The 57671-nt window shown below is 36.9% G+C and carries 52 protein-coding genes and 2 tRNA genes (2 of these 54 running past the window's edge); 46 read left to right on the plus strand and 8 right to left on the minus strand.

Annotated features, from left to right (window positions below; translation table 11 throughout):
- The 10 genes from QY321_00885 to QY321_00930 all read left to right on the plus strand — a co-directional run.
- Window positions 1-17, plus strand: partial view of a response regulator gene (locus QY321_00885; GenBank protein WKZ24972.1) — the 3' portion only. Its footprint begins 358 nt before the window's first position; the window shows 17 of its 375 coding nt (coding positions 359-375); its start codon lies off the left edge, out of view; it ends in the stop codon at window positions 15-17.
- Window positions 18-21: 4 nt separating this feature from the next.
- Window positions 22-1230, plus strand: a complete 1209-nt coding sequence (locus QY321_00890) for a type II secretion system F family protein (GenBank protein ID WKZ24973.1) — start codon at window positions 22-24, stop codon at window positions 1228-1230.
- A gap of 112 nt (window positions 1231-1342) precedes the next feature.
- Window positions 1343-1750 (plus strand): prepilin-type N-terminal cleavage/methylation domain-containing protein, encoded by a 408-nt coding sequence (locus tag QY321_00895; protein WKZ24974.1) that lies wholly within the window; start codon window positions 1343-1345, stop codon window positions 1748-1750.
- Between the two features lie 294 nt (window positions 1751-2044).
- Window positions 2045-2452 (plus strand): type II secretion system protein, encoded by a 408-nt coding sequence (locus tag QY321_00900; protein WKZ24975.1) that lies wholly within the window; start codon window positions 2045-2047, stop codon window positions 2450-2452.
- Between the two features lie 69 nt (window positions 2453-2521).
- The gene (locus tag QY321_00905; GenBank protein WKZ24976.1) at window positions 2522-4831 is read left to right on the plus strand and encodes an O-antigen ligase family protein; all 2310 of its coding nucleotides are present in this window, start codon (window positions 2522-2524) and stop codon (window positions 4829-4831) included.
- A gap of 47 nt (window positions 4832-4878) precedes the next feature.
- Complete coding sequence (locus QY321_00910) at window positions 4879-5667, plus strand: prepilin peptidase (GenBank protein ID WKZ24977.1); 789 nt, start codon at window positions 4879-4881, stop codon at window positions 5665-5667.
- Between the two features lie 6 nt (window positions 5668-5673).
- On the plus strand, window positions 5674-7317 hold the full coding sequence (locus tag QY321_00915; protein ID WKZ24978.1) for a CTP synthase: 1644 nt from the start codon (window positions 5674-5676) through the stop codon (window positions 7315-7317).
- 15 nt (window positions 7318-7332) lie between these two features.
- Window positions 7333-8238: a glycosyltransferase family 2 protein gene (locus tag QY321_00920; protein ID WKZ24979.1), complete on the plus strand. Its 906-nt coding sequence runs from the start codon at window positions 7333-7335 to the stop codon at window positions 8236-8238.
- Between the two features lie 8 nt (window positions 8239-8246).
- A complete protein-coding gene (locus QY321_00925) occupies window positions 8247-9011 on the plus strand; it encodes a class I SAM-dependent methyltransferase (GenBank protein ID WKZ24980.1) in 765 nt (254 codons plus the stop codon).
- A gap of 134 nt (window positions 9012-9145) precedes the next feature.
- On the plus strand, window positions 9146-9769 hold the full coding sequence (locus tag QY321_00930) for a class I SAM-dependent methyltransferase (GenBank protein WKZ24981.1): 624 nt from the start codon (window positions 9146-9148) through the stop codon (window positions 9767-9769).
- A 157-nt stretch (window positions 9770-9926) separates the two neighbouring features.
- On the opposite strand, the gene rpmA is transcribed toward QY321_00930, so the two are convergent.
- Together rpmA and QY321_00940 are read right to left on the minus strand one after the other, a co-directional pair.
- The gene (rpmA, locus tag QY321_00935) at window positions 9927-10205 is read right to left on the minus strand and encodes a 50S ribosomal protein L27 (protein ID WKZ24982.1); all 279 of its coding nucleotides are present in this window, start codon (window positions 10203-10205) and stop codon (window positions 9927-9929) included.
- Window positions 10206-10299: 94 nt separating this feature from the next.
- Window positions 10300-11268 carry an integrase core domain-containing protein gene (locus tag QY321_00940; GenBank protein ID WKZ24983.1) on the minus strand — a complete coding sequence of 323 codons (969 nt, stop codon included), beginning with the start codon at window positions 11266-11268 and terminating at the stop codon, window positions 10300-10302.
- Between the two features lie 262 nt (window positions 11269-11530).
- Between QY321_00940 and QY321_00945 the strand changes: the two genes are divergently transcribed.
- The 4 genes from QY321_00945 to thrS all read left to right on the plus strand — a co-directional run bounded on the left by QY321_00945 (window position 11531) and on the right by thrS (window position 19957).
- Window positions 11531-15076 carry a DNA polymerase III subunit alpha gene (locus QY321_00945; protein ID WKZ24984.1) on the plus strand — a complete coding sequence of 1182 codons (3546 nt, stop codon included), beginning with the start codon at window positions 11531-11533 and terminating at the stop codon, window positions 15074-15076.
- Between the two features lie 65 nt (window positions 15077-15141).
- Complete coding sequence (locus QY321_00950) at window positions 15142-16533, plus strand: hypothetical protein (protein WKZ24985.1); 1392 nt, start codon at window positions 15142-15144, stop codon at window positions 16531-16533.
- A gap of 6 nt (window positions 16534-16539) precedes the next feature.
- On the plus strand, window positions 16540-17778 hold the full coding sequence (locus QY321_00955; protein ID WKZ24986.1) for an FISUMP domain-containing protein: 1239 nt from the start codon (window positions 16540-16542) through the stop codon (window positions 17776-17778).
- A gap of 427 nt (window positions 17779-18205) precedes the next feature.
- Complete coding sequence (thrS, locus tag QY321_00960; GenBank protein ID WKZ24987.1) at window positions 18206-19957, plus strand: threonine--tRNA ligase; 1752 nt, start codon at window positions 18206-18208, stop codon at window positions 19955-19957.
- A gap of 70 nt (window positions 19958-20027) precedes the next feature.
- On the opposite strand, the gene QY321_00965 is transcribed toward thrS, so the two are convergent.
- A complete protein-coding gene (locus tag QY321_00965; protein ID WKZ24988.1) occupies window positions 20028-21422 on the minus strand; it encodes a PEGA domain-containing protein in 1395 nt (464 codons plus the stop codon).
- Between the two features lie 42 nt (window positions 21423-21464).
- The gene (gene murA / locus QY321_00970; GenBank protein ID WKZ24989.1) at window positions 21465-22730 is read right to left on the minus strand and encodes a UDP-N-acetylglucosamine 1-carboxyvinyltransferase; all 1266 of its coding nucleotides are present in this window, start codon (window positions 22728-22730) and stop codon (window positions 21465-21467) included.
- A gap of 174 nt (window positions 22731-22904) precedes the next feature.
- On the opposite strand from murA, the gene QY321_00975 reads away from it, so the two are divergent.
- The 25 genes from QY321_00975 to QY321_01095 all read left to right on the plus strand — a co-directional run bounded on the left by QY321_00975 (window position 22905) and on the right by QY321_01095 (window position 48623).
- The gene (locus QY321_00975) at window positions 22905-24161 is read left to right on the plus strand and encodes a magnesium transporter (protein ID WKZ24990.1); all 1257 of its coding nucleotides are present in this window, start codon (window positions 22905-22907) and stop codon (window positions 24159-24161) included.
- 177 nt (window positions 24162-24338) lie between these two features.
- Complete coding sequence (locus tag QY321_00980) at window positions 24339-25637, plus strand: S41 family peptidase (GenBank protein ID WKZ24991.1); 1299 nt, start codon at window positions 24339-24341, stop codon at window positions 25635-25637.
- A 6-nt stretch (window positions 25638-25643) separates the two neighbouring features.
- Window positions 25644-26195: a prepilin-type N-terminal cleavage/methylation domain-containing protein gene (locus QY321_00985; protein ID WKZ24992.1), complete on the plus strand. Its 552-nt coding sequence runs from the start codon at window positions 25644-25646 to the stop codon at window positions 26193-26195.
- 4 nt (window positions 26196-26199) lie between these two features.
- Window positions 26200-26790: a type II secretion system protein gene (locus QY321_00990; GenBank protein ID WKZ24993.1), complete on the plus strand. Its 591-nt coding sequence runs from the start codon at window positions 26200-26202 to the stop codon at window positions 26788-26790.
- Complete coding sequence (locus QY321_00995) at window positions 26756-27370, plus strand: prepilin-type N-terminal cleavage/methylation domain-containing protein (protein WKZ24994.1); 615 nt, start codon at window positions 26756-26758, stop codon at window positions 27368-27370. Before QY321_00990 ends, QY321_00995 begins: the two co-directional genes overlap by 35 nt.
- 14 nt (window positions 27371-27384) lie before the next feature.
- Complete coding sequence (locus tag QY321_01000) at window positions 27385-28551, plus strand: hypothetical protein (protein ID WKZ24995.1); 1167 nt, start codon at window positions 27385-27387, stop codon at window positions 28549-28551.
- A 23-nt stretch (window positions 28552-28574) separates the two neighbouring features.
- On the plus strand, window positions 28575-30698 hold the full coding sequence (ligA, locus tag QY321_01005; protein ID WKZ24996.1) for an NAD-dependent DNA ligase LigA: 2124 nt from the start codon (window positions 28575-28577) through the stop codon (window positions 30696-30698).
- A 219-nt stretch (window positions 30699-30917) separates the two neighbouring features.
- Window positions 30918-32234 (plus strand): type II secretion system protein, encoded by a 1317-nt coding sequence (locus QY321_01010; GenBank protein ID WKZ24997.1) that lies wholly within the window; start codon window positions 30918-30920, stop codon window positions 32232-32234.
- A 154-nt stretch (window positions 32235-32388) separates the two neighbouring features.
- The gene (locus QY321_01015; GenBank protein ID WKZ24998.1) at window positions 32389-33519 is read left to right on the plus strand and encodes a hypothetical protein; all 1131 of its coding nucleotides are present in this window, start codon (window positions 32389-32391) and stop codon (window positions 33517-33519) included.
- A gap of 176 nt (window positions 33520-33695) precedes the next feature.
- Window positions 33696-33995, plus strand: a complete 300-nt coding sequence (locus QY321_01020; protein ID WKZ24999.1) for an Asp-tRNA(Asn)/Glu-tRNA(Gln) amidotransferase subunit GatC — start codon at window positions 33696-33698, stop codon at window positions 33993-33995.
- Window positions 33996-34057: 62 nt separating this feature from the next.
- Complete coding sequence (gene gatA / locus QY321_01025) at window positions 34058-35566, plus strand: Asp-tRNA(Asn)/Glu-tRNA(Gln) amidotransferase subunit GatA (GenBank protein WKZ25000.1); 1509 nt, start codon at window positions 34058-34060, stop codon at window positions 35564-35566.
- An 11-nt stretch (window positions 35567-35577) separates the two neighbouring features.
- Window positions 35578-36369, plus strand: coding sequence for a thioredoxin domain-containing protein (locus QY321_01030; GenBank protein ID WKZ25001.1), 792 nt, complete (start codon window positions 35578-35580; stop codon window positions 36367-36369).
- Window positions 36370-36380: 11 nt separating this feature from the next.
- Window positions 36381-36470 (plus strand) — tRNA-Ser (locus QY321_01035).
- Between the two features lie 7 nt (window positions 36471-36477).
- The gene (locus tag QY321_01040) at window positions 36478-36885 is read left to right on the plus strand and encodes a hypothetical protein (protein WKZ25002.1); all 408 of its coding nucleotides are present in this window, start codon (window positions 36478-36480) and stop codon (window positions 36883-36885) included.
- Between the two features lie 97 nt (window positions 36886-36982).
- A complete protein-coding gene (gene dnaG / locus QY321_01045; GenBank protein ID WKZ25003.1) occupies window positions 36983-38863 on the plus strand; it encodes a DNA primase in 1881 nt (626 codons plus the stop codon).
- Window positions 38864-39149: 286 nt separating this feature from the next.
- The gene (locus tag QY321_01050) at window positions 39150-40220 is read left to right on the plus strand and encodes a sigma-70 family RNA polymerase sigma factor (protein WKZ25199.1); all 1071 of its coding nucleotides are present in this window, start codon (window positions 39150-39152) and stop codon (window positions 40218-40220) included.
- Between the two features lie 79 nt (window positions 40221-40299).
- A tRNA-Asn gene (locus QY321_01055) sits at window positions 40300-40374 on the plus strand.
- A 119-nt stretch (window positions 40375-40493) separates the two neighbouring features.
- Entirely contained in the window at window positions 40494-41219 is a 726-nt protein-coding gene (locus QY321_01060; GenBank protein WKZ25004.1) for a hypothetical protein, read from the plus strand.
- Window positions 41220-41406: 187 nt separating this feature from the next.
- On the plus strand, window positions 41407-42171 hold the full coding sequence (locus QY321_01065) for a hypothetical protein (protein WKZ25005.1): 765 nt from the start codon (window positions 41407-41409) through the stop codon (window positions 42169-42171).
- 386 nt (window positions 42172-42557) lie between these two features.
- Window positions 42558-43274, plus strand: coding sequence for an Eco47II family restriction endonuclease (locus QY321_01070; protein WKZ25006.1), 717 nt, complete (start codon window positions 42558-42560; stop codon window positions 43272-43274).
- Between the two features lie 102 nt (window positions 43275-43376).
- Window positions 43377-44642, plus strand: coding sequence for a DNA (cytosine-5-)-methyltransferase (dcm, locus tag QY321_01075; GenBank protein ID WKZ25007.1), 1266 nt, complete (start codon window positions 43377-43379; stop codon window positions 44640-44642).
- Window positions 44643-44647: 5 nt separating this feature from the next.
- Window positions 44648-44905: a YdeI/OmpD-associated family protein gene (locus tag QY321_01080; protein ID WKZ25008.1), complete on the plus strand. Its 258-nt coding sequence runs from the start codon at window positions 44648-44650 to the stop codon at window positions 44903-44905.
- Between the two features lie 166 nt (window positions 44906-45071).
- Window positions 45072-46520, plus strand: coding sequence for a DEAD/DEAH box helicase (locus QY321_01085; protein ID WKZ25009.1), 1449 nt, complete (start codon window positions 45072-45074; stop codon window positions 46518-46520).
- A 41-nt stretch (window positions 46521-46561) separates the two neighbouring features.
- On the plus strand, window positions 46562-47602 hold the full coding sequence (locus QY321_01090; GenBank protein ID WKZ25010.1) for an AI-2E family transporter: 1041 nt from the start codon (window positions 46562-46564) through the stop codon (window positions 47600-47602).
- A 127-nt stretch (window positions 47603-47729) separates the two neighbouring features.
- Window positions 47730-48623 carry a hypothetical protein gene (locus QY321_01095; protein WKZ25011.1) on the plus strand — a complete coding sequence of 298 codons (894 nt, stop codon included), beginning with the start codon at window positions 47730-47732 and terminating at the stop codon, window positions 48621-48623.
- A 165-nt stretch (window positions 48624-48788) separates the two neighbouring features.
- Here the strand turns inward: QY321_01095 and QY321_01100 are convergent, their stop codons facing one another.
- A complete protein-coding gene (locus tag QY321_01100; protein WKZ25012.1) occupies window positions 48789-49640 on the minus strand; it encodes a hypothetical protein in 852 nt (283 codons plus the stop codon).
- A 137-nt stretch (window positions 49641-49777) separates the two neighbouring features.
- A complete protein-coding gene (locus QY321_01105) occupies window positions 49778-50779 on the minus strand; it encodes a hypothetical protein (GenBank protein WKZ25013.1) in 1002 nt (333 codons plus the stop codon).
- 292 nt (window positions 50780-51071) lie between these two features.
- Between QY321_01105 and QY321_01110 the strand changes: the two genes are divergently transcribed.
- Complete coding sequence (locus QY321_01110; protein ID WKZ25014.1) at window positions 51072-51575, plus strand: hypothetical protein; 504 nt, start codon at window positions 51072-51074, stop codon at window positions 51573-51575.
- A gap of 73 nt (window positions 51576-51648) precedes the next feature.
- Here QY321_01110 and QY321_01115 read toward each other — a convergent pair whose 3' ends face one another.
- Window positions 51649-52155, minus strand: coding sequence for a thioredoxin family protein (locus QY321_01115; GenBank protein ID WKZ25015.1), 507 nt, complete (start codon window positions 52153-52155; stop codon window positions 51649-51651).
- Window positions 52156-52279: 124 nt separating this feature from the next.
- Here QY321_01115 and QY321_01120 point away from each other — a divergent pair, with 124 nt between their 5' ends.
- The 4 genes from QY321_01120 (at window position 52280) to QY321_01135 (ending at window position 55791) form a co-directional block, all read left to right on the plus strand.
- A complete protein-coding gene (locus QY321_01120) occupies window positions 52280-52702 on the plus strand; it encodes an EamA family transporter (protein WKZ25016.1) in 423 nt (140 codons plus the stop codon).
- 32 nt (window positions 52703-52734) lie between these two features.
- Window positions 52735-53130, plus strand: coding sequence for a cupin domain-containing protein (locus tag QY321_01125; GenBank protein WKZ25017.1), 396 nt, complete (start codon window positions 52735-52737; stop codon window positions 53128-53130).
- Window positions 53131-53150: 20 nt separating this feature from the next.
- On the plus strand, window positions 53151-54224 hold the full coding sequence (locus QY321_01130) for an FISUMP domain-containing protein (GenBank protein ID WKZ25018.1): 1074 nt from the start codon (window positions 53151-53153) through the stop codon (window positions 54222-54224).
- 115 nt (window positions 54225-54339) lie between these two features.
- Window positions 54340-55791, plus strand: a complete 1452-nt coding sequence (locus QY321_01135) for an ATP-binding cassette domain-containing protein (protein ID WKZ25019.1) — start codon at window positions 54340-54342, stop codon at window positions 55789-55791.
- A gap of 65 nt (window positions 55792-55856) precedes the next feature.
- On the opposite strand, the gene QY321_01140 is transcribed toward QY321_01135, so the two are convergent.
- Window positions 55857-56681, minus strand: a complete 825-nt coding sequence (locus QY321_01140; GenBank protein ID WKZ25020.1) for a hypothetical protein — start codon at window positions 56679-56681, stop codon at window positions 55857-55859.
- Window positions 56682-56821: 140 nt separating this feature from the next.
- On the opposite strand from QY321_01140, the gene QY321_01145 reads away from it, so the two are divergent.
- Both QY321_01145 and QY321_01150 read left to right on the plus strand, forming a co-directional pair.
- Window positions 56822-57394, plus strand: coding sequence for a histidine phosphatase family protein (locus QY321_01145; GenBank protein WKZ25021.1), 573 nt, complete (start codon window positions 56822-56824; stop codon window positions 57392-57394).
- A gap of 156 nt (window positions 57395-57550) precedes the next feature.
- On the plus strand, window positions 57551-57671 hold the beginning of the coding sequence (locus QY321_01150) for a hypothetical protein (protein ID WKZ25022.1). 419 nt of this gene lie beyond the right edge of the window; only the first 121 of its 540 coding nucleotides appear in the window; it begins with the start codon at window positions 57551-57553; its stop codon lies off the right edge, out of view.

Genomic DNA, 57671 nt, shown 5'->3' on the forward strand with positions numbered 1-57671 from the left:
AACAAATATTAGCCTAAGATTATGCCTCTTTATAAATTTAGAGCCTATAATAACGAAAGTGGCCATGAAGAAGTTGGTAAAGTTGAAGCGCTTGATGAAAATCAGGCGTTGGAGACTTTGGCTTCAAAATCTTACCAGGTTATTTCTCTTGAATTGACAACTCAAGGTAAGAGTTGGAGTAATTTGGAATTTTTAAACAGGATTAATGCTAAAGATTTAGTAGTTTTTTCTAGACAATTTTCCGTTATGGTCTCGTCCAGTGTTCCGGTGGTGGAAACTCTGAAAATCTTATCCCAGCAGTTACCTAAACCTAAATTACGTAGAGTAGTAGGAGAAATCGCTGATGAAGTTGACGGAGGAGATCGTCTGTCTGATTCTTTAGCTAAACGTCCGGGTATTTTTTCAAACTTTTTTGTTAGCGTTATTAAATCTGGTGAACAGTCCGGTAAGCTTGATGAAACATTGAATTATATTGCTGATCAGATGGAAAGAGATTTTGAAATGAATTCCAAAATAAAAGGCGCCATGATTTACCCGATCTTTGTGGTGATTTTAATGGTTAGTATGGGTTTTTTGGTAATGATCTTTATTGTGCCGAAATTAACTGAGATTCTTATTGAAACAGGCGGAGAATTACCTATTGCCACCAGAATTTTGATTGGTACTTCTGATTTTTTAGTTGCTTTTTGGTGGGCAGTTATAACTGGTTTAATTGGCCTTATTATTGCCTTTAGGCTTTATTTTAAAACTTCTTTGGGAAGACTTAATATTCACTATCTCATCTTAAAAGTGCCTATTTTCGGTAATCTTTTACAAATGATCTATCTTGTTCGTTTTACCCGTTCTATGAGTACTTTAATCGCTGGGGGTGTTAATATCTCAGAGAGTTTGGCGGTAGCTGGTGAAGTTACTAATAACGCTTATTATCAAAAAATTGTGGAAAAGACTATGATTGAGGTACAAAGTGGTAATTCAATTTCTTTAGTTTTTACTAAAACACCAGAAATTCCCACTATGGTTTCTCAGATGATGATGGTTGGCGAGAAGACTGGTAAGCTGGATCTGTCTTTTGAAAAAATAACTTCTTTCTATAATAGAGAAATTACCAATATGTTAGGTAATTTAATGTCTTTAATTGAGCCTATTTTAATGGTGGTTATGGGTTTGGGTGTGGGTATTATGGTAGCAGCTATTTTGTTGCCGATGTATAATGTAGCTAGCCAATTATAGTTATCCACAAGTGTTTTTTAAAGGCTCTTGCGCCTAATTGTAAAAAAGTGTATAATTTTATTATATGTCTGGTACGTGTGTTCCAGTCTAAAAATAGAAAGGGGGTGACATTATGACACAAAATACAAATCGTAAGGGTTTTACTTTGATTGAATTGTTGGTGGTTATCGCCATTATTGGTATTCTTTCAACTTTGGCTGTCGTTGCCCTCGGTAATGCCAGAATGAAGTCTCGTGACGCTAAGCGTGTTTCTGATGTTCGTCAGATTCAGACTGCTTTGGAGTTACACTTGAATGATCAATCAACTTATCCGGCTAACCTTACCAGCGGTATTCCTACCTATATGCCGGTTATTCCAACTAATCCAGCACCTCAAAATGATGGAAGTTGTCCCGGTGGTCCTTATACCTATACCCAGACAAACGCAGGTGCTTCTTACACTTTAAGATTCTGCCTTGGTGCAGATACCGGAAGTATAGGAGCTGGCACTCGTACACTCACCCCGGTGGGTATTCAGTAATTTATTTTTCAAAAAATATATAAAAATACAGATAATGAGATATTCTCATGATCTGTATTTTTATATAATTAAACTTTTTTATCTTTTCTATGTTTCCATGATTATTTTGTTTTATACTCTCCTCTAGTGAAGCTATGATTTTATAAGTAACTCCTCATATAGCTTAGCTGAATAATTCATGGTTATCCACAAGTGTTTTTTAAAGGCTCTTGCGCCTAATTGTAAAAAAGTGTATAATTTTATTATATGTCTGGTACGTGTGTTCCAGTCTAAAAATAGAAAGGGGGTGACGCTATGATAAAAAATACAAATCGCAAGGGTTTTACTTTGATTGAATTGTTGGTGGTTATCGCCATTATTGGTATTCTTTCAACTTTGGCTGTCGTTGCCCTCGGTAATGCCAGAATGAAGTCTCGTGACGCTAAGCGTGTTTCTGATGTTCGTCAGATTCAGACTGCTTTGGAGTTACACTTGAATGATCAATCAACTTACCCGGCTAACCTTACCAGCGGTATTCCTACCTATATGCCGGTTATTCCAACTAATCCAGCACCTCAAAATGATGGAAGTTGTCCCGGTGGTCCTTATACCTATACCCAGACAAACGCAGGTGCTTCTTACACTTTGAGATTCTGCCTTGGTGCAGATACTGGAAGTATAGGAGCTGGTACTCGTACACTCACCCCGGTGGGTATTCAGTAATTTATTTTTCAAAAAATATATAAAAATACAGATCATGAGATATTCTTATGATCTGTATTTTGTAGGAATATGAAAAAAGAGGTGCTTATAAAAATTTCTTCGTTAGTTGTTGATTGGGGATTACGATTGTCGGTCTTTTTAGTACCAATTTATTTTGCTTGGTTTAAGGAGAATTACGGTGTTTTTGATCTTAACAAGGTTTTTCTTCTGGGCTTTTTAAGTGTTTTTATTTTGTCCGCTTGGTTTCTTAATCTTTCTTTAACTCGTTCTTGGTCTAGAGTTAGACAGACAAGAGTTTTTTTACCCTTTTCTTTAGTGATTCTCTCTTGGGGTTTAGCTACTTTAGTAGCTATTAATTCTGAAATGGCTCTGTGGGGATCTTATGGCAGAAAACAGGGTCTTTATGCTTTACTTAATTACGCTTTAATATTTTTTATTGCTGTTAATTGGCTTAAGGATAGACGAAGTTTTGAGAAAATTTTAGCTTGGTGGTTGGCCGGGGTTTTCTTGTCTTGTTATTATGGTTTGATTCAGCTTGCGGGGCTTGATCCTTATAATTGGCTTGTAGTGTCAAACTATCGTATTTTTTCAGGGTATGGGCAGACTAATTTTTTTGCCCATTATTTGGTTGTTTCTATTCCGCTGACTGTTTATTTTATTTTTCAGGTGGCTAAAAAGAGGTTAATTATTTTTGCTTTATGGAGTCTTTTGGCCATGGAGTTTACTTGCTTACTCTTTACTTATAGTCGCGGTGCTTGGTTGGCCTTACTGGCAGCTGGTTTTACTGCTTTTCTTTTTTGGTTGATTAGGAAAAAATATTTTAAAACTTTAACCACCATTCTTGTTTTATCTGCTTGCTCAATTTTTTTATTATTTTTTACACCTCTTCGTTCTTTGGTTACTTCTTTTACCGATACCGAAGAGCACTCTTTTTTTGTAGTAAGAATTTCCAGTATTCTTGATTTTAAAAATGATACTATTAAAGCCAGGCTCCAATATTGGGAGCCTACTTTACCCACTTTTTTCAAAGAAACTCCTTTACGTAATCAACTATTTGGCTATGGTCCAGATAATCAGGAATTTTTTTATAGTCGCTTGTACCAAGCTGATTGGGCTTATTTTGAGGCTATTAACTCTTTTCCAGATAGGGCACACTTGGTTTTTTTTGATATTCTTTTACATTTCGGAATTTTGGGCTTATTGGCCTTTACTTGGTTTAGTTTTCTAATTATCAAAAGGCTATTTCTTTTTATTCTAAGATCACCCGAGCAAGGTAATTACTTTCTCGCTCTGACGGTTTTTGTTTCCTTAGTCGCTTATTTTGTTAATAACCTTTTTAGTTTTTCTACCACTGCTATGAGTCTTTTGTGGTTTATTTTAATGGCCATAGCTTGGTTAATTCCCGATAATTACCGATTAACAATTAAGCCAATAAAGTCTTTTAGTTCAATTTCTCTTTATTTTATTACTTTTTTTGTTTTCTTGACCACTTTTTTTGTTTGGTATATGCATGGGTTAAGTGCTTATGTAGCTGATCATTATTTATATGAAGCTAAAAAGTTGGGTCACAAAGCACCATGTGCACAAGTTTTACCGAAAATAAATAAAATGCTTGATTGGTATTTTGTTGAACCTCTTTATAGGGAAAATTATCTAAGTTATTATTCTAGATGTTTATCTTCTATTGATAAACAAGAGGATAGGCTATTGGTAGCTTCTTTAATGGATGAGGTTTTTGACAGTTTAAAGAAAAATTATCAGCTTTATAACCATAATTTAAGCATAGCTTTAAGCTATACTACCTTGGGTGAATATCTTGATAAAAAATACTATGAGGAGGCTGAAGAAATTTATTTTGATTTAATCAATTTAAATCCTTGGCTTACTTCCACTTACCAAGATTTTGGTATAATGAGAATTAAACAGCAGAGATTCGAAGAAGCTATTGATATTTTCCAGGAAGGTTTGAATAGATCTCCAGATTCTTATAAATATGATACTATAAGAAGGGAATTAATTAAGAGATCTTTAGCTAACTTTCATGAATTAATTGGCAGTGTTTATTTTATGAAGAATGAGCTTGGCCTTTCTTTGGAGTCTTATCAAAAGGCGGTGGAATTAAATCCTAAGTTAGCCACTGCCTATAAAAAAATTGCTGATATCGCTTATGCCAGAGGAGAGTTTGAGGAGGCGATAAGATTAACCTATTTAGGTTATAGTCAATTTCCCAATGACTATACTTGGTCATATGCTTTAGCCATTCTTTATCATGAAAAAAAAGACACGGAAAAGGCTTTAGAGTATTCTTATAAAGCTTTGTCTTTAAGCCCAGAGAATGAACAGGTTAAGGAGCTTTTGGAAATTATTGAAAACCAATAGCCTTGTCTTTGATTGGTTTTTCCTATATTATTATAATAATGAGTTTTATGGAATTATTTGTTTTAATTATCTTATTTGGATTGATTATCGGCAGTTTTTTAAATTGTCTTATTTGGCGTCTTTATGCTGGAGAAACTTTGCTTGGCCGATCTTATTGTCCCCATTGCAGGGTTAATATCGGCTGGTATGACAATATTCCTTTTTTAAGTTATTTAATCCTTTTGGGTAAGTGTAGACATTGTAGAAAAAGTATTCATTGGCATTATCCGCTGGTTGAAGTTTTAACGGCCGGTATTTTTGCTTTGGTGTTTTATTATTTAAGTCGTTTTAACGGCTTGGCTTTTGATTGGGATTGGACGGTCTGGTTAACCTTAGCTCGTGATTTATTTATTGTCTGTATTTTTTTGGTGATTTTAATTATGGATATGCGTTGGTATGTGGTTTCCGATCTTGTAACCATACCAGCTATAGTGATAATTACAGTTATTAATTTACTCTTAGGGTACAGTTGGAGTATTATCGGCTTAGGTGCTTTGGTTGGTGGTGGTTTTTTCCTTTTGCAATATTTAATTTCCCGCGGTCGCTGGATAGGTGATGGAGACATTAGGATAGGTTTACTACTTGGTGTCTTTTTTGGTTGGCCGATGGTAATATCTTCTATTGGCCTGGCCTATGGATTGGGAGCTATTGCTGGTATTATATTGTTAATTACTCGTAAGAAAAAAGCTCATTCCATGATGCCACTTGGTTCTTTTTTGGCGATTGGCGGAATAATCTCAATTTTTCTTGGAGAGTTTTTGGTTAATTGGTATCTTCGTTTAATTAATGTTTTATAGTTTTCTATGTCTAAAAAGAATAGTTTCAAAAAAACTAAATATATTTTCGTAGTCGGGGGAGTTATGTCCGGTGTGGGTAAAGGCGTAGCAGCGGCCAGTATGGGTAGAATTTTAGAGAGTAAGGGCTATAATGTTAGTGCTATTAAGATAGACCCTTATATTAATGTTGATGCTGGTACTATGAATCCAATAGAGCATGGAGAAGTTTTTGTTACTGAAGATGGGGATGAAACAGACCAGGACATAGGTAATTATGAAAGATTTTTAAATAAAAATATTTATAAAGATAATTACATGACTACTGGCCGAGTTTATCAGGCAGTGATTGAGCGTGAACGAAATTTGGGTTATGGTGGCAAATGCGTAGAAGTGGTGCCTCACATTCCGATGGAGATTAAAGAAAGAATTGAGAGAGCCGTTAAAAAGACCGGTGCTGAGATTATGATTATAGAAATAGGTGGGACGGTGGGGGAATACCAGAACATGCTTTTTTTGGAAGCTGCTCGTATGATGAAACTAGCCCTAAAAGATGACGTGGCTTTTGTTATGGTTAGTTATTTACCAATTCAGTCTGGAGAAATGAAGACTAAACCAACACAGTATGCTATTAGAACCTTAAATGCTGCCGGTATTCAGCCGGACTTTATCATCGCTCGTTCCATTGTTGCGCTTGATAATGTTAGACGACAAAAAATAGCTCTAAATTGTAATATTAATCCAGAAGATGTTATCTCCGCACCGGACAGTTCTTCTATTTATCAGGTACCGGTTAATTTTGAAAAAGATCATTTGGGTGAAAGAATCCTTAAAAGATTCAGTCTTAAACCTAGACAAAAGGACCTTAAAGAATGGCGCTCTATGATTAAAAAAATGGAAGGCGCCAAAAAAACAACACAGATCGCCATTGTTGGTAAATATTTTCGTTCTGGTGATTTTCATCTAACTGATTCTTATATCTCAGTTTTAGAAGCTCTTAAGCACGGTGGCTTAGCCAATAATTGTCGAGTTAATATTCATTGGCTATCATCTGAAGAAGTTGAAGAAAAGGGAGTTTCAGTTTTAAAGAAATATCAGGGAATTATTGTACCCCAAGGTTGGGGTAGTAGAGGTTCTGAGGGTAAGATTAAAACCATTAAGTATTGTCGAGAGAACCGAGTACCTTATTTTGGGCTTTGTTATGGTATGCAGATGGCGGTGGTGGAGTTTGCTAGGAATGTAGCCGGTTTAAAAGGTGCCCATAGTATTGAAGCTGATCCAAAAACACCTCATCCAGTACTTGAAGTAATGCCCGAACAAAAAAATGCCTTAGCGGCCGGTCGTTACGGTGGCACTATTCGTCTTGGTGGTTGGCCCTGTAAAACCGTACCCGGAACTCGTTTGGCGGGAATTTATAAAAAAAGAGCAGATAAAAAAGGTATAGTATCAGAAAGACACAGACATCGCTATGAATTTAATCCAAAATATAGGGCAATCCTTGAAGAAAAAGGCTTGGTTATTTGCGGTACTTCACCGGACAATAAAATAGTTGAAGCCATTGAATTAACTGATCATCCCTTCTTTATCGGTACACAATTCCATCCTGAATATATTTCTCGACCACTGGATCCACATCCTTTATTTACGGAATTCATTAAAACTTGTTTGTCTTAGTATCTTTTAACTTTTATGAATTTTTCTCTTGTTATTGTTTCTTACAAAACTAAAGACTTATTAAAAGAATGCTTGCAGTCGTATACAACTCAGATAAAAGAATCAGCAGATGAAATTATCGTTGTTGATAACGACTCTCAAGATGGTAGCGTTGAAATGGTTAAAGAATATTTTCCTGGTGTTAGAGTGTTAGCCAATGATTTTAATGCCGGTTTTTCAAAGGGCTGTAATCTGGGTTGGAAAAACTCCAAGAATGATTTTATTATTTTCTCAAATACTGATATAAACATTCCTGAAGGTTTTTTTGACAAACTCCGTCTGGAGTGTAAAAGTATCAAAGACTGGGACATTATGAGTCCGGAATTACGATCACCTGACAAGTCTTTAATCCAAGCCAGCTGGTCTTATGAGTTGTCTTTTTGGGGAGAGTTTTTTTCTATGTTTTTTTCTCCCGATAGAGTCGCTAAAATACCTTTCATGAATTACTTAACGGTTAAGAGACAAAGTAAGGTTCGCGAAGTTGATTTGGTGGCCGGTGCCTGCATGATTGCCAAAAAACAATTTTTACAAACCGTTAACGGTTTTGATGAAAATTTTGAACTTTATTTTGAAGACGCTGATCTTTGTTACCAGTGCAGAAAAATCGGTGGGCGGGTGATATTTAATCCTAATATTTTTGTTTTTCATGGCTTGGGTAAATCAGGCGAAGGCATGAGTAGAAAGATTAGTTTTATTTATAGACAAAGCCAGATATATTATTATCGGAAGAATAACGGTTTTTTACAGCTACAGCTGCTCAAAATTTACTTGCTTTTTAAATGGTTTCTTTTTAAGGGTCTTTTAAAGAATAAAAAAGACAGAAATATTTTTTTTGACATTATTAGAGAAAATAAGAGATTCAGTTTAATTGATAATTTTTAAATAATAATATGAATAATAAATTTAATGCCATAAAGTTGGTGATAAAAAAAGAGGGTTGGTTGGCGCTTTTTCAAAAGAGACAGGTTTATCACCATCTATTGTTTCCCTTTTTCTATCTTTGGTCTTGGCTGAGGATAAAATTTTTTAAGAGTCAAGATATTAAAAAAATAGTTGATTTTATTTTTTCTTTGGGTTTTGGCTTTTTTGATCCGATTCAGTTAAAAAGTGAAATTATTTCTTTATTAGAAATTGTTAAAACAGCTAAGCCTCGTGTTATTTTAGAAATAGGTACCGCTAAGGGCGGAACGCTTTTTCTTTTTTCAAGAATAGCGGATAATAAAGCTGAGATTATTAGCCTTGATTTAGATGCGTCTTTAGGTAAGTACGGTGGCGGTTATCCGGTCATTAAAAAGCCTCTTTTTAAATCATTTGCTCAGGCTGAGCAAGCTATTCATTTAATTAGAGCCGATTCACATAAAGAAAGCACCAAGGAAAAAGTTAAAGGTTTATTACAGGACAAGTTAGTGGATTTTTTATTTATTGATGCGGATCATACTTACGAGGGAGTTAAAAAAGATTTTTTAATGTATTCCGAGTTAGTTAGACCGGGTGGTTTAGTGGCTTTTCATGATATTATTACCGCTAACGATACTGATGATTACGGAGTTGAGCGTTTTTGGAATGAAATAAAAAACAACTATGAACATTTTGAATTTATAGAAGATAGAAGTTTGAGAGCTTATGGTATAGGTCTTTTAATTAAAACCGAATAGGGTTAAGCTTTATGTTGTTTGATTATTTTTATCAAAAATTATTAAAAAGTAAAGGAAAAAGTACTTTATTGAATTATGGCAGAAGTATTATTAAAGATTGGGTTTTAATTTATAACCAAAGCAAAAATCAACCTTTGAAAATATTTGATATTGGTTGTTCTCGAGGTGATGATTTGCTTAATATAAAAAATGAGTTTTTTAAAATTGGACTTGATACCGATTTACATGGGCTGGAAATAAACAGTGTTTATGCTGAAGAAGCGGTTAAAAGGGGGATATCAGTGGCTTCTTTGGATATTGAAAAAGATAAATTGCCTTATGAAAACAATTTCTTTGATATCATTGTCGCTAACCAGATTCTTGAGCATGTTAAAGAGTTTTTTTGGATTAATTCGGAAATTAACAGAGTTTTAAAGCCCGGTGGACTATATATCATCGGGGTGCCGAATTTAGCATCTTTCCATAATAGACTTTTATTATTATTCGGTCAGCAACCAACGTCGATTAGAACATTAGGGCCTCACGTTAGGGGTTATACGAAAAAAGATCTTGTTGAGGCCATGACTAAACATGGAGGCTTTCGTTTACTATCTTCGGCTGGTGGTAATTTTTATCCTTTCCCTCCTACTTTAGCTAAATTTTTAAGTAAACTTTTCCCTAGTGCTGCGGTTTCTCTTTTTTTAGTTTTTGAAAAAACCAAGGAGTCTTCTTTTAAAGAATTTTTAGCTGTACCTCTTGAAACTAATTTTAAGATATAAGATTAAGATAGCATAAAGATTAAGATGTTGTTGAAACAATAGTGAGTAATAATGATATAATAACAATAAAGATATAACTTATTAATAAAAAACACCGCCCATAGGCGGTATTTTTATAGCATTTTACTGGTTTATTATTCTAAACTTTTTAAAATAATTATTCAGTTACAACACTCACCACGGTTGATCTTTTCAAGGCGCCGTTAAATTTTTTCATTTTCTTTGAAGAAAATTTAACCATACCATTGGTCTCACTATATAGAGTGTCATCTTTGCCGCGTCGAACATTTTTGCCAGGATGATATTTAGTACCCCTTTGTCTAATTAGAATACAACCAGGTTTGGCAATTTGTCCGTCCTGGAGTTTAACACCCAGGCGTTTTCCGATACTGTCGCGGCCCAGCGCGGTAGAACCGCCGGCTTTCTTATGTGCCATATAATATATTTAAATTACAAGTTTTTCGCTTCCCAGGCGAATAAAATTACTTTGTAAAGGCTATTTATCATTATAGCAAACAAAGAGCCCTGTGTCAAGCAATGTACGTTTGCAGGGTTAATGTTACCTTTTCTCGGGGTAAAAGGCAAATGGAATGGTAAAGGGAGGCGGCTAGTTTCTGCTTAGGGGTAAGTCCATTCATACCAAAGCCATAATGCTTGCGTTCGTTATTGTAATACGCCAACCAACGGTTCAGTTTGTAACTCAAAAGCTCCATTGAATCATAAAACCCACATTGAGGCCAAAAGAACTGCTCTTTTAGGGTTTTGTGAAAGCGTTCAATCTTGCCGTTCTCCTGGGGGCAGTGAGCATGGATGGTAACGACTTCAATGCCCAGTGTATGGCAAAAGGCTTTGAGTTGTTTGCCGTAGCGGTTATCTACCCGAAGACGCCGGATTGTAAAGGGCACGGTTGCCACCAGATATTTCACAAAGTCAATGGCATTAAGGCAGGTCTCGCGCTCATACAGTTTTGCCCCAACATGACGTGAGCAATCATCAATAGCGTCAAAACAGGCTAGATTTCGTCCTCGGCCAAAGGGGTAGCACGCATCCATTTGCAGCTCTAAACCGGGGGTTTCAAGGCAGTAGAGCTTAGGCTTGGCTCTTGGTAGTCCCAGGTAATCCTTGTTGTAACGGATACGGTTGCGTTTAAGGATACGGTAGACAGTAACGGGGTGAAGAACTATACCACGTTCTTTAAAGTAATCTGCAATGGCTCTGGTGGTGGCACGAGAGTTTAAGATGGCAATATCGCAGACACGTTGCTCAAGTGAAGCCGGTGTCCGGTTAGCGGCTACACCATGTTTTGGCCCGGTCTTTTTTGGCACCAAGATAGCTTCTCCATGAATCATATAGAGTGACTTTAGGCGGCATAATGATTTGGGATGCATGCCAAGGAGCTTGGCTGCCTCTACCCCCTTTATTTGTTTAGCGACACATTTGTCTAGAATAGCTTTTTTCATAGCAATGACTTCAGCTTGTAGATTTCGAGCTTTTCCCATAATGATGGCAATAAATACTTAGAAGGTAATTATGCCACCATTTAGCCTTTGAGCGAAACCCCAAAGGTAACCCTAATTGCTGCAATTGGAACACCCTGTGTCAAGCAATTGCTTTTTAATATTTCTTAAATCCATTTGCTCATCAGTCTTTTTAATGATACAATATTGTATTGATTGCCTTAGTTGTCTTAGTCTTCTTATTAGTCTTTCCAGTCTTTTTTAGTTCTAACTTACCCTTTAATATTAGCTTACTTCTTAACCTATGTCTTTTGTTCACCTCCATGTCCATAGTCATTATTCTCTCCTTGACGGTCTAACCAAAATAGATGACTTAGTGGCAGCCGCTAAAGCCGACGGCGCTCCCGCAGTGGCGCTAACTGATCATGGAGTTATGTACGGTGTTATAGAGTTTTACGAAAAATGTCTTAAGGCTGATATTAAACCGATTATTGGAGTGGAAACATATTTAGCGCCCGCTTCCAGACATGATCGAACCACTCGTGCGGGTGAAAAAAATTATTTTCATTTAGTGCTATTGGCTAAAAATAATACAGGTTATCATAACCTGGTAAAATTAACCTCCATTGCTCATGTTGAGGGGTATTATTACCGTCCCCGTATAGACTGGGAGGTACTGGAAAAATATTCCGAAGGTCTTATTGCCACTAGTTCTTGTTTAGCAGGTGAGGTTCCTAGATTATTATTAGCAGATCAACAAGATAAGGCTTTGGAAAAAATAAGACATTATCAGAAAGTTTTTGGTAAGGAAAATTTTTTTCTGGAGCTCCAAGATCATCCTGAAATACCGGAACAAGTTAAAGTTAATGATTTATTGATTCAACTAGGTAAGGAACATAATATTCCTCTGATTGTTACCAATGACGTTCATTATCTAAGAGCTGATGATGATGAGGCCCAAGATATTTTGCTTTGTATCCAAAATGGTAACAGAAAAGAAGACACCAATAGAATGTCCATGATGGGAGTTAATTTCTCCTTTAAAGCTAAAGAAGAAATTGCCACTGCCTTTGCTCATGTGCCTGAGGCTCTTGAAAATACCGTTAAAATTGCCGAGATGTGTGATGTGCAACTTGAGTTGGGCTCTGTCCAGTTGCCGCACTTTGAGGTTCCCGAGGGTTTGGATGGCTTGTCTTATCTTAGACAACTATGTATTAAGGGTTTTCCATTGCGTTATGGTAAAACATACGAAGAAATTGATCAGGTATATAAAGAAAGACTTGATTATGAATTGGAAGTAATTGCTAAAATGGGCTGGCCTTCTTATTTTTTAATTGTGGCAGATTTTGTTAGCTGGGCTCGTTCACAAGGTATTTTGGTTGGTCCGGGTAGAGGTTCGGCCGCCGGCTCTTTAGTTTGTTATCTAACAGGTATTACCAATCTTTGTCCAATTGAATATAATCTGATTTTTGAACGTTTTCTTAATCCTTATCGTATCTCCATGCCTGATATTGATTTAGATTTTGCCGATAGCCGACGAGGTGAAGTTTTGACTTATGTACAAAATAAATACGGGCATGATCATGTGGCGCAGATTATTACCTTTGGTACCATGGCGGCTCGAGCAGCCGTACGAGATGTGGGAAGGGTTTTGAATTACCCTTATGATTATTGTGACAAACTCTCTAAAACCATACCGCCCATGATGAAACTCAAAGAAGCTCTTGAGCGTTCACCTGATCTACGAGCCATGTATCGTGAACCAGAAGCCGGAAGAATCATTGATTATGCGTTAAAACTGGAAGGGGTGGCTAGACACAGTTCAGTACACGCTTGCGGAGTTTTGATCACTAAAAATCCCCTAGTTGATCATGTACCGATTCAATATGTCTCTTCTTCGGATAAAAGTTTGGTTTCGCAGTATTCTCTTCATCCAATTGAAGATCTTGGGCTTTTAAAGATGGACTTTTTAGGGCTTAGTAACCTAACGATTATTGAATCAGCCATTAATATTATTAAAAATACCCAAGGGATGGTTATAGATATTGATAAGATACCCCTTAATGATCAGAAAACTTATGAGCTTTTCCAAAAAGGGGAGACTACCGGTGTTTTTCAGTTTGAATCAAGCGGCATGAAAAGATATCTTAAGGAACTTAAACCGACTGAATTTGAAGATATTATTGCTATGGTGGCTCTTTATCGTCCCGGGCCAATGGAATGGATTCCCGATTATATTGCTGGTAAGCACGCTCGTAAAAAAACTAAGTATCTTCATCCCAAACTTGAACCGATTCTTGAGGTTACTTATGGTGTAGCTGTTTATCAGGAACAGGTTTTGCAAATCGCCAGAGCACTGGCTGGCTTTAGCTTAGGAGAAGCTGATGTTTTACGTAAAGCGGTTGGTAAAAAAATACCAGAGCTTTTAGCCGAACAAAAAGAAAAATTTGTGGAAGGGTGTGTAAAGAATGGGCTTAATAGTAAGTTAGCTGAAGAAATTTTCTCCTTTATTGAACCTTTTGCTGGCTATGGTTTTAATCGTTCGCACGCCGCTTGTTATGCTATGTTGGGTTACCAAACCGCTTACCTTAAAGCCAATTGGCCAACTGAATTTATGGCCGCTCTTTTAACCTCAGACCAACAAAATAGCGATCGAGTGGCTATTGAAATTGAGGAGTGTCGCTCTATGGGTATTACTATCCAACCACCTGATCTTAACGAGTCCTTTGATAACTTTACAGTGGTAATGGATCAGGCAGGTGAAGGGTCGGATAAAAAAGAATCAAAGACCATTCGTTTCGGACTTAAAGCCATTAAGAATGTTGGAGAGCATATTTCGGAAATAATTATTAGTGAAAGAAAAGCCAATGGTCGTTTTAATGATATTTCGGATTTTCTTGAAAGAATTAATGATAAAGACCTTAATCGTAAGTCACTGGAAAGCTTAATTAAAGCTGGAGCTTTGGAAAGTTTTGCCGATCGAGGTGTTCTTTTAGCCAATGTTGATTACATGATAGCTTTTCATAAAGAGGCTGAACAACGTCGTCTTAGTAAGCAAGGCACTTTGTTTGGGGCCACAGAGGCTTCTGTTATGGGTATTGATTTAAAGCAAGCTCCACCAGCTTCCCGACAAGAAAAGTTATCTTGGGAAAAAGAATTACTAGGTCTTTATATTACTGAACATCCCTTTTCGGAGTATCGCCCCTTACTTGAGGGTGTCATAACGCCTCTACAAGCTCTGTCGTCTGTACCCAACGGGCAAGAGACGTCCATAGCTGGTGTAGTTGGTTTAATTAAGAAAATAGTAACCAGAAAAAACGAGTCAATGATTTTTGTTAAACTTGAAGATGGTTTGGCTGTTACTGAGCTGATAATTTTTCCTAAACTACTTAATGAAACTTCCCTAATCTGGGAGACCGGTAAGGTAATACTTGCCCAGGGCTCTTTATCTGATAAAGACGGAGAAAGAAAAATTTTAGTTAATAGAGCGGTTGAGTTAACTTCCGCTAACTCTACGATTGCCATTCGGGAGTTTAAACCAAAAGCACCTTTTAGAAATTCAGTTCCTAAACCTCTTGATTACCGAACGGCTGTTAACGGTTATAGTCCTAAAAAACCAGAAAAGTCTTTAACATTAATTATTAGTAACCCAACGAAGGTTGGTGAAGTTGGGAATGATTTAAAGGATATTTTTGCTTCTTTTCCTGGTACTTGTCCGGTTTTTCTTAATTTATCAAGTAACGGAGAGACTAAGGTTTTAAAGACTAATTACTTAGTTGAGCCACACGAGGAATTACTTAACAAGCTTCGTCGTGATTTTTCTGATGTCTTAAAAATCAAGACCTCTTAACTTATTTCTAAAAATGTTTTATAATTAAGAGGTTATTAAATTAACTCTTTTAACCCCATTGTTTTATGCCAAAAAAAACCTCCGAGAAAAAAAGTGTAACTAAGAAAGCTTCAGCTAATATTAAGATTAAGCAGCGTAAAAAGGCTAAGCCGGTACCCGAAACTCACGTGATTGATCTTAAAAAACATGCATTAGTGGAAGTTAAAGAGGAGCCGATTATTAAGAAAAAACCTGAATTAGAGGAAAATTATGAGGATGAAGAAGAGATTGAAGAAGACTTGGAAGTAGAAGAGACAGAATTTGCCGTTCGTCCTCGCCGGGCTCGTTTAACCGAAGAAGGAGAAAATAAGACTTCTTATAAAAAAGTTATTGGTATTTTTTTGACACTTAGTGGGCTTTGTTTATTGGCCGCCGCTTATGTAGCTTTTATACGTTTAGATATTGTTATTAAGAGTGAGCCTAGATTACTTGAGACCGAATCTTTGTTTACCATTTACGACCGACCGGATAATTACAACCTACCTTCTGATGGAATCTTGGGCTTAGTTAGAGAAATGGAAATAGATTTTAGTCGAGAATTTACTACTACTGGACAAACCGAAGGTAAGGCCGAGGTTAGTGGCCGGGTGACGATTATTAATAATTATTCACAAAGTCAACCCTTAGTGGCTACTACCAGACTTTTATCTAGCAACAATCAGCTGTTGCGTTTGCGTAATACCGTTTCCGTACCGGCTGGTGGCAGCATTGAAGTTGATGTTTATTCTGATGAAGTTGATCCTAGGTTCTTTTTACCGGCTGGTCGTTTAACTATTCCCGGTTTATGGGCGGGCTTACAAGAACAAATTTATGCTGAAGTCGGTAGTGATCAGGTAACTTATCGTTCAGAAACTATTTCTGTTGTTTCTGAGCAAGACCTTAATAATGCGATTGCTGCTGTCCGAGATGAGATAATTAAAGAGGCTCGTCGTTCTATTGAGGAAAAATATGCTGATTATGATGAAAAATTATATGAAATAGATGAGTCAAGCATTACCTATGAAACGAAAGCTAAGGCTGGGGATCAAGTGGAAACTTTTACTATGCAGCTTAGCGGTTTGGTTAAAGTAGCAGCTTTTGATTCAGAGAATATTCGTGGTGAACTTGAATCTTTAGTTTATGCCTCAACCGAAGAAGGAGGTAAAGTTACCACTAAACCGAAAATTAATTTTACTATTATCCAGGCAGATACAGTAGATAACATTGCTGACGTTAAAGCTTCTATAGTGGCTGATGCAACATTTTCTCCGGCCATGGAAATAATAGATCGTTCGTCCTTGGTTAATTTACGTAAAGATCAGGTAGAAGCTTATCTTAACCGACAACCATGGATAACTTCTTATGAACTTAATTTTCAGCCTACTTTTTGGAAAATTTCTCCAGCCTTGGCCGATAGGATTAAGATTTATCAGGAGTAACTCATCATGAATATAAATAACAAAAGAGCTTTTACTCTTGTAGAACTCCTGGTAGTTATAGCCATTATTGGAGTAATTTCCACTTTAGCGACTATCTCTTTTTCCAACTCAAGACTATCCGCGAGAGATGCTAAACGTTTAAGTGATATTAGATTAATGTCTAATGCTTTGGAATTATATTATGCGGATCACGGAAGTTATCCTGATGAAGTTGATTTCCAACCCGGACAATCATTGATCAGTACAGATGGACAAATCATTTATTTAGCCTCTGTTCCCGACAATCCTATTCCCTGGACAGACGGGGATTGTCCTGAGGAAAACTATGGTTATGAAACATCAGATGGCTCTTCTTATCTTATAACAACTTGTCTTGGTGGAGAGTCTGCGACTTTTGCTCCTGGTGTTATTACTTATAGTCCCGAAGAAGGTTTAATCGGGCAAACTCCGGAAGGTGGCGGGGGCGGTGGACCTGTTGCTAGTTTTAACTGCGGTGATCCAATTGAAGATGATGATGGTAATGAATATAATACCGTTCAAATAGGTACACAATGTTGGATGAAAGAAAATCTTAAAGTCGGAACTATGGTAAATAGTCAATTTAATTCACCTTGCGTTTATATTTCGAGCGTGCCCGGGTATTCTTGTCAGAATAATAATGCTGTTATTCAAAAATATTGTTACGGAAATAACGCTAGCAATTGCGAAACTTATGGGGCCTTATATGAATGGCACCAGGCCATGAATTTGCCGACAGCGTGTGCTAATACTAACTGCTCTGGTAGTATTCAGGATCCGCATCAGGGCATTTGTCCAACTGGATGGCATATTCCGACAGACGAAGAATTTAATACCCTTGAACTATACACTCTTGCTACTATAAATAGTCAGAATAATCAGTACCCCTGTAGCACAGGAGAGCTAACTTGGTCTCGTTGTGCTGATAATAATGGCACTGAAGCAGGAGGGCCAAGTGGAGTTGGAAAATCCCTTAAACTTGGCTCTAATTATAGTAATGATAATTTAGTTGGATTTAGCATGTTGATGAGTGGCGGTGGTTCTCCGAGTCGTTCTCCCTCTGGCGGATTTAATAATGTGGGTTTTTATGGGTTTTTATGGCTATCAGATGAGACGAGTACTATAAATGTTTTAACTCGTCAATTATATTCGGAGAATAGGACAATTCGTCGAGCTAATGCTTTTAATAAATTATGGGCGCTTAGTGTTCGTTGTGTTAAAGACTAACTCTTTTGTACTTATTTTGTAGTTAGTTGTTCATTTATAGAGTGTAATTTTAACCTTATAAAAGCACTTAGTTGACAAATTCTTAAGGCTTGCTAATATTAATGTTAGTTCTTGATAAATCTTAAATGTTTTAGTTTTTAGTTCTTCGGCGATTGTCGCGGCTACCACCCGCGGTTTGATTAATAACTTAGTTAAATAATCAGATCTCTTTAGAGACTAAGCTGATTTTAGAGAGCCGTTTGTCTTTTAAGACCAAGCGGAAATCAGGTGGAACCGCGAGACTTTTGTCCCGTCCTGATAATCACACAATTGTTTTTTTGTGTTATTGTCAGGGCGGGTTTTATATTATTTTAACCTGTAAATAACATCTTTAATTTTCGTTTTATTTCATTTATTTTTTAATTTATTTTATAACTCCATTAACCATATGTCACCCTTACCACTCTCCACTAAACGCCACTCTTTAGCTCATCTTATGGCTCACGCAGTGCAAGAGCTTTATCCGGACGCTCTTTTTGCCATTGGTCCGGATATTGCTGATGGCTGGTATTATGACATTGATTTTCCTAGCAGCAAACCTAGGGAAGAAGATTTTTCTGCCCTGGAAGAAAAAATGTCTGAATTAATTAAAAAAGATTTGCCTTTTAAGCATTCTACGATGACGATTAAAGAGGCTTTGGTTTGGGCTGAAGAAAATAAGCAACCTTATAAAATAGAACTGATTAATGATTTAGCTGCTGCCGGCGAGACAGAAGTAAGTTTTTACTCGGTTGGTGCTTTTACCGATCTTTGTCGAGGGCCTCATGTAGAGCATACCGGACAAATTTCTTTGGATAGTTTTAAATTACGTAGCTTAGCCGGTGCCTATTGGCGAGGAGATGAAAAGAGACCAATGTTAACTCGTTTATATGGTTGGGCCTTTAATGATAAGAAAGCCCTTAAAGGCCACTTAGCTATGCTTAAAGAAGCGGAAAAAAGAGACCATCGCAAGTTAGGTAAAGAGCTGGATTTATTTGTTTTTTCCGAGCTAGTGGGAGCTGGACTGCCTTTATGGACACCCAAGGGTATGGTGTTAAGACAGGTTCTAGATGACTTTGTTTGGGAATTAAGGCGAGCGGCTGGTTATGAAAAAGTGGAGATTCCACATATTACCAGAAAAGAACTTTACGAAACTAGTGGACACTGGGAAAAATTTAAAGAAGAACTTTTTATAGTTAACACCAGAGAAAACCATTTTTTTGCCATGAAGCCGATGAATTGTCCTCATCATACGCAGATTTTTAAACGTCGTAAATGGAGCTACCGAGAATTACCTCAGCGTTATGCTAATACGACTATGGTTTATCGTGATGAACAGACCGGTGAGTTATCTGGTTTACAAAGAGTAAGAAGTATTACTCAAGATGATGCCCATGTTTTTTGCGCCCCAGAACAAGTTAAAGAAGAGATTTTAAAAATTTGGGAGATTATTGAAAAATTTTATTCAGCCGCTGGTTTTGAATTGGAAGTTCGTTTATCTTTTCATGATCCCGAGTCTATGGATAAATACTTGGGTGACCCGGCTCTTTGGAATAAAGCTGAAGCGGATTTGTTAAGTTTACTTAAAGAGAAAAATCTTGAACCAACAATTGGAGTTGGTGAAGCCGCTTTTTATGGCCCTAAGGTTGATTTTATGGCCAAAGATTCTTTAGGAAGAGAGTGGCAATTAGCCACTGTTCAGCTGGATATGAACCTGCCCGAACGTTTTGATCTAACTTATATAACTTCTGAGGGGAAGGCTGAACAAGTGGTAATGATTCACGCCGCTATTATGGGTTCTTTGGAAAGATATATTTCCGTCTTAATAGAGCACTATGGCGGAAACTTTCCGGTTTGGTTGGCACCTGTACAAGTTAAATTCTTGTCTGTTTCGGAAAACCATACAGAAGCTTGTCGAACCTTAACCGAAGAATTAAATCAAAAAGGCTTAAGGGCTGAATATGATGCTTCCGGGGAAACGGTTGGTAACAAAATAAGGAAGACTTCAGCGGAAAAAGTACCTTATGTTATTGTGGTGGGGGATAAAGAACTCGAGTCAGGTAGCTGGCCGGTCCGTAGTAGAGGAGAAAGAGAGTCGGTTGAATATAAAAAAGAGGACTTTATAGAGAAAATAATTAAAGAAAATAAAAATAGGTCTTAATTTTAGACCCGTTTTTAAAGGTTTTAAACCCGCCAGCCGCCTGGCGGGTTTAATTTTATCATTTTATAATTTACAATATTTCCAGTGAGAAAATACCGCTTTTTTCTTGATAGGTTCCGTAGAAGTATATCAGTCCATTGGATTGAACTAAGATATTTTGTAAATTATCCGCTTTAACTAGGTTTAGGTAGGGTAGTAAGGGATCGTTATAAATAGGTTGTAAAACTATTTCTTTACTAGTCGCAACAACTAAGTAATCACTAACCGACAAGCCGGACAAAGCTAAAACCGGCTCACCAAGACGAGAGATCAGGTTGTCATTACCATCCTCCCATTTTCTTATTTCCAACGGCGTGGCATACCAAAGTTTATTACCTTGTCGACTGTGAATAACTACTTGGCTTGGACCTTCACTAACCCTGAATCTGAAAATTAACCTTATCGGCTCTTCCAGATAATAAAACTTTTTATTTCTTTCTTCAAAAATAACTATTTCTTCATTGTTTAAATTTACGAAACGAGGTTGTCCATCAATTGGCAGAGGCATTTCAAATTCCCTTTCTCCATTATTAAGCTGTTTCATTATCACTCGTCTATCGGCGGCTGTTTCACCAATTAAAAGGTAGAGTCTCTCGTTTTTTGGTAAATAATCATTAATCTTTTGTCCATTAGCTAAGTGTATTAAAGAAATTTGTTTGTTTATAAGATCATAACGATAAACACCCTGATTAGTTAGATAGTAAAGCCAATGATCGTTTTTATCATCCCAGCGCAGTCGCGAAGCTTTAGCATCCAGTATTGAGGAAAGATCAATTACTTTTTGTTGCACTAAATCAACCACCATTAAGTCTTTTAAGATAAATTTTTGTCCGATTGACCATTGGAGCTCAGAAGAACTTTCATTTTTTCCTTCTTCTCCATCTTTAATTTCTACTTGTCTTTCTAATGAATAAGTTTTTGCTTTATCCGGTTGATTAGGATCCATAATAATTACTGAAGAATCTTTTTCTAGGACTAGTTGAGTATTGTTTGGTGAAGAAGATAATTTTCCTTCACTGGATGTCTCATAGAGTAACTTAGGGGAAGTGTCTTTAAAAAGTTGTACTGGACCTATAACCAAAGCTTGTCCCGGATAAATCGTAAAGCGACCTTGCCAGTCTCGGTAGCCCTCTTTTTCTAAAAGAGCGTTATATTCACCGGGTTTTAGGTTAGTTATTTTGGCTTTAGTTAAGTAAGCAGTACCTCCTAGCATGCGATTACCCAGTTTACTAATTAGAGGTTCTTTATCCAGGGTAATTTTAGCTTGGCTCGGACGGCTTTCTATTATCAAGTTAGAATTTTTTTCCAACTCTTTTCTGTTCCAGTTAACTGTTTGACCGGTAGCATAAAGATAAACTATTGGTACGATAATGATAAACAAAAGAACAAAAAAGAGGAAAATCAAACGTCTATAAGTAAGAGACATAATCGTTTAGAGATGTTTATTAGTTATTTACAAGAGATAGCATTATTCTATTTTGGTAATTTCCGCACCAATAGCTCTTAGTCTTTCGTCAATTTTTTCATAACCTCGCTCTATCTGATAAATATTATCTATCTCGGTTTTACCTTCGGCGATTAGACCGGCGATAATCATAGAGATACCGGCTCGCAGGTCTGGAGAAGTTAGAGCTCGGCCGTGCAATTTGGTTGGACCTTGAATTAAAACTCGATGAGGATCGCACATGGTTACTTTTGCACCCATTTGTGAGAGCATGTCGGTAAACAAAAGACGACGATCATAAATGGTTTCATGGATCATAGCAGAACCATTAGCTTGGGTCATTAAGACGGTGTAAGGAGATTGGAGGTCACTAGGGAAACCTGGGTACTCGTGGGTTTTAATACTATATGATGGAAAGTCTTTAGGTATCTTTTTAATAGTTAAACTATCTTTATTAGCCTCCCAATCAATACCTATCTTTTCAAAAATGGCTAAAAGGGCGGCGATATGATTTGGTTCGCAATTAGTTATTTCTAAAGGTGAACGAGTGGCTGCTGATAGAATGGCAAAAGTACCGGTTTCAATTCGGTCCGGCATAATTTTAACTTCTCCGCCGTTTATTTTTTTTACACCTTCTATGACAATAGTCGGAGTACCAGCGCCTTTAATAATAGCACCTCTTTGGTTAAGACTTTTAGCTAAAGAAACTATTTCAGGTTCCATGGCACAATTTTCTAAAACAGTGGTACCTTCAGCTAAAGTAGCGGCCATGAGTAAGCTTTCTGTACCGGTAACGCTGATCTTGGTAAAGAAATAGCGACACCCTTTAAGTCGCTTAGCTTTTAGATGATAAAGACCGTCTTTGATCGAAATTTCTGCTCCGAGTTTTTTATAGCCTTCTAAGAAAAGATCTATGGGTCTTTGGTCTGCTCCAAGAACGCAACCACCTGGGTGAGGAAAAATCGCCTCACCTTGTCTAGCTAAAAGTGGAGCGATAAACATTATGGAAGCTCTTATTTTATTAGCGAACTTAGCCTCTAGAATATTTTTAGAGATATTGCTAATACTGATAGTGATGGTTTTTTCATTATGATGATTTACCGAGCCACCTAAGTCTTCGATTATCTCTAAGGCTCTTTTAGTATCTTCAATGTCTGGTAAGTTGGAGATTAATAAAGGTTCTTCGGACAAGAGAGCCGAAGGGATAATTTTCAGAGCTTCATTTTTAGCTCCAGCAACGGCTATTTGGCCGCTTAAAGGCTTATTGCCCTGTATAATGAATTTTGGCATAGTATTACCATTATAGCTTGGCTAAAAGAAAAAATCAATGAGGGGATTATTTTTGTTTTTTTGTTAAAATAAGGTATAATAATAAACATGGTTTAATTCTACTTTGTGTAGGATAGCAGTTAGTGTTTTTAGATATTTTTTATACCATCACTTTTTATATTATTTTTATACCGTATGAGACATAGAATTGTTGACACCGCCCAAGCGCTTCATTTAATAAAGTCATTGCCTCATCAGCGAGTGCATATTTTTTTGACCTTGCCTCATGCGATTAGAGCTTTAATCTTATTGAAAGTCTCTCGAGTAATTAAACTTGAATTACTTAAAAGCATACCAGATGATCAACTGGTTGTTACTCTTGAACACCTTGATCTTGATGCGGCTACGGATATTATTGAATTAATGCCTCGTCGTCGAAAGAAACTTTTAGGTGAGTTGTCTTCTGATTTACGTCGCGGTGTTGATCTTTTGGCACAATTTGATCCTCAAACAGCTGTTGGTTTAATGAACATTGATTATATTCAAGTTGACATTAACGATTCCGTGGTTTCGGTAGCCCGAAGATTTAAGGTTCATGAACAGCGTACCGGACGCTTGCCGGCCATTATTGTACTTAATGAGGGGGTTTTAGCTGGTTATATTCCAGGTCATCAACTAGCTTTACTTGACTCTTTAAATATAATAAAGCCTTTTATACAACGTATACCATCAATTCATCGCTCAGCCGACCATAAGGTTATTTCCCAAGTATTTAAAAAACATCCCCACAGTAAGATAGTTGTACTTGGAGATAATGATAACGTTATCGGTATTCTTTATTCAGACGATGTCTTAAAATTATTACATGAACGACAGGCCGCTTCTTTATATGATTTTGCTGGTGTTAATAATGAAGAAACCGTTAACGATTCAAGTTTAACAAAAGTACGGTTTAGGTATAAGTGGCTGATGATTAACTTGGGTACAGCCTTCTTGGCTGCCTTTACTGTTGGTTTGTTTGAGGGCACGATTGCCAAGTATGTTTTATTGGCAGTTTATATGCCGATTGTAGCGGGCATGGGAGGAAACGCCGCTACTCAAACTTTAGCGGTGATGGTACGCGGTATTGCTTTAAGACAAATTTCTTTACAAAATGCTTGGCCGGTGATTAAAAGGGAAGTCGGTTCAGGAGCTATTAATGGTACAATTAACGGTATTATGGTAGCGATTATCGTGTTTCTATTTAGCGGAGATATAAAAATTGCAATTATTCTAGCCATGGCAATGATTATTAACCTAGTGGTTGCCGGTTTATTTGGAGCTATTGTACCTTTAATTATGAAAAGACTTGGTAAGGACCCTGCCACCTCAGCTACTATTTTTATCACTACCGCTACCGACGTACTTGGCTTTATCGCTTTTCTTGGCTTGGCGACAATTATCTTAGATTAATCTAGCCTAATTTAGGCTATTTGTATTAATTCATATTATTTGGATTAAGTTCCAATATGCTCTTGCCCACTTGTTTTATAGGCCATTCTAGGCTATTATTATAAGGCTACAATAAAGTTTTTATTGTATTTTATTATTTTATAGTAATGTGATATAATATAATTATTAAATAAAAATATGGATAATCAAGAAAAAGAAACAAACAATCATAATCCTGATCCTGTCGGTAACTTTAACCTTTCGGCTAATAAACAGCCTAATAACCTTAATAGGAATGTTAGTATTGTTATTTTGTCTTTAATTTGTGTTGGAACAGCTTTTTTTGCGGGTTTTAGTTTTGGAACCAATAATCAAGACTCAAGTTTAGGTTCTTTAGTTAATGAGCGTTTTACTGCACAAGAAAGAACTAAGGATATTGATTTTAACTTGTTTTGGAGTGCTTGGGATTATTTACAAAAAGAATATGTGGATGGAGGCAACTTAACCGAGAAAGATTTGTTTTACGGAGCTATGCGCGGACTGGTGGGAGCGACTGACGATCCTTATTCCTCTTTCTTAAGTCCCGAGGAAGCTAGAGAGTTTGAAGAAGATTTGTCCGGTTCTTTTGAGGGCATTGGTGCTGAGATAGGAATTAGGGATAATGTTTTAACCATTATTTCTCCCCTAGAGGATATGCCAGCCATTAAAGCTGGACTACAGGCCGGTGATAAAATTTATGCCATTGATGGTGAGGATACGACCGGCATAAGTATAGAAGCGGCAGTGAAGAAGATTAGGGGACCAAAAGGTACAGATGTTACCTTAACTATTGGTAGGTCTGAAGAAGATAAGCCAATGGAAATTGTTATTACCAGAGACAGAGTGGTGGTTAAAAGTATTATTGTTACTTTTAGGGAAGAAGACGGGGTGGCGGTTATTAGAGTAGCTAATTTTAATGGAGAAACCAGGACGGCTTTTGCCCAGGCAGTTGATCAAGTTTTAATCGAGAAGCCCAAGGGTTTGATTCTTGATATGAGAAATAATCCCGGTGGTTACTTGGAAACCGCTGTAGCGATGGCTAGTTACTGGGTTGACAGCGGTCCGATTGTTATTGAAGAATTTGGAGATGGCCGCAGAGATGAACACCAAGCTATTGGCAACTCTCCTTTGGCTGATTTTAAGACTGTGGTTTTAATTAACCAGGGTAGTGCCTCAGCTTCAGAAATTGTGGCCGGTGCTTTACGTGATTATGAAAAAGCTTTATTGGTTGGTAAAAAGAGTTTTGGTAAAGGTTCAGTACAAGCCCTAAAGCCACTTAAAGACGGTTCAATTATGAAAATTACTACTGCTAAATGGCTTACCCCTAACGGCTCTTATATTCATGATGAAGGAATTATGCCAAATATAGAGGTTGATAGAACCATGGAAGATAGAGAAGCAAATCTTGATCCTCAATTTGACAAAGCTCTAGAAGAACTTAAGGCGATGTTTGATTAATTTTTTATGAAAACTTTCATTCGTCAAGGATTTACCATTATAGAAATAGCCGTTACCTTAGCGATTGTTGCCGTAATTTTTACTTTTATTTTAGCTAATTCCGGAACAACTAAAAATAGTACAGGTAGCCGTTTGGCGATTGAAGCTTTAACTAGCGACATTAGAATGGCCGCCAATAAAGCTCTAGCTTCCGAAACTTTTCAATTAGAAGAGCCAGGTGGTTGGGGAATATTTATTGATGCTGAAAATAAAACCTACGCGGTTTTTGCTGACCTTAACTCAGACAATCAATACGAGTTAAAAGAGAAGTATAAAGATGTAGATTTACCGGAAACCATTTCAAGTTTGTCCTTTACTGCTTATTCAGATCCTCCCAATGGATTACCATCTCCCTTAACTATTGTTTTTCCCCTGCAAAGAGGAGAAGCTTTGGTTAATGGAGTATTAATGAGTTTGGAGGCTGCCCTTGTTTTAATTACCATACAAGACAATAAAAACGGAATGTCTGCTGATCTTTGGGTTAATAGTTCTGGTGCTGTTGGTGTGGAATTTGATTAAAAATATGAATTATATTTTTAAACTAAAAAATATTTTTAAACCAAAACAAACTAAAGGCTTTACTTTAATAGAGGTGGCTGTAGCGGTTATTATTATGTCTTTGGCCTTTAGCGGTTTTATGGCGGTTATTATTATGAGCCGCGAATCTGAGATGGTGGCTAAAAATAATTTAATTGCCGCTGGTTTAGCTAAAGAAGCTTTTGATTCAGTTAGGTATATGAGGGATTATAATTATTCGCAAAATAATGAGCCTTTTTTGGGTTTAATGAATGCACCAGAAGAATTTTGGAGTGATCCTTATTATTTTACCATTGGCTTTAGTTTTAATTCTGCTGCTGGTCTTTCACCCTTTTATTTAGCGGAAAGCGCTAATCAAACAGTACAGACGGCTGAGTTTTTAAGAAGTGACGGTGATCGCTACGGTTATGATAACAACAATGTATCACCAACGATTTTTCGCCGTTTGGTAACCTCCACTTATCATGAGGATGCTGGGCAAGCACCTTACCTGACCATTACGGTGCAAACTTATTGGAAACAAGATAATAAATCAAATATTTATGAACTTACAGGCATACTATCAGACTGGCACTAAAGCACGTAGTGCTAAGCGTTTTAAAAAAGCCTTTACCTTGGTTGAGGTAATGGTGGCGGTGACTATTTTTTCCATGGCTATAGTGGTAGCTTTTGCTGTTTTTTCGCGCTCCATAGATAGTCAATCAAAATCCACAGCCTCCAAGAATCTTCAAGAGTCTTTGTCTTATGCCATGTCTTATATGATGAACGATTTAGCAACCGCTCGTCCAGGTGGCGGTGCGAGTTGTTCAGCTTCGGCTTGCTCCGGAGATAATTTATTCTTTTGTTCACCTAATGAACAAACTCTTTATTTTATGGATGGACAAAATGATTGTGTAGCTTATCAGTTGGTAGAAGACGGGGATTTTAATCGCTTGCGTGTTAACCGTGATGGTCATCAAACTTTTTTGATTTTAGGAGATATAGACATTAATTCTTTTAAGGTTACTACGCATAACATAACCTCTTTAACTAAACCTTCAGGCTTTGTTTCAGTCGGCTTATCGGCAGCTCATACTAAGGGATTGCACCGTGAACCTTTATTATTACAATCTTCGGCGGTTTTGTCTGAGGAGACAATTGACCCCAATGACGGTTAAAATAATTTATTAATATGAAAAATTTCTATCATTCATCCAAGGATTTTTTTACAAGGTTTTTTTCTTTAAAAAACCATAAAGGCGCAGCTTTGCTTTTAGTCATGACCATGCTTTTTATTGTTCTTAGTGCGGTATTGGCCGGTGCGGCGGCTATTTTAAATAATCTTGAGGCTATCCAATCTAGAGGAGATACTAATAAGGGAGAGATTGCCGTACAATCGGCACTGGAGAGAGTTAGAGGCCTTTTTAAAGCTAATCATAACGTTTTCGCAGGTTGCGGAGCTGGCGATTGTGTTAACCCAACTAATGGACAATGTGTTAGTTGTTCTTCACCGGAAGCGACTTTTACTTTAAGCGGTTCAGGTTTAATGGCCACAACTTATTCTGTTAAAATTAGTTCAATTACTCCGGCTGGAGCAAGCAAAGGACAGCTGAATATTGATGTGTATGGAAGTTATAATCGGCGAAGTTTTAAGAAAAGTAGCACTCTTTGTTTAGATGTTTGCGGGGTTAATAACTATAACTGTGGTCCCAGTGGTTGCGGTGGAGTTTGTGGAGTGTGTACTGGTGAAGAGACTTGCGGAGGAGGAGGAACTCCTCAGGTATGTGGAGTTGAACCACCGTTGGAAAATTGTTCGGATATAGCTTTGGAGTGTGGGCAGAGTTGTCAGGTTGGAGATACTTGTGGTGGTGGTACCGTATTTCATATTTATGAAACAGATCCTCCAACTCTTGCAATTGCTATTTTGGGGGGCTGTGAAGACTCTACGGGTAGTAAGTGTGGAGAAGGCGAGGATGCTACTAGAAAATATTGGTATGATGTGGGCAGCGAACCCTATTTTGTAGATGCGAGAGATAGTTACTATGGATATGTTAATTCCAGTACTATTGTTGATTCAAGGGATTCGCTATTCTATGCTGTTTTATTTTGTGCGGAAATGAGTCATTTAGGTTTTAGTGATTGGTATTTACCGGCCGATGAAGAATCATATAATATGAGACAAGCTTATTCTGGACAAAGCATTCCTCAGGACTTTGCTGATGGTTGTTATTGGACCTCTACTGAGCATGATGAGACTATGTCTTATATTTATAATTTTGGTCAAACAGAAGAGTGTAATGACGGTCCTCATGATAAACAAGGAGAGTTTTTTGCTCGCTGTATGAGGCGAGTACAATAAGCTTTAGTTACATATTAATTTTTATGATTAAACGCCGCGAAGTCGTTGCTCGCATCGCTGTATTGCGGCGAGAACTTTCAAGACACATTCATCTATATCATAACCAAGATCGTCCTGAAATCAGTGACGCGGCTTTTGATGCTTTAAAAAATGAGTTGGTTGAGTTGGAAAAACTTTTCCCTGATTTAGTTACTCCAGACTCTCCAACCCAAAGAGTCGGGGGAATAAGGCAAGATAAGTTTAATAAGGTCACACACACTAAGCCCATGCTATCTTTAGCAGATGCTTTTAGTGAAGAGGAGATGAGAGAGTGGGAGGCAAGAATTAGAAAAATTTGTGCGGAGAAAAACGTTACAAAATATTCTTTGGATTATTATGCTGAACTTAAAATGGACGGCTTGGCGATTAGCTTAGTGTACGAAAAGGGTAATTTAATTAGAGCCGCTACTCGCGGTGATGGACAAGTTGGCGAGGATGTTACCGCTAATCTTCGTACTATCCCTTCTGTACCCTTAACGCTACTGCAACCCTCAGATAATGAGCTTAAAAAAATAGGGTTAAAAGACAGTGAAATAAAACAAGTAAGGGACATGATTGTTAATGGAAAGCTGGAGGTGAGGGGTGAGGCAATTATGACTTTGGATAACCTGAAAAGACTTAATAAGGTAATGATTAAGTCCGGTAAGCCGCCCTTTGCTAATACCCGTAACGCGGCTGCTGGTTCAATTAGACAATTAGATCCTAATATCACCGCCTCTCGTGGTTTGGTTTTTTATGTCTATGCTCTTTTAATGGATGATAAGATAAGTTTTAAGCACGAAACAGAGCATCTTTTAGCTGATTTACTTGGCTTTAAAATCTTTACAGGTAATCGTTTTTGTAAAAACTTGGACGAGGTCTTAATTTTTCATAAATATTGGGAGAAAAATAGAGATAAACTGAGTTTTGAATGCGATGGAGTCGTAACAGCGGTTAACAATGAAGCTCTTTGGCCGATTCTTGGGGCGACCGGTAAAAGCCCTCGCTATATGATCGCCTATAAATTCCCGGCAGAGCAAGCCACTACCATTGTTAAAAATATAGAATGGCACGTTGGAAGAACCGGGGTTTTAACACCCACTGCCTCGCTTGAGCCAGTAAAGGTTAAGGGGGTAATGATTAGTAATACGACTTTACATAATTATGATGAAATAAAAAGACTTGATGTGCGACTTGGCGATACGGTAATTATTGAACGAGCCGGTGATGTTATTCCTAAGATTATAGAGGTTTTAAAGAACCTAAGACCAAAAGAAGCCAAACAAGTTAGTCCACCGAAAAAATGTCCGATGTGCGGTAGTTTAGTTTCTCGTTTTGGCGAAGAGGTAGCTTATAAGTGTAATAATAAAAGTTGTTACGCGGTTAATCGTCGTCGCTTAATTCATTGGGCCTCAAAAGCGGCTTTGGATATAGAGGGACTCGGGCCCGCTATTGTTGATCAGCTACTTAAAGCGGATTTAATTGCGGATCCGGCAGATTTTTATAATCTAACCCAGGGAGATCTTTTACCTTTAGAAAGATTTGCCCAAAAGTCGGTTACTAATTTACTTGAGGCGATTAATAACAGTAAACAAGTTAGTCTTTCTAAGATAATACAGGCGCTTGGCATTGCTCATGTTGGCGAAGAAACAGCCTTGATGCTTGAACAAGAATTACCAAAGTTAGCACACAAGAAAAAACTTTCTATTAAAAAACCATCTGATCTTTTTAAAATTACGGATAAGTTAAAAAAAGAAGATCTAACCATTTTACCGGATGTGGGAGATAAAGTAGCTGAAAGTATTCTGAGTTGGTTTAAGGAAGAAAAGAATAGACAGTTTCTTAATAAACTAGATGAAGTGGGAATGGTGATTATAGAGAAAAAAGAAAAGATTAAAACAAATAAGAAGCTTGTTGGTTTAAGTTTTGTTTTAACCGGCACTCTGCCAACTTTAAGTAGAGACGAAGCTAAGGAGCTAATTAGACAAGCCGGAGGGACCATGTCTTCAAGTGTCAGTAAAAATACGAGTTATGTTATAGTCGGAGATAAACCAGGTAGTAAGTATCAGGAGGCTAAGAAACTGGGAGTAAAGATTATTGGGGAAGAGGAGTTGAGGGGGATGTTATAAACCCTGCCTTTTTGTCAATTTTATAAATAATTTAAGTATTTGCTAACTTTATAAAGTTTTCTAAATATTGATTAATTTTATAAAGTTAGTCATTTCAAGCTAAAGACTGTGTTATTCTTTTAAATATTTAATTTTTACTTATTTTGGGTATTTATTTAAATTGCACCTTTTCTTGCTAGATGCTATAATAACCTAATAATTAATAGCTTATATAAAGATATGTTTAATTTAATAAGGGCTTTTAAAGAGTCTTGTTATAAAAGAAGGAAAGACGCTTCTGCTTTTACCCTCATAGAACTCCTAGTAGTTATCGCTATTATCGGGGTTTTAACTACGGTTAGTGTTATATATTTTAATAATTCTCGTATGAACTCCAGGGACGCTAAAAGAGTCTCCGATATTCAACAAGTACAGTTGGCTTTAAAAAATTATTACGCCGATCATGGTGAATATCCCCAAAATTTAAATTTTGGTGGTAGTTTGTCTTCGGGTGCAACAAACTATATTTTAAGAGTACCAACCAATCCAACTCCCAGAACAGATAACAATTGTCCTGATGAAGAGTATCAGTATAAAGTCTTAGAAGGCGGACAACGTTATTCTTTAACTTTCTGTTTAAGTAATAAAACAGCCGATCTGGTTTATTCCGGTAAAAAAACCGCTACTGCCAACGGTATCTTGGATTGCGAACCCGGCTATATCCCGGTAGTGGGTAGTGCAGAGTTTAACACCAATGATTTTTGTGTGATGCAATATGAAGCTAAGTGCCTTGGTGTTGGATCAGGTGGAGGCGGAGGAGGTGGTTTTGGAGAAGATCCAATTGATCCGGGTGGAGACGGAACTGGTCATAATGATCAGGAGAATCCCTGTCTTGATAATGGAGGTGTGGTAGCTTCAGCTCCACAAGGAGAACCAATAGTTAAGTTAACCCAAACTAAAGCCAAAGAATATTGCGAATCAGCCGGAGGTCATCTTATTACTAATCCAGAGTGGATGACGATCGCTCGAGATGCTGAGACTATTGCCGATAACTGGGTATTCGAGCAGATAGATGTTGGTGGTTTAAAACAGGGTAATGCTTGGGGAGAGGGCCTATTGAATGGATTTGATGCAGAAGGATCTGAATATGCTCAGCGTACCCTGTGGCTTTCTAGTGGCCATAAAATATGGGACCTATCGGGCAATGCTTCTGAATTGGTGGATGAGAGTTGTTTTTCCGGAGAAGGTGAGGGATTGTATCGTCCCACTGGAAATGAACAACTTTGGACTAATTTTAATATAGAGACAGATTATGAAAGAAGGATGACCGGACCCTATTATAATGGCACTGGTAATGATTATATCCATGGTGGTTTCTATTATGGTTGCTCAATTAATGGTAACACGTTCCTGCGAGGTGGAAGCATCCTCTCGCCAGCGGCTGGCTTTCGCCCATATCCAGGAGCTTTTTCTCTTTATTTAGATTTTAAACTAGATATTGAAGATATTGATTTAATATCCATTGCTGATGTTATATCGTTTCGTTGCGTAAAGTAAGTATAATTTTATATAAACTACATAAAGAAGTTGAGGTTGTATAACCAAAAGTTGTCCACAATTATACCTATTGACAGTTTTCTTATATTATGCTACAATTAATCTCTAAGATTAGAGATTATAATCTGGATCTGGGTTTTTAAATTTAATTAATATGGAATATATTTATAAGGTAAAATTCGTTTTTTTAACTACTATATCCATGGTAATTCTTGGATTAGCTGTTTTTGGTGTCACAAACTCAATCGTCTCGGCACAGACGAAAGATACGTCGGCGAGGGTTATAAAAGTGTTAACCACGGCAGGAGAGTCTTCTGTTAAGAAAGAAGCTGGTCGCGTAGAAAATAATTTATCTAAGCAGAAGCTTGTATATACTCAAAGTTATTTTGATATTAGAAGTAACTCCAATTTTGGTTTACAAAAAAAGGATACTACTGAGTTGAGGTTTGGTTGTGATAGTGGATATGTTCCAGTTGCGGGCAATCCCTTTTTTAGAACTGAAGATTTTTGTGTTATGAAATATGAGGCTAAGTGTTTATCAAGCGCTTTTCGGCCACATCAGGATATCGCCATTCCGGGTGGTTATAATGATCAGGTGGCGCCTTGTTTGAAGTATGGTGGTAGCATTGTTTCGTCTCCTCAGGGTAAGCCGATAGTAAGGGTTACCCGAGCCACAGCTCAAGCCTATTGCGCTTCAGTTGGTGGTCATCTTATTACCAATAATGAATGGATGACCATTGCGCGCGATACTGAACGTCTGTCGGAAAACTGGATTCTTGGAGTAGTGAATGTTGGTGCGATGAAATATGGTAATGGGGAATATGGCTCTAATAATGGGATCTTAAAGGATGGATTTGATGAAGGTTTCGGCGAATACCAAAGAACCTTACTTCTGTCTACTGGTGAGAAAATTTGGGATTTATCTGGCAACGCCTCGGAACTGGTGGATAATAGCTGCTTACCAGGTGTTGGCAAAGGAGCTTATCGTCCCACACTTTATCAAAATTTATGGTGGAGCCTTAATATGATGACTGATTATGAACGCAAAGCTTCTGGACCTTATTTTGATGGCACGGGTCATGAATGGGATCATGGCGGCACTTACTATGGTTGTTCCAGGAAGGGGAATATTTTTGTGAGGGGCGGCGGTGTTACTTTTAGCCCAGTTAATCAACCCTTTTCCTTAGCTGGTGCTTTTTCTCTTTATTTAGGGCTTGAAGATAAGCTTACTCCTGAATTTAATGCCATTTCATTTCGTTGTGTGAAGCCACGGGGTAGTTTATAAAATGACAATTTTTAAAATACCCTTTAAAACTTCTTAACTTATGTAGTTAAGAAGTTTTTGTTATATGAAAAACCTGCATCTTTTCTTATGATTATTAATATGCTATAATTATGGTGTAATTATAAAACTTTTAAATTATTTTTTATACTTTTAAAGTTATTTTAAGGTTATAGTGTATGTCCCTCTCCACTAAAGACATCCAACATCTGGCTCGTTTAGCTCGTCTTAAGCTAACTCCTGTTGAAGCTTCTCAGTATAGCCGCGAAATAGGCGGTATTCTTCGTTATGTGGATCGTTTATCCTCTTTGCCTGAAGTTAAGGGTTCTAAGGATAGTGGTAAGCATAATAATAAAGTTGCTGATCTTTCTGCGCGAACTGATATTGCCTTACCTTCTTTGGATGATGAAAAAGCCTTGGCTTTAAAACAAGCTAATATTAAAAAAGGTCAAGTTATTGTCCCAAGAATATTTTCTTAGTAGTTTATTTTTATCATTTAATTTTCTTACCTTCTTTTTCTTAAAATTTTTTTCTTAGTTTTATGAACCATCCCTTACCCTTGTCAATTACCGAAGCTTTAGCGCTTTTTAAAAGCGGGGAGTTAACCTCTGTAGATTTAACCAAGCTTTATCTTAAAAGACTTAAGCGTTATGATCGCAAGCTTAATTCTTGTCTTTTAATTTGTGAGAAACAGGCTTTGGCGGCTGCTAAAATGGCTGATTTAAAAATAGCTAACGGTGAAGAAGGAGCTTTATTGGGTATACCATTTTTGGTTAAAGACAATATCATGACCAAGGGACTAGTTACCACTGCCGGTTCTAAATTGCTTAAAAACTATATCTCTCCTTATGACGCCACTATTATTAAAAGACTTAAGGCGGCTGGTGCGGTGTTGCTTGGTAAAACCAATTTGGACGAATTTGCTCATGGCTCTTCTACTGAGAATAGCGCTTTTGGTCCGACTAAAAATCCTCATGATTTAACTCGGGTACCCGGAGGCTCTTCTGGGGGTTCGGCTACGGCAGTGGCGGCCGGTTTTTGTTTGTTCGCTTTAGGTACGGATACGGGGGGTTCGGTTAGACAGCCGGCAGCCCTTTGCGGTACGGTGGGTTATAAACCAACCTATGGTCTTTGTTCTCGTTTTGGTTTAATCGCCATGACCAGCTCTACCGACGTACCCGGTATTCTAGCTAATACCGCAACTGACGCGGCTTTGGTTTTATCTATTATGGCCGGCCAAGACGAGAAGGATCCAACCACCTTTAAAAGCTCTCTTAAATTTAATTTTTTAAATAAGTCTTTTGATAAAAAAAATAAATCTAAGTTAAATAAAACAAGCAAAGTAAATCCAGGTAAAAACTTTTGGTCTGGCAAGACCATTGGAGTCGTTAAGGAACTTTCTGTGGATAATAAGGCAGTACATAAGGCTTTTGAACAAAGTCTGGTTAAACTTAAGCAAGCTGGTGCTAAACTAAAGATTATTAAACTACCTTCTCTGGATTACGCGGTAGCTGCCTATTATGTTATTACTCCCAGCGAGGTAAGTTCCAACTTGGCTCGTTTTGATGGACTGCGTTATGCCGGGCAAACATTAACTAGTGGAAGAAAACTTGAAGATGCTTATGGTGAGCTTAGAGCTAAGGGTTTTGGGCCTGAGGTAAAAAGAAGAATTATGCTTGGTACTTTTGCTTTAAGTTCCGGTTATTATGACGCTTATTATAATCGTGCTTGTCGGGCGGTTGAGATGATTAAAAAAGATTTTAGGCAAGCTTTGTCCGATTGTGATATAATAATAACACCGTCTACACCAAGTCCAGCCTTTAAGTTGGGCTCTAAGACCAAGCCGCTTGATCTTTATCGGGAAGACGCTTTTGTTATTCCGGCTTCTTTAGCTGGCTTACCGGCGATTTCAGTACCCGTAGTTTATGAACCATTGCCGATCGGCTTACAGCTAATTAGCCAAAAGGGTCAAGATGATAAACTTTTAGAGGCGGCTGATGAATTTATAAAACTTAACGGCTTAAAGATAAAATTAGCCAATTTGAATTAATAATCAACTATATGAAAAAAAAGAAATCTTTATTGGATATTGTAAGTGATAAAAAAAAGTCAGATAATTTTTTGCGCTATGTCCTTTGGGTCGGTATCGTATCATCTGGTCTTGTTTTGTTATTAATGCTTCTTTCTTCCGGTTTTAGTGGAGATTGGTTTAAGGCGGGGATTACTAAAAAAGATTCTGCTCCTTTAGTTGAAGATGAACCTGGTTTAAGTGGCGCTGTCTTAGTAGATAAAACCTCACAAGTTAGAGAAATCGGTCCAGAAGATTATGTTTGGGGTCCTCGTAATGCTAAGTTGCAACTAATTATTTATAATGATTTTGAGTGTCCTTTTTCTGCTAATTTCAGTGAAACTGTTGCTAAGGCTAAAAATGACTTTAGAGAAGATTTAGTCGTAGTGGTTCGTCATTTCCCCCTAGAGAGCCATTATATGGCCATACAGGCAGCTGAGGCGGCTGAGTGTGCGGGAGAACAGGATAAGTTTTGGGAAATGCATAATGCTTTGTTTGAGGAACAACGCAATGGTGAGATAACCGAAGAAACTATTGCCCAAAAGGGCGAACAATTAGGTCTTGAACAAGAACAATATCTTTCTTGTTTGACTAACAATAAATATTTGGATAAGATAATGAGCCAAAAGCAGGAGGCTAAGAGATTAGGAGTTTCTGGTACGCCAGCCAGCTTTTTAAACGGTATTTATTATCCTGGGGCTCTCCCTTATAACGAATTTACCTATCCGGACGGCACAGAGGCTCAGGGGTTAAGGATTCTTTTACAGGAAGAGCTGGAAAGATAATAAGGTAAACCGGAAGGTTCGCATAGTGGTCGAGTGCGCCGCCTTGGAAAGGCGGTATACCGTAACAGGTATCGAGGGTTCGAATCCCTCACCTTCCGCCAACTTTATATGAAACTAAAAATCCCCAACCAGCAACTAGAAGCTACTCCTTTTTCTATTTTGCGTTTAGCTGGGTATAGCTATATACAATCTCGCCGTACCGGACAGGGGAGTTTTGTTCGTTCTTTTGGAGTTTCCGCTTATCCTCGTTTTCATATTTATGTAGATGAAAATGAAAATGAAACAGTAGTTAATCTTCACCTAGACCAAAAGCAACCCAGCTACCAAGGCTCTTCAGCGCATAGCGGTGAGTATGACGGACCGGTGGTGGAAAAAGAAATGATTAGGTTAAAGAAGTTTTTTGTTAAACAGGATAAATATACCGAAAAAAAAGATCATTACCCCCAAATGCCCCCTGCTCCCTCGCTTAATGACGAGCGATCTGATCGTTGGTCTAAGATGTTGCGTAATCAGTAATTTTGTTTTAAGGTAAACTAAAGATCTTAGCAGTAAAAAGCAAGCTATTGTTTTTTAAGAATATCCCTTATTTTAGCCTTTTTGTATAATTTTTCATATGCTTAATCCATCCGATGAAATAAAAGCCAAGTTGGATATTGTTGAAGTAATTCGTCATTATACTCCGGTTAAGGCGGCTGGCGCTAATTTTATGGCTCGCTGTCCTTTTCATAATGAAAAGACTCCTTCTTTATCCATTAGTCCAACTAAACAAGTTTGGCACTGTTTTGGTTGCGCGCGTGGTGGTGATCTTTTTTCTTTTGTAATGGAGATGGAGAATCTAAGCTTTGTGGAAGCTTTAAGGCTTTTAGCGCCCAGGGCCGGAGTAACCCTTCGTGCGGAGTCCGGCGCTAACGCTTCTTTACGTAACCGTCTTTTGGATATTATGGAGCAGGTGACTGGTTTTTATCATCGTCTTTTAATGACAGAGCAAGCTGGAGCTATAGCGAGGCAATATGCCAAAGAGCGAGGTTTAACCGAAGAAACGGTTAAGGAATGGCAAATAGGTTTTGCACCTCTAGATTGGAATGATGCCATAGACTTTTTACGTTCTCGCAAACACTCGGAAACAGATATTGTGGCTGCCGGACTCGGTATAAGAAAAGAGGGAACTAATCGGATCTATAATCGCTTTAGAGGTAGACTAATGTTTCCTGTTTGTGAAATTAACGGTAATACTGTGGGTTTTAGCGGACGTATTCTACCACAATTAGCGGATGAATCTTCTCAAGGTAAATACATTAATAGCCCGCAAACTCCTTTATATGATAAGAGTAGAATTCTTTTTGGTCTAGATAAAGCCAAGCAGGCTATTAGAGAGACTAAGACCGTGGTAGCGGTAGAAGGGCAAATGGATTGTGTAAGTGCGCATCAGGCTGGTTTTAAGAATGTTATTGCCACCTCAGGTACAGCTTTAACAGATGAACAAATTTCTTTACTTAAGCGCTTTACCAATTCCGTTTCTTTTGCCTTGGATATGGACAGTGCTGGTAAGGCGGCTCTAGATAGAGCTAGTGAAGCGGCCTTACGCGGAGAGATGGAAACTAAGGTAATTATTTTGCCGGCCGGTAAGGATCCGGATGAGTGTATAAGAAAAGACCCTGAAGGTTGGCTTAAAGCCGTTAAAGAGGCTAAGCCGGTGATGGAATATTATTTTGAAGAAACCCTTTCTTCTCTGGATTTGTCTTCACCAACCGGACGTCGTCGCGGAGCTGAACTTCTTTTACCTCGTTTAGCTCGAGTAGCCAATTCGGTTGAACAATCATATTGGCTTAAGATATTAGCCGAGAAATTAGATACTCCGGAAAATGTTTTATTACAAGATCTAAAAAAAGAGTCCTTAAAGGATAATAATTCCGGTGGTTATATAAACAAGATCTTAGATAAGGCTGAGGTTTCTTTGGAGTCTAAGACCGAAAAGAGTCGTGAAGAGATTTTATCTGAAAATCTTTTATGCTATCTTCTGGCTTTTCCGTTTTTTATTCGTTCCATAGATAGCCGCTTGTCAATTGAGCAATTAGTAGGGGAGGTTAACCAGGCTCTTTACAGACTTTTAATTATTTATTATAATAAGAATAGCGCTAAAGGTGTCCATGCGGACACGGCGGAAGCTTTGGTTTATCCGGAATTTAGGGTTTGGCTCAGTGAGCAGACCCAGGCAGACGAAAAAGTCGTTAAATCTTTAGATCGTCTGGCCCTGATAACCGAAAAAGATTACGCAGACAGCGAAACATCCAAGGTTGAACAGGCTTTGGCCGAGATTATTACTCATTTGCGCCGTGCTTATTTAAGCCGCCGCCTTAAGCTCGTGACCCGCCTGATCACTGAAGTGCAGTCCAAGAAGACTGAGGACGATGAAGTTAGCTCTTCGGACCGTCTTCGTGAACTGCTTAATGAATTTAAAAACTTAACCGAAGAGTTAAGGCAGCTTCCTAATTAACGACGATTTTGTTAGTGATCGTCTTGTTATGTTTTTTATGCCAAAAAAGATTATTAAAGCCAAGGCTGTTAAGCCGGCCAAAAAAGGGAAAGAGAAAGAAAAGACAAAAGCTAGAGCCAAAGCTAAAGATAGTGTTAAAGATAAAAATAAGAAAAATAAATCTACCCAAATTAAGAAAACAACTTCTACTAAAACTAAAAAGGCCGATTCTAAAAAAACCACGGTTAAAAAAACCGTTGAGTCTCGTGTGGTGCAAACTTTTTTTAATACAACCGCAGCTGATGAGATGGTTGGCAAGGCACGTTCTCGGGGTTTTGTTACCGAAACCGAATTGTTATATGCTTTTCCTTATGTAGAAGATTATATTTATGATTATGAAGTCTTTTTGGAAAGACTACAAAGAAACAGTATTGATATTATAGAAGACTCCGGGGGTTTCTTGGATTCAGGAGCCAACCAAAAAAAGCAGGATCAATTATCTGCTGTAATTGGTGAAGATAAGGATCGTCTTAAGTTTGATATTTCCGAACTCTCTTCAGATTCTATCCAGATGTATTTAAGAGAAATTGGTAAGGTACCGCTTTTAAGTGGTGAGGAAGAGATAGAGTTGTCCCAAAGAAAAGAAAGAGGGGATAAGGCGGCAGAAAGAAGACTAATTGAAGCTAACCTTCGTTTAGTGGTTTCTATTGCCAAAAAGTTTGCCGGTACTAAGGGACTTAGTTTACTTGACCTTATCCAAGAAGGTAATATCGGGTTATTTCGGGCAGTGGAGAAGTTTGAATATCGTAAAGGCTTTAAGTTCTCTACTTATGCCACTTGGTGGATTAGGCAGGCTATTACCCGCTCTTTAGCAGATCAGTCTCGTACTATTCGTATCCCGGTACACATGGTAGAAACGATTAATCGTTTTCAACATATCCAAAGACAATTAATTCAGAATTTAGGTAGAGAACCTATGCCTGAAGAAGTAGCGGCGGAAATGAATGAATCTATAGACAAGGTGAGATATATTATTAAAATATCCCAAGATACTATTTCTTTGGAAACCTCAGTGGGAGACGATGATGAAGATTCTACCCTAGAGGACTTTATTGAAGATGTTAAGAATGTTACACCAGATAGAGCAGCCGCCCTCCAACTTTTAAGGGATTATGTTAGAGATATAATTTCCGAGTTAACCCCAAGAGAACAAAAGATTCTAGAGATGCGTTTTGGGCTTTTAGATGGAGTTTCTCATACCTTGGAAGAGGTGGGTTCAGAGTTTGAGGTTACCAGAGAACGTATCCGCCAAATTGAGTTTAAAACTCTAGAAAAGATCCAAAAGCATCATTTGATTAATAAATTAAAGGATTATTAAAGAGTTATAATTAATTGACATTTTAATTGTCTTTGGTTATGATGATAATCATGTTTAGCTTAATCGCTAGGCATGTTATTCCCGGGTGGCGCAGCGGTAGCGCAGTTGGCTGTTAACCAATTGGTCGTCGGTTCGAATCCGACCCCGGGAGCCAAGTTGAGCTAGCACTAGGAGCTTAGTATTTAAGCTCTTTGTACTGTCTCTAGTCATATATACAAAAATTGCTTAAACAGCATTTTGGTTAGAATAGATGAGTAGATTATTTTTAAATAAATGACTGACTTAAATCAAGCGACTATTGAAAAACTTCAGTATTATGTTTACCTTTTAAGAGACCCGAGGAGCAAGAAAATATTTTATGTAGGCAAAGGCAAGGGTAAACGTATTAATAGTCATGAACTTCGAGCCTTAGTGGCCATACAAAGTACTTCTGAAAAAGAGAAGATAATTAAATCAATTATTGCCTCAAAAAAGACCCCTGAATTATTAGTGCTACGGCACGGGCTTACCGAACAAGAAGCTTTTGAGATTGAATCAGCCATAATTGATTTTTTGAGCTATGATCGGAAAATAGATTTGACTAATTTGGTTAAAGGTCATGGTTCCTTCGATCGAGGTATTATGACGCTTCAAGACATTAATCTTAAATATCAAGCTGAGCCGGTAAAAGAATTTAGGCACAACGCGATACTAATCACTATTAACAGAAAGTTTAGAGAGTGCAAAACCCCAAAAGATTTATATAATGCCACCCGAAGTTCTTGGAGAGTTAAGCTATCACGAGCAAGTAGAACCGATATTGCTTGTGCAGTGTATCGAGGGATTATTAGGGAAGTGTACCAACCAAGAGAGTGGGTAGCTGACCTTAAAAGAAGCCCAAGGATTATGTTTAAGGGAAGAATCGCTGACAACAAGATTAGAAATCTGTATGTTAATAAATCAGTGAAACATCTAATAAAACAGGGCTCGTCCAATCCAATTAAATTTATTTCAATTTAAATGTCGGGAAAAGATTTAAAATAGAAATCGAATCCTTTAAAGTTGAAATCTTACGTCTAAAAAAGTAAAAAAAGTTGATACCTGTAATAAAATAAATGAAACTTTTTCATACGGTATAATTTATATTTATTCTATTCCATATAAAAATGGGCTATTTTACGAGCTTAAATAAATAATAAAATAATTTATGAGTAATTCCAGTGAAAGTTTAAAGCTTTTTATATTAGATGCTCAAAGAAGATTAATATCAGCCTTGCAAGGATGTGAAAGCGAGGAATATATAGAGGCTTTATCAGCATGGGCTCAGGGTAAATGTCGCTGCGGAGAGAAATTGGTAATAGAGAATATAGTTAAATCAGAAGATACTACTTCGTATGAATTTGTCTGTGGACATAAGTTTATCACCAAGAGTCTCAGTGATACATTTGTTTTATCAGACTCATTACGGGTAGGGTCCCTTGGAGAAGATGAGGAAGGTAATCAAAAAATTAGTGCAAGACAATCGGGAAAGATAACAAGGAAACAAGTAAGTGAAATAAATGTGGCGAAGAAGTTCGCAAGCTCGGAAAGAAAGTATTTAGTCACATTTGTTAATGATATAGAAAACTCATTGGTAGATGTTATAGCAACAGCAGAAGATGGATCCCGAGGGGAGTATTACCAAATTACGAAGCTCTATGATAAGGATTTCTGGCAGAAACTTAATACATTGGGTGCCGTAGATTTAATTACTAATGCTCTTGTGCCATTAATAGAGACGGCCATTAGAAGAAAGAATGATTATGATCCCAAAGAAAAAAATAATTTAATTCTTCTTATTGACGCTTGGCCAGGTATCTTAAATAAATATGCCTCTGCTGCAAAGACTAATCTTTCGTTTTTATTACGTGAAGCTAATTTTAAAGAGGTATGGCTTATCGGACAGACTACTTTTAGACTTTGGCCTACATAATATTGTTACTATATGATGGCACTTCGTTCAGCAAATGGCTTAACCTCAGAAACTAATAGACTTATAGGGAAAACAGTACATTTCTTGGTTTTTATTACGATAATTACAATCTCGTATAAAACATGGGGGATAAAAATGATTGAAGAGTTTGTTTTTTATATAGTTTCGATACTTTCATTTGCCCTTACAAAATTCATTTTACTTATTACAGGAGTCTGGAAATACTAAATAACGATAGCAGTGTTACTTTTTGACATGCTCAGAGAGCCTTGATATGATGTAATAGACAGGCTCAGAAAAGCCTTGCTGTGTTTGACTAATTACGGTTGTTTGTCTAGCTCAGGGCGGTGAGCTAAAGTATTTTAATATTTTTAGGTTTTTGTTATATGAACTATTCGGTGCCAAAAAAACAATTATTACCCTTTATTGGTAATGAAGATTTGTATAAAAATGTTGAAGTTGTTTTAAATGTAGCTAATAGAACAATAAAAGAAGCAGAAGATTTATATAAAAACTCTATAGATCCATTTTCTGCTCTTTTTGATGTTGTTACATTAAATCTTAATTTTTCTGATTGGTTAATTAAGGAAAGAGGTAGACAGTCTCAAAAGACGATACAAAATGCCCTAGGAAGTTTCCATCAGGAAATATTAGGCAGTATTTCTGGTTGTGAGAGCTTAGGAAAGGGGAAGGTTATAGATTTAGTAAATCATGATAAGAAAATTATTGCTGAGGTAAAGAATAAATACAACACAACTAAAGGTAATCATAAAACAGCTGTTTACGATGATTTAAAAAAAATATTACAGAATGAATATAATGGTTATACGGGTTATTATGTTGAGATAATACCAAGGGCAAAAAAAGAATATGATAAAGAATTTACACCACCAGATAATAAAACTAAAAAAAGAAGACCAACGAATGTTAATATTAGAGTTATTGATGGGAAAAGTTTTTATGCTTTATTAAGTGGTGATAAAGATGCTTTAAAAAAACTATATTATATAATTCCTGATGTTATAGGGGATATTCTAGGAGTGGATATTAAGGAGATTAAAAATGAGAAAGTATTTAGAAATCTTTTTGATGTTATTTATTAATAAATTTTAGCGAGTCAACTATTATTTAAATAATCATAACCCTTGCCTAATGCAAGGGTTATTTGATATAATAATAATTATAAATTAATAACTTATATTAATATGGCTAAGTTATATACAGTCTTAGAAGCTTCTAATATTATTAATGTCTCCCCAGATACCATAAGGCGTTGGGAGAAGAAAGGGCTTATTAGGGCTGATAGATCAAAATTAAATTATAGACTTTTTAATATTGAAGAATTACAGAGGATTATTAATAAAAATAATGGTAATCAAAAAAAGAACTATTATAAAATATTAAAAAGTAAAGAAAAGTCAGATTATTCGGTAATTGAGTTATTTGCTGGTGCTGGAGGTACGGCTATTGGTTTTGAACATGCTGGACTTAGACATGTTTTATTATCTGATATTGATAAAAATAGTGTACAGACCTTAAAAATGAATAAACCAAAATGGAATGTTGTTCAGGCTGATATTACAAAAATGGATTTTAAAGGTTTAAAAGCTGATATTGTTGAGGGTGGATTTCCTTGTCAGGCATTTAGTTATGCTGGTAAAAAACTAGGATTTGAAGACGCAAGAGGAACTCTATTTTTTGATTTTGCAAGATGCGTTAAAGAAGTTAGGCCAAAAGTTTTAATGGGTGAAAATGTAAGAGGTCTATTAAAGCATGAAAATGGAAAAACCTTGAAATCTATTTTAAATGTTTTAATTGAATTAGGTTACAACGTAGCTTTTAGGGTTTTAAAAGCTCAATATTTTGATGTACCACAAAAAAGAGAAAGACTAATAATATTGGGTGTTCGGAAAGATTTAGATTTACCAATATTTTTTCCAAAAGAAAAGGATTATACGATCTCTTTAAGAGAGGCTCTTGAAAATTGCCCTTATTCAGAAGGACAAAAATATCCAGAGAGAAAAAAAGAAATAATGGATCTTATTCCTCCTGGAGGGTATTGGCGAGATCTTCCACTTGATCTACAGAAAGAATATATGAGGTCAAGTTACTATATGGGAGGCGGTAAGACAGGCATGGCTCGTAGACTTTCATGGGATGAGCCTAGTCTTACATTAACATGTGCTCCAGCTCAAAAACAGACAGAAAGGTGCCACCCTGAAGAAACCAGACCTCTTAACGTTAGGGAGTATGCAAGAATACAAACATTTCCTGATACTTGGAAATTTTCTGGTCCAATATCTTCTCAATATAAGCAAATCGGAAATGCTGTTCCAGCTAATTTAGGATATCATATAGGACGCTGTATTATTGCTATGCTGGATAAAAAGATAGACTCTAAGACAATGTATAAAGTTGAGCCAATAGATAAAATAGATGACCTTATACAGTTAAATCTTTTTGGATATTGATTTTTATGACCAAGACCAAAAAAACTATCTCTACTGGAGTAGTCCACACCATGCCTTCTGATCTAAAACAAGCTCTTAGCTCTTCTCCTAAGATCTTAACTACTTGGGAGAGTATTACCCCACTGGCTCGTAATGAGTGGATTTGTTGGGTAATTTCTTCTAAAAAAGAGAAAACCAGAGCTCGTCGGATAAAGATAGCTAAAGATAAGCTACTTGCTGGTTTACGTCGCCCTTGTTGCTGGGCTGGTTGTTCACATCGTTAATTTTCTACTTTTCTACTATGTGCTATTTAACATAGCTATTATTTATGTGCAGCTCTTGCCAATAATGCTTTTTTATGGTAGGCTGGTAATCTAACTAAATAGATTCGAATTTTCAAGCCTTCTAAAGATAAGTGATATTTGAGAAATCGGGTCACTTATTTTTATTATGTCAGAAACAAAAATCACTTTTGCGTCTTTAGGTATTAAAGACTCAATACTTAAGGTTCTTTCCGGGCTTGGTTTAAGTACACCCACCCCGATTCAAGCCCAAGCTATCCCACCGGCCCTGGAAGGGCAGGATATAATTGGTATTGCCCAAACCGGCACAGGCAAAACTTTAGCCTTTGGTCTTCCAATGTTACAAAGATTATCTGCGCTAAAGGGGCGTGGTCTAGTGGTTGTCCCAACTAGAGAGCTGGCCAGCCAGGTAGCGCAAAGTATTAAGAAAGTAGGTTTACCCTTTGGACTTAAAACAGCTGTTTTAATCGGGGGTGAAGCTATCCAAAAACAACTTTTTCTTTTAAGAAAAAATCCTCATATAGTTATTGCTACTCCAGGTCGTTTAATAGATCACTTAAAGCGTCGTACCTTCAGTCTTGATGATGTAAAAACCATAGTATTAGATGAAGCTGATATGATGCTTGATCTTGGTTTTGCGCCTCAGATGGAAGAGATCCTTAAACTTGCCCCAACAGATAGACAAACCATGCTTTTTTCGGCTACTATGCCGGCGGCTATTGCCAAATTAGCAGCCAAGTATCTTAAGTTACCAATTAGTATTGAAGTAGCTCCACAGGGTACTACCGCTGAAACCGTTGATCAGGAAGTAATTATTGTAAAAGGTACAGATCGTTTTGCTTGTTTGGAAGATATTATTAAGAAGAATAAAGGTTCAATTTTGGTTTTTGTCAGAACCAAGCATGGTGTAAAGGAAGTAGTAAAAAAACTAGCTGTTTCATCTCATTCAGTAGCTGAAATTCATTCCAATCTCTCCCAAAGTCGTCGTAGTAAGACTTTAGAGTCTTTTAGAAGTGGTAGGACCAGAATTCTGGTAGCGACCGACGTGGCTTCTCGTGGACTTGATGTAAAGGGAATTGAGTTGGTCATTAACTATAATCTACCGGACGCTCATGCCGATTATGTTCATCGTATCGGTAGAACAGGTAGAGCTGGTCGTAACGGTAGGGCAATCTCTTTTGCCACTCCTGATCAATTAAGAGATATTAGTGCTATTGAAAAACTTATTAACAAGAAATTGTCTATTAGTAATAATACTTACTCTGTTGAGCCCAAGGTAAATCCTATCAACAATAATGCCCCTAGAGGTAGAAGTAATAATTCCGAGTACCCAAGAACCAGGAAGCCACATACTCCTAATAACGCACAAAGGGGTCCGAGAACTGGAGAAAGAAGCAATAGAAACGAAGACAGAAGAACCAGAGAAAGGAGCAATAGAAACGAAGATAGGAGAGTTGGAAGCGGACAGCCCAAACAAAGACGTTTTAGTAATAACAATCAAGGAAGTTCTTCAGCTAATGGAAGCAGACCACAGTATGGTCGTAATAACGGTGGACGTAAATTTAATACCAACCGATCATCTAATAGGGAAAGATAGGGAGATTAAAAGATTATAGCATTATGCTATAATATAACCATATGATCAAAAATCATCATTCTAATTATTTTCTGTTTCTTGCCTTGGCAGGCTCCATGGTCGTTGTCTATTTTATAGCTAAGCCATTTTTGAGTCCGCTTATTTTAGCCGCTATCTTCGCTTTTCTTTTTCAGCCGATCTATAAAAAGCTTTTAAATCATCTAAAAAAACGAGAAAGCCTGGCAGCTTTTTTTACAACCATTATTGCGGTTGTTTTGGTCTTATTACCGGTAACTTTTCTCGGAATCCAAATTTTTAAAGAGTCTAGTCAGCTGTATCAATCTTTGGTTAATGAAGGTGGTGGCGATTTTGTTGGGGCAATTGAAAATGCTCTTAATCAAGCTCGTGGCATTCTTCCGATTCCTGAAGATTTTCAAATTGATATTGGTCAGTATGTTAAACAAGGACTTGCGTTTTTAATTGAAAACCTTGGTGCTGTGTTTTCAAGTTTTGCTAAAATGCTTCTTAATTTACTTGTTTTCCTTATCGCTTTTTATTTCCTACTTAAAGATGGCAGTAAGTTAAAGAATTATCTGGTGGTTTTGAGTCCTTTAGATGATACTGATGATGAGTTTATTGTATCTCGCTTAAAGACCGCAGTGTCGGCAGCTGTCAAAGGTAATCTCACTATTGGTCTTATTCAAGGTGTTTTAACGGGTATTGGTTTTGCGATCTTTGGAGTGCCAAACGCCGTATTATGGGGAAGTGTGTCCGTTATATCCGCTTTTTTACCAGGTATCGGTACTGCCCTGGTTATTACTCCGGCAATTATATTTCTCTTTATTACTGGCAATACCTTTGGTGCGATAGGGCTTTTGGTTTGGGGAGTAACCGCTGTTGGCCTTGTTGATAACTTCCTTGGCCCCAGACTGGTTGGTCGCGGGATGCAATTACACCCACTAATGGTCTTTATCGCTATTTTGGGTGGGCTAGCCTTTTTTGGACCATTAGGTTTTCTCCTGGGTCCGCTCGCCATGAGTGTTTGTCTTGCCTTAATTGAAATCTACGCCTCGCTTAAGGGTCGGGGGAATAAGACGGCATAAAATAGCTGGAATATTTTTCAATCAATAACCCGCTTTCCTAGCGGGTTTTGCTTTATCTTGAAAATGTTATATAATAAATATATAAGCCTTTTGGCTGTTTATTATTTAATAAATTATAATTACTTATATGAAAGCTTTAATTGTTATTATTATCGTGGCTGTCTTAGGAGGTGCGGCCATTATGTTCTGGTCTAACCGGGACGATAATCTAAATCTTAATGATACTCCGCCTGTTTCAGTAACTCATCGTTGGCACGCGGTTAATGGTATTAACTTAAGTTTTCAATACCCGATTGGTTATGATGTTTATGAGCCTTTTGTGGAGAATATTGAACCAGCGGTTTGGAGTGGAGTAGTTTTTGAAAACACCGAAACTAACCGTGAGATTATCTTTGGCGAAGCTGAGGGTACAGACGGTCCTATGACTGTTACTATAGCCGCTTTTATGAATAGTAATAACCAAACCGCTCAGCAGTTTATTGAATTATCTCCAGCTTCAAATTTTAATCTCTCAGACGGAGAATTATCCGAAATAATGGTTGGTGAAGAAACTGCTTTAAGTTATCTTTCTGATGGTCTTTGGCAATATGAACATGTAGTGGTGGCTAAAGAAGATTTTGTCTATATGTTTAGTGTTGGCTATAACGACGAGAATGATGAGATTAGACAGGTTTTTAGGGATCTTTTAAACTCTGTTCGTTTTATTACCCCAGATGATCTTTTATCCGATGAAGCGGAGAGTGATTTTGTTATGGCTGTTTTGGTTAGAGAGCACGCTATGCAAGAATATTCAGTTAGCGAAGCAGTGGTTAAAGTTTTAAGAATTGAACCTAGAGAATGGTCTGATGCTTGCTTGGGCCTACCTTCTGAAGAAGAAATGTGCGCCCAGGTTATTACCCCAGGTTATGAAGCTGAGGTGGAAGTGGCCGGTCGTTCAGTTTACTACCGTCTAAACGAGGAGGGTGATATGATTCGTTCGTCTTCAGAGTGGAGTGAGTCATTAGATGAGAATAATGAATAGCATTAGAGGTTTAAAGATAACTATTAAATTACTGGTTAATAATCAAAAGATAAAAATCAAGAGAATCAATTAAGTTATATAAATAAATAAGATACGCCTTAGGGCGTATCTTATTTATTTTAGCTTGGGTTGATATTATTATTAGTTTATTATTCCCTAGCTGTTTTATTTTAATTTGTTTTCTGTAAATCTTTTGTAAAGCATATAGCTAGCTCCCAAAAAAGCTGCTCCACCTATTAGTTCAAAAGACTCTTCCAGTAAGCTGTCTACCATAAAGAAGCCGATTGGGAAGTCCCAGTTAATTTCTTCATAACTTTGCCAAAGAGCGGCTAGGTTTTGATCGCCTAGATAAAGAGAAGAATTGTAAAAGGCTTCACCTAAAAGAGTATAAAAATTAGTATCAAAAACTCCGGACAAGGCTGTTCCGATAAAAGACATGCTACCAGCTAGGGCGTAGGCGATAAAACCAGTTAAGAGATATTTTCTAACAGCTAAAAATTCTTTAAGATTTTTCCAGTATTTAATGAGACCATATAAAGGTACGCCGGCTAAGACTCCAAAATAAAGCAGTTCAGTTAAGGTGCCCATCCAACCTTGTTCGGTTTCTTTAAATATTGCTTGCACATAACCCATTAAGGTGTGTCGGATGTCTCCCGCATCTTCTAAAAGCATTAATAAAAAGGCGATGGCCATGATAATCAGAAACCTTGAGATTTCTTTATTTTCTCTACCAATTCTTCCGGCGGTGTAAACAGATAATAGAGCTGAACTGGCTAAAAAGAACCACTGGACTAGCTCACCCAGACCACTGTTTCTACCCCAGTGTTGGAAAAGAAAAGGTCGGTAGGTGAAATAGAAATAATCTGGCTTTAGGTTAAATAAAACGTCTCTTAAACCGAAAATATTTCTTAGATCAATTAAGTAAACAGCTAACCAGGAAAGTAAGATAAAAAGGCCAGTTAGGCCAAGAATTCTTTTAGCCATTAGTTGGTTGTTTTTAGTTTTAGGATTATCCATAGTTGTTTAAAGATTTTTAATCTTAATAAACTATATCATTTTAAAGATAATTAAAGCAAGGGGTATTGTATGTTATTTCAACATACAAAAAACTCGCCTTTTTAAAGCGAGTTTTTTTGTGTTAAGATTTGTCTTTATTAAAGACTAGCAATAACGGCCGGGGTAACATTATTAATGGTTTTACCAGCGTAACGAGCTAGTTCAGTCAAAGTTTTAATATGTCTGGCTTTACCTTCTTCCATTACGTAGATTCTGCCAGTTTGTACATCTCTTAAAAGAGATTGGTTGGCATAGGCTCCGATCTGTGAAAGTTGTTCAATATAGCCGTATTTAATAATTGACTCAGGGGCAAGATTAATAATAGCCTTACCTTTATACTTAGCTAATTCTTCAAGAGTTCTAATCGGGCTTAAAGCTCCGCGGTTAACTGAATAGATTCTCATGGTTGAAGAGTCTCTAACTAAAGTGCCACTTGGCATACAAGGATCTTGCTTAACCTGAAAGTCGGCTGGGACAGCCATACGGTAGTTCTCGGCCAAAAGAGGGCTGATGTTAATTATTTCTTTACCTTTGTATTGTGCTAATTCTTTTAAGTCACGAATAGGGGAAAGGGAATTATTAACCACCTTAAAGATTTGTCCTCCTGCAGAATTACGCAAAAGAGTTCCGTTAACATGGCAAGCTCTAAGGTGAGCAGTACCATCGTTAAGATGGAAAATCGCTCCGCTAGATAAGATACTGATAGGGGCAGAGCCGGTTACAGCACCAGCATTTCCACCACCTACATTACCACTGCTTCCACCTTGTCCAACCTTACCAGATCCGTTACCAGGATTAACGGGGTCAACAATTGGATGAATTACCGGATCAATAGAAGGCAAAGGATCTTCTTTAACCGGGTCATTGTTATCTGGTTCTTCAACACCAATTGGGTCTACTTTAGCTTCCTGAGAAGGTACAAGACCTGGTACTACAGTATCATTAGGAGGTAGAATAGAGGGTGAGGGGATTACAACTGGTCCACTTGAACCATTGGAATTATCTTTTGCACCATTATTATTACTGTCCGAAGAAGCGGCAATACCGCTACCAGCAGTCATTACGGCCAAAGCCATAGTTAAAACAAGAATTTTTTTCATATATTGTATATATTAATAAATTAATTAAGTTAATAATTTTAACAATTTAATCGTGAATTTTAAAAGCCTTGAAAACCTTAAAAAACACTGATTAAGTTAATATATGAATATATCATATAACTAAAATATTGTCAAGGGGGTTATGAACAGTATTAAATAGCTAATATTGGCTATTTTTTAAAATACCTATTCAATAATCTCTGTTTTTATTGACTTATTGTGCCTAAATATGAGAGAATGGGGTATATAAAACAAAGAAAAAAGCAAAAACAAAAATAAAAAGGAGATTATTATGTCAAGGGTTAATAGAAGAATACCTCTAATTGGTAAAATATTCCTTGATTCCGGACCAAGAAGTTGGCAAGAATTTGTTTTTCAAGAGGGTAAGAAAAAAGAGCTCTATAAAACCAGCGGAGAGATTAATTCTTTCAGCAATAAAAGAACAAACAAAATAATAAAACTTAACTTAGAAATAGATCTTTTTCTCCCACCCAGTAGTATAGAAGTAAATTTAATAGTCGATGAGATTGGTTTTAATGGTAAAGTTTTAGCCATTAAAGAAAGCCAATACAAGGCTTTGGATAATTTATTTAGTTATTTGATCTCCAGGCAGCTTGAAAAAAGTTGGTTATTATCTGGACATATTATTTCTCCGTCCAATAAGCCTCCTGTGCCCATAGTTATTATTCACAGGGAACAGAAGAGGTATTATCGAAGGCCTTGTTCTTATTACGGTCAAGGAGAAGTTAGCACTAAAAAATTAGTGAAAGAGTTTCGTAAATTTGAATTAAACTAAAGTTTTAAATTAAACTAAAAGCCGCAGATTATCCGCGGCTTTTTAATTTTAATTATTTTAATTAAAGATTTGGTTATTTAAGATTACTTTTTAGAGCGGAAATGTCTCCCGAGATCCAAGTATTAACCAATTCTTGGTTTTCATCAAGTTGGACAAAAGTGTGTTGGGTTATTACGCCGTAACGAGAGCGTAAGTCAATAGCTGAATCATAATCAACCTCTAATAAAGAAACATTGGCCGGTATTTCTTCGGTGCGAGTTGTAAAATTAGCTGAGGCATCCAGACAGGTTGGACACCAGTTTGCTTTAAAGAAAAGCACTACTGTTTGTCCTTTATTTATCTCAGAGATAGTTGTTGCTTCACTGTATTCAAGGTATGATCCACCACTTTGTTCTTCCATTGTTTCATCTTCCATATTTGCTTCTTCTAAACCATTTTCTTCATAAAAAGAATCTGCAGGCATTAGAGTCTCTTGCTCCATCATTAGTTGTTCTTCTTCCATTCTTTTTGACAAAATAGCGACGGCGATAATGGCAACTACTAAAAAGGCAAGTATGATTAATAAAATATTTCTGTTCATATAGATAGGGTTAATAATAAATAATAAGAAGCTGTAAGCTTGATTACTATCTTATTATAGCTTTTTTAAAAGAGGGGGTCAATTAGCTTGAGGTTTTTCATTTTTCTTGGTATGATAAAGATATATGAGTTGGATATTTTATGCTATTTTATCCGCTTTTTTTGCCTCATTGGTGGCTATTTTCGGCAAGATTGGCATTAAGGGTGTAGACAGTAATTTAGCCGTAGCTATTCGTACGGTAGTGATAGTAGTTTTTGCCTGGGGTATAGTTTGGATACAAGGTAATGCTTCGGATATTTTTAAGATTTCCAAATTTTCTTACACTTTTATTATCCTCTCTGCTATTGCTACTGGTCTGTCTTGGATGTTTTATTATAAAGCATTGCAATTGGGAGAAGCTTCTCGAGTGGCCCCGATTGATAAGCTAAGTATTGCCCTAACCATTATTCTGGCTTTTATTATTTTAGAAGAAAAACCGACAGTGGGTAATGTTTTAGGTGGAGTTTTGGTAACAGCCGGAGTCTTAACTACGGTTTTTGTTAAATAGGTATTAAATTTATTAATTCTTAATTTAAAAATATGCAAGGTTATCATGGTAATATAGAAAAACTAACCAAGGAAAATAATAATTTTAGACAAGTTCTTTATACTGGCAAACATTCTCAATTGGTTTTAATGTCTCTTTTGCCGGGCGAGGAGATAGGTGAAGAGATACATGATGTTGATCAGTTTTTTCGTTTAGATCAAGGCCAAGGTAAGGCTATTATAGATGGGCATGAATACCAAATTGAAGACGGGCATGCTTTGGTGGTACCAGCTGGGGCTACTCATAATATTATTAATATCTCAGAAAGTGAGACCCTAAAGCTTTATACTCTGTATTGCCCTCCTCACCATCAGGACGGGATTGTTCACGAGGATAAATTAACGGCCGAAAGAGACGAGGAACATTTTGATGGCCAAACCACTGAGTAGTTTTATTATAAATAGTCTTTATGCCAAAATTAGTTTTAAATAAATCAGTTAAAAAAGAAAATATTATCCGTCCGGGTTTTACTTTAGTTCAGATGATTATTGCGGTGGCGATTGTGGGAGTTATCGGAGTTTTAGTGTTAATTAGTATGCAAGATACTAGAGCTAAGAGTAGAGACACTAAACGAGTTAAGGATGCCCAGAATATAACTTTGGCTTTGCAGCTTTATAAGAACAATACGGGAGAATATCCCCAAACGCTTACCCCAGGTGAACCTCTGGAGTTTAACAATACGATTTACATGGAGAAGGTGCCAACTAATCCAACCCCTAGAGCAGACGGAGATTGTTTAGATAAGGATTATTCTTACGCTTCAGACGGCAATAATTATGTTTTAAGTTTTTGTTTATCTGCTGATCAAGAGAATTTCTCAGCGGGTGTTAATCTTTGTGATAACGGAGAATGCGGAGCCGGGGAAGCTATGCCGTTATTTGATTATGAAGGCAACTCTTACTCGACGGTAGCTATTGGTGGACAGCTTTGGATGGCTGATAATTTAAAGACAAGGTATAAACCAAATGGAACATTATTAACTAATATGCAAACCAATTCAGAACGTGATTGCATTCAATCTAATAATACCAGAGGTACGGAGAGTCATTGTAATCAAGGCTACACTCTTTATACTTGGGATGGTGCCATGAACGGATCTAGCGAAGCCGGCGCGCGCGGTATTTGTCCTTTGGGTTGGCATATCCCAACAGATAATGAATTTCATATTTTGGAAAAATACCTTTCTAATAATAACCCGGATTGTAACCCTGCTCGTTTAAATGACTGGAAGTGTAGTCCGGCTGGTTCAAGAATTAAGTCAGGAGGTGATTCTGGTTTTAATGCTCTTTTACCGGGCTTCAGAGGAGGTGGTTCCTGGTTTTCTCATTTTGGTAACTATGCTTATTTTTGGCTTTCTGATCCAACAGAAACAACAACTAAATTTGTTAGAGGACTATATGCTACCGCTAACACTGTTTATCGTGATCTAATTGGTGCGTTGCCCAGTAATTACAGTATGTCAGTCCGTTGTCTTAAGGACTAGTTATTTCTTTTCTTTTTTTCTGTTGACTTTTTCTTTAATTGTGTTAATTTAAAAGTATTAAAACAACGTCTTTTGGGACGTTGTTAGTAGTTAACTTATTATTTTACAGTTTATTATGTCTGATGAAGTAATTATTAGGTTTGATGAGGTTTATTTTGAATATTTGGAAAAACGCCCGGTACTTGACGAGGCGAGTTTTAGCGTACGTCGGGGATCTAAGATTACCTTAATGGGACAAAACGGAGCTGGCAAAAGCACTATTCTAAAACTTATTACTGGTGAGCTAAAACCCAAAAAAGGTCGTGTTTCAGTACCAGCTAACGCTACTATCGGAACCGCTAGACAGGTTATGAGTCGCGATGATCTTAAACTAACGGTTGAAGAATATTTAGCCGCGGCTTTTGAGGTTGTGCCTAAAAATATTGCTTCAACTGTATCTAAGTCTTTAGAGGCGGTAAACTTAGCTGTTCCGACAGATAAGTTAGTTGGTGATTTGTCCGGTGGACAACAAGCTAGGTTACTTTTGGCTTTTGCTTTAGTAACCAATCCAGATATTTTATTATTGGACGAGCCGACCAATAATCTGGATCGCTCGGGTATTGATCATCTAATTGAATTTTTGGTTATGTACGATAAAACCGTAGTGGTAATTTCTCATGACGCTGACTTTCTTAATTGTTTTACAGAGGGGGTGGTTTATTTGGATGTTTTTAGTCGTAAAACAGAACTTTATGTTGGAGATTATTTTTCTGTAGTGGAAGAGATTGAAAAAAGAATTGAAAGAGAAAGACGACAAAATGCTCAGTTAAGGAAGCAGATTATAGATCGCAAGGAAAAGGCTAACTTTTTTGCCCACAAGGGAGGTAAGATGAGAAAGCTAGCTAAAAAAATGCGAGATGAAACAGAAGAGCTTGAAGATAGTATGGTGGATGTGCGCCGGGAAGATAAAACTATTCGTCCCTTTAATATTCCGGTACAAGAAGTTTTCGGAGAGGTGGTTACTATTGATTATATTAATATTATTCGCAACCACGAAGTTGTTAAAAAAGAAGTTAATAAGGTTTTAAGAAAAAGATCAAGATTATTGGTTACCGGACCCAACGGTGCGGGTAAAACCACCTTCCTTCGTTCTTTGGCTAATAACGATTGTCCTGGAGCTAAGATTCAAGAGGGAATAACAGTTGGGTATTATAGCCAAGATTTTGCTACTTTGGATATTAATGAGACGGTTTTTGAAAGTCTGGAGAAAGTTATGGCTGAAGGACTTGACGTGCAAGAAATGCGTTCTATTGCTGCTGGTTTTCTTTTAACCGGCCAATTAATGGGTCATAGGGTGGCAGAGTTGTCTGAGGGTCAAAAAGGACTTTTGTCTTTTGCTCGTTTGGTTTTAATGAAACCTGGACTTTTAATCCTTGATGAACCTACTAACCATATTAATTTCCGTCATATCCCGATTATTGCCGAAGCGGTTAATGAGTATGAGGGCACTATTTTGTTAGTTAGCCACATGGATGATTTTGTTAGAGAGATTAAAGTGGATGAAGAGCTTGATTTTGGGAAGGTTTAAAATAGCTTCAACTTAATTTTTAGGTTATGAAAAACCCGCAATTTCTTCAATTGCGGGTTTAAAATTTAAAAAATTTCCGGTTTATCGGTGAAGCAATGGCTAATTCCCATTTCTTCACACCATCTTTTATCTTCTTGACTATTTATCCATCCAGCCATTACCTCTACGCCAGATTCTTTTAGTCGGATAATTTTTTCTTGCAGCACCTTCTTACGCCACACATTCCATTGGTTTATCGTGTAGTTGTCTTTATCGAAACCAAGGGTGATGCCGGTAAAGTCAAAGAATTCAACTTTTCCTAATAAACAAAAAGGATTAACTGCAATGAAATTTGTCTTTATTTCCTTCTCCCACCGAAGCTTTGAATATCTTAGGGCCCTTTTGAGTAGGTATTTGTCAAATGACAGGAGCCAACATTGACTATCTATGTTATTTTGCATAAGATAATCAATTATTATCGAAACTCCGCCATTTTTGGGCTCAATAAAATAAACAACGTCTTCTTTGTCTCTTGCAAAATTAACAAAATCTCTAAGGGTACTTATTTCAAGTGGCTTGTCGGAAATATTGTTTATTTCAAAGCTTTGAAAATCTTTTGAGGATAGATTATTATTTATTTCTTTACCTCCAAAGTTTATATTTTCGTGCCAGTTATTTATATCATCCGGAGGATGAAAGGCAAAGATTATATTATCGCTTGACTTAAAAGTGTCAAACTCAAAATATCTTTCTCCTTTTTCATATAGCTCCCCAAGAGACTTTGCGTGATTTTCATACCATTTAGGATCTTTTGTCCTATGGTTGATTTTTTTTATTGCACCTTTTTTTAAAGAATTCTCAGTAATCATTTTTTCTCCCTTTAAATTTTTTACTTTCCTCCACCTTGCCATAAATATATTAGGTTGTCAAGACCATGATTTTTCTGTCATTGTGATTTTCTTTAATCTTTGTTATAATTAAACTATCTATTGACCATCTTTAGCTTTAGGGTGGTCATTATCTATGTAAAAATTAATATTATATAATCTTTATGAAAATGAAAATAACTTTTATCAGGCACGGGGAGTCTGTTTACAATCTTAAAAATTTTTGTAATTCTCGTCCGAATAATAAGGTGGTGATTACTCCTTTAGGTAAAAAACAAGCCGCTAAAGCAGCCAAGGAGTTAAGTCGCGAGCCTTTTCAAGCTATTTTTATTTCGCAACTAATTAGAACCAGACAAACGGCTGATATTATAAATCGTTTTCATAAATTACCTTTAATTGAAGATAAAAGATTAAATGATAGGGCTACTGGTTTTGAAGGTAAGCATGTTAATTATTTCTATCAGTGGCGTAGTTTGCAAAAAAGCCCCTTTAAGTCTGTTCCGCCAGGGGGAGAGTCATATGAGCAAATGAAAACCAGATTAAGGCTTTTTTTAAAAGACTTACGCACCAGTGGTCTAAGAAACGTTTTGGTTGTTACTCATCTGCCGATCATTAAGGCCGCCAGAGGCTATTTTTTGGAGCTTTCCAATACGGCCATGGATTCTTGGACAGAAAAACAGGTACCAAATTGCAGGATTATACAATTTAAATTCCCCAAGAGACTTAATAAAAAGTAAGATTACAAGTATATTAACTTAAAAATTTTTTAATTTAGGTTTTAATTATATTACCACTGTTGATAATTTCTCTTGACTTATTGCCCTAAAAGAGTATAATTAAAGGATTGTTTTTTGAATTGTTTTTTAAAAAGCCAAAAATAAAGGGAGAAAAAAATGGCAAACCTAAACGAAGACACAAAATGTGTCTATTGTTCAAATCGTATTCCTCAATACTCTGATATTCATGAGTATATGATGGTCATCTGTATTGATACTGATGTCTATTTATGCAGAA

The sequence above is a fragment of the Patescibacteria group bacterium genome (assembly GCA_030583705.1).
In the GTDB taxonomy this organism is placed as follows: Bacteria; Patescibacteriota; Patescibacteriia; order Patescibacteriales; family Patescibacteriaceae; genus Patescibacterium.

Excerpts from the sequence above, each read along its gene's own strand:
- thrS (WKZ24987.1), top strand. The coding sequence starts at position 18,206 with ATGTCACCCTTACCACTCTCCACTAAACGCCACTCTTTAGCTCATCTT.
- QY321_00990 (WKZ24993.1), top strand. The coding sequence starts at position 26,200 with ATGAATTATATTTTTAAACTAAAAAATATTTTTAAACCAAAACAAACT.
- QY321_01140 (WKZ25020.1), bottom strand. The coding sequence starts at position 56,681 with ATGGCAAGGTGGAGGAAAGTAAAAAATTTAAAGGGAGAAAAAATGATT.
- QY321_01130 (WKZ25018.1), top strand. The coding sequence starts at position 53,151 with ATGCCAAAATTAGTTTTAAATAAATCAGTTAAAAAAGAAAATATTATC.
- QY321_01070 (WKZ25006.1), top strand. The coding sequence starts at position 42,558 with ATGAACTATTCGGTGCCAAAAAAACAATTATTACCCTTTATTGGTAAT.
- QY321_00975 (WKZ24990.1), top strand. The coding sequence starts at position 22,905 with ATGAGACATAGAATTGTTGACACCGCCCAAGCGCTTCATTTAATAAAG.
- QY321_00945 (WKZ24984.1), top strand. The coding sequence starts at position 11,531 with ATGTCTTTTGTTCACCTCCATGTCCATAGTCATTATTCTCTCCTTGAC.
- QY321_00980 (WKZ24991.1), top strand. The coding sequence starts at position 24,339 with ATGGATAATCAAGAAAAAGAAACAAACAATCATAATCCTGATCCTGTC.
- QY321_01065 (WKZ25005.1), top strand. The coding sequence starts at position 41,407 with ATGAGTAATTCCAGTGAAAGTTTAAAGCTTTTTATATTAGATGCTCAA.
- dnaG (WKZ25003.1), top strand. The coding sequence starts at position 36,983 with ATGCTTAATCCATCCGATGAAATAAAAGCCAAGTTGGATATTGTTGAA.
- QY321_01050 (WKZ25199.1), top strand. The coding sequence starts at position 39,150 with ATGGTTGGCAAGGCACGTTCTCGGGGTTTTGTTACCGAAACCGAATTG.
- QY321_00965 (WKZ24988.1), bottom strand. The coding sequence starts at position 21,422 with ATGTCTCTTACTTATAGACGTTTGATTTTCCTCTTTTTTGTTCTTTTG.
- QY321_00890 (WKZ24973.1), top strand. The coding sequence starts at position 22 with ATGCCTCTTTATAAATTTAGAGCCTATAATAACGAAAGTGGCCATGAA.
- QY321_00995 (WKZ24994.1), top strand. The coding sequence starts at position 26,756 with ATGAACTTACAGGCATACTATCAGACTGGCACTAAAGCACGTAGTGCT.
- dcm (WKZ25007.1), top strand. The coding sequence starts at position 43,377 with ATGGCTAAGTTATATACAGTCTTAGAAGCTTCTAATATTATTAATGTC.
- QY321_01020 (WKZ24999.1), top strand. The coding sequence starts at position 33,696 with ATGTCCCTCTCCACTAAAGACATCCAACATCTGGCTCGTTTAGCTCGT.
- QY321_01095 (WKZ25011.1), top strand. The coding sequence starts at position 47,730 with ATGAAAGCTTTAATTGTTATTATTATCGTGGCTGTCTTAGGAGGTGCG.
- QY321_01000 (WKZ24995.1), top strand. The coding sequence starts at position 27,385 with ATGAAAAATTTCTATCATTCATCCAAGGATTTTTTTACAAGGTTTTTT.
- QY321_00915 (WKZ24978.1), top strand. The coding sequence starts at position 5,674 with ATGTCTAAAAAGAATAGTTTCAAAAAAACTAAATATATTTTCGTAGTC.
- QY321_01110 (WKZ25014.1), top strand. The coding sequence starts at position 51,072 with ATGTCAAGGGTTAATAGAAGAATACCTCTAATTGGTAAAATATTCCTT.
- QY321_00955 (WKZ24986.1), top strand. The coding sequence starts at position 16,540 with ATGAATATAAATAACAAAAGAGCTTTTACTCTTGTAGAACTCCTGGTA.
- QY321_01135 (WKZ25019.1), top strand. The coding sequence starts at position 54,340 with ATGTCTGATGAAGTAATTATTAGGTTTGATGAGGTTTATTTTGAATAT.
- QY321_00905 (WKZ24976.1), top strand. The coding sequence starts at position 2,522 with ATGAAAAAAGAGGTGCTTATAAAAATTTCTTCGTTAGTTGTTGATTGG.
- QY321_01145 (WKZ25021.1), top strand. The coding sequence starts at position 56,822 with ATGAAAATGAAAATAACTTTTATCAGGCACGGGGAGTCTGTTTACAAT.
- QY321_01085 (WKZ25009.1), top strand. The coding sequence starts at position 45,072 with ATGTCAGAAACAAAAATCACTTTTGCGTCTTTAGGTATTAAAGACTCA.
- ligA (WKZ24996.1), top strand. The coding sequence starts at position 28,575 with ATGATTAAACGCCGCGAAGTCGTTGCTCGCATCGCTGTATTGCGGCGA.
- QY321_00895 (WKZ24974.1), top strand. The coding sequence starts at position 1,343 with ATGACACAAAATACAAATCGTAAGGGTTTTACTTTGATTGAATTGTTG.
- QY321_01030 (WKZ25001.1), top strand. The coding sequence starts at position 35,578 with ATGAAAAAAAAGAAATCTTTATTGGATATTGTAAGTGATAAAAAAAAG.
- QY321_01080 (WKZ25008.1), top strand. The coding sequence starts at position 44,648 with ATGACCAAGACCAAAAAAACTATCTCTACTGGAGTAGTCCACACCATG.
- QY321_00985 (WKZ24992.1), top strand. The coding sequence starts at position 25,644 with ATGAAAACTTTCATTCGTCAAGGATTTACCATTATAGAAATAGCCGTT.
- QY321_01115 (WKZ25015.1), bottom strand. The coding sequence starts at position 52,155 with ATGAACAGAAATATTTTATTAATCATACTTGCCTTTTTAGTAGTTGCC.
- QY321_01090 (WKZ25010.1), top strand. The coding sequence starts at position 46,562 with ATGATCAAAAATCATCATTCTAATTATTTTCTGTTTCTTGCCTTGGCA.
- QY321_01015 (WKZ24998.1), top strand. The coding sequence starts at position 32,389 with ATGGAATATATTTATAAGGTAAAATTCGTTTTTTTAACTACTATATCC.
- QY321_00910 (WKZ24977.1), top strand. The coding sequence starts at position 4,879 with ATGGAATTATTTGTTTTAATTATCTTATTTGGATTGATTATCGGCAGT.
- QY321_00940 (WKZ24983.1), bottom strand. The coding sequence starts at position 11,268 with ATGGGAAAAGCTCGAAATCTACAAGCTGAAGTCATTGCTATGAAAAAA.
- QY321_00950 (WKZ24985.1), top strand. The coding sequence starts at position 15,142 with ATGCCAAAAAAAACCTCCGAGAAAAAAAGTGTAACTAAGAAAGCTTCA.
- QY321_01105 (WKZ25013.1), bottom strand. The coding sequence starts at position 50,779 with ATGAAAAAAATTCTTGTTTTAACTATGGCTTTGGCCGTAATGACTGCT.
- QY321_01100 (WKZ25012.1), bottom strand. The coding sequence starts at position 49,640 with ATGGATAATCCTAAAACTAAAAACAACCAACTAATGGCTAAAAGAATT.
- QY321_01060 (WKZ25004.1), top strand. The coding sequence starts at position 40,494 with ATGACTGACTTAAATCAAGCGACTATTGAAAAACTTCAGTATTATGTT.
- QY321_01125 (WKZ25017.1), top strand. The coding sequence starts at position 52,735 with ATGCAAGGTTATCATGGTAATATAGAAAAACTAACCAAGGAAAATAAT.
- QY321_00900 (WKZ24975.1), top strand. The coding sequence starts at position 2,045 with ATGATAAAAAATACAAATCGCAAGGGTTTTACTTTGATTGAATTGTTG.
- QY321_00925 (WKZ24980.1), top strand. The coding sequence starts at position 8,247 with ATGAATAATAAATTTAATGCCATAAAGTTGGTGATAAAAAAAGAGGGT.
- murA (WKZ24989.1), bottom strand. The coding sequence starts at position 22,730 with ATGCCAAAATTCATTATACAGGGCAATAAGCCTTTAAGCGGCCAAATA.
- gatA (WKZ25000.1), top strand. The coding sequence starts at position 34,058 with ATGAACCATCCCTTACCCTTGTCAATTACCGAAGCTTTAGCGCTTTTT.
- QY321_01040 (WKZ25002.1), top strand. The coding sequence starts at position 36,478 with ATGAAACTAAAAATCCCCAACCAGCAACTAGAAGCTACTCCTTTTTCT.
- QY321_01120 (WKZ25016.1), top strand. The coding sequence starts at position 52,280 with ATGAGTTGGATATTTTATGCTATTTTATCCGCTTTTTTTGCCTCATTG.
- QY321_00920 (WKZ24979.1), top strand. The coding sequence starts at position 7,333 with ATGAATTTTTCTCTTGTTATTGTTTCTTACAAAACTAAAGACTTATTA.
- QY321_01010 (WKZ24997.1), top strand. The coding sequence starts at position 30,918 with ATGTTTAATTTAATAAGGGCTTTTAAAGAGTCTTGTTATAAAAGAAGG.
- rpmA (WKZ24982.1), bottom strand. The coding sequence starts at position 10,205 with ATGGCACATAAGAAAGCCGGCGGTTCTACCGCGCTGGGCCGCGACAGT.